A 57,671-nucleotide genomic window follows, 5' to 3' on the forward strand; every position below is an offset into this window, starting at 1 on the left:
CGTTGCCCTCGTAGTAGGCGTGACGCAGCTCGGTGACACGGGCGCGGAGCCGGTCGACCTCCCGAGCGGCCTGCGCGGCGTCGAGCCCCGCGGGGTCGATGGTCTCGAAGGTCGCGTCGGTCTCGCTCATGCAGTCAGTTCTACCGTGCTCCACCGACGCCGCGCGCAGCAGCGGTGCGCCCGTCCGGGGGCGTGGAGCGCCGGATCAGGCGGGGACGGGAGCGGCCGACACCGTGGTGTCGATCGTGCACTGCCCGAGCACCCGGGTGCCGACGTACACGACCGCGGTCTGCCCGGGTGCGACGCCGGACAGGGGCTCGTCGGGCTCGATCACGAGGGCGCCGTCCTCGACCCGCGCGGTCGCCGGCTCGGGGTCGGCGTGGGCGCGGATCTGCACGTCGCACCGGAACGGCGTCGACGGGTCGGACGGGGCCGTTCCCGCCCAGGTGTACCGGGTGCCGGAGAGCGAGGCGACGTCGAGGGCCTCCTTCGGGCCGACCACGACGGTGTTGTCCTTCGGACGGATCTCGAGCACGAAGCGGGGCTTGCCGTCGGCTGCGGGACGGCCGAGGGCCAGGCCGCGACGCTGTCCGACGGTGTACCCGGTGGCGCCCTCGTGGGAGCCGACCACCGTGCCGTCGCGCTCCACGACCTCGCCGGGCGCGGTGCCGACACGGTCCGCCAGCCAGCCGCGGGTGTCGCCGTCCGGGATGAAGCAGATGTCGTAGGAGTCGGGCTTCTGCGCGACCGTCAGCCCGCGCGCCGCCGCCTCGGCCCGGACCTCGTCCTTGGACGGGGTGGCGCCCAGCGGGAACATCGCGTGCCGGAGCTGCTCGGCGGTCAGCACGCCGAGGACGTACGACTGGTCCTTGGCCCACGCCGCTGAGCGGTGCAGCTCGCGCGAGCCGTCGGCGCCGGTGACGATCGAGGCGTAGTGCCCGGTGCAGACCGCGTCGAAGCCGAGGGCGAGGGCCTTCTCGAGCAGCGCGGCGAACTTGATGCGCTCGTTGCACCGCATGCACGGGTTCGGGGTGCGCCCCGCCTGGTACTCGGCCACGAAGTCGTCGACGACGTCCTCCTTGAAGCGCGCCGAGAAGTCCCACACGTAGTACGGGATGCCGAGTGCGGCGGCGGCCCGCTGGGCGTCCATCGAGTCCTCGATGGTGCAGCAGCCGCGACTGCCGGTCCGGAGGGTGCCCGGCATCCGGCTCAGGGCGAGGTGCACGCCGACGACGTCGTGGCCGGCGTCGACCGCCCGGGCAGCGGCCACCGCCGAGTCGACCCCACCGCTCATCGCCGCCAGAACACGCATGCGTCCAGGGTAACTCCGACACCGGCGTACCGTTGCTCGACGATGACGAGCACCCCGAACGACGGCTTCGACCTCCGTGGCGTCCTGCTGTCCGGTTTCCTGCCCGCGGCGCTCTTCGCGATCGGCGAGGGCGCGATCATCCCGATCATCCCGATCGCCGCGGATTCCCTCGGGGCGAGCCTCGCGATCGCCGGCTTCGTCGCGTCCCTCATCCTCGTCGGCGAGCTCATCGGCGACGTGCCCTCCGGGGTCGTCGTCGCGCGGATCGGCGAACGGAACGCGATGATCGGCGCCGCGGTCGTGTCGGTCGTCGGCCTGCTCGTCTGCACGGCAGCGCCGAACCCGGTCGTGCTCGCGGTCGGGGTCTTCCTGGTCGGCCTGTCGACGGCGGTGTTCGCGCTCGCCCGGCACGCCTACCTGACCACCGCGATCCCGCTCCGGATCCGGGCCCGCGCGCTGTCGAGCCTGGGCGGGGTGTTCCGCTTCGGCTACTTCGTCGGCCCGTTCCTCGCCGCGGGCGTCGTGCACCTCACGGGGACGACGCAGAGCGCGTTCTGGGTGCACGTGGTGTGCTGTCTCGGCGCGGCCGTCGTGCTCCTCGTCATCCGCGACCCGGCGACGGGCGCGCGCGGCCTGCAGTGGCCGCGCCGCGCCTCCCGGCCGGCGCCCGCGGAGCACGAGGGCGAGCAGTTCGTGCAGGCGGAGTCCGAGGGGCTGTTCGGCACCCTCCGTCAGCACCACCGGGTCCTCGTCCGGCTCGGCAGCGGTGCCGCGCTCATCGGCGCGATGCGGGCGGGCCGCCAGGTGATCCTGCCGCTCTGGGCGGTCAACGTCGGACTCGACGACTCGGCGGCCGCGCTCGTGATCGGCATCGCCGGGGCGGTCGACTTCGCGCTGTTCTACACGAGCGGCCAGATCATGGACCGGTGGGGCCGGTTGGCGAGCGCCCTGCCCTGCTTGCTCGGCCTGAGCGTCTGTTACTTCCTGCTCGCCGGGAGTGACCACCTCGACGCCCGGGTCGGTTGGTTCGTCGCGGTGGCGATGGCGATGTCGCTCGCGAACGGCGTCGGCTCCGGCATCCTCATGACGCTCGGTGCCGACCTCGCGCCCGCCGACCGTCCGGCTCCGTTCCTCGGGGCGTGGCGGTTCACCGGGGACGTCGGTTCCGCGGCAGCCCCGCTCGTCATCTCGGGTGTCACCGCGGTCGCGACGATCGCGGTCGCGAGCGGGGTGATGGGCGTGCTCGGGCTCGTCGGTGCCGGCGTCCTGCTCCGCTACGTGCCGCGCTACCTGCCCCGCACGCTGCGCTGAGCGGCGCCGCCCCGGCGGTGTCCCGCCGCGGGTGGCCGGCCGGCCGGCGGGTGGCCCACTGCGGCTCCGCCACGGGCCCTCCTGCGTACACTGGTGCGGCCAGCGGGAGTGGTGGAATCGGTAGACACGCAGGATTTAGGTTCCTGTGCTTCGGCGTGAGGGTTCGAGTCCCTCCTTCCGCACCGGGTGACGCGGGACCGACGGTCCCGGTCCGGAAGCCGGCGTTCGTCGATCGACGTCAGCCTGACGACGGATGGCCAGGACATGCCCGCACGGTACCCTCGGTCCGGCGGGTGCCATCCGCCCTCGTCCGCCGACCGGAAGAACCATGGACTCCGTCGCACTCGCCCTGATCCCCTGGCTGGATCCGCAGTACATCCTCGACCACTTCGGGGCGTTCGCCGTGCTCGTCGTCTGCGCCATCATCTTCGCCGAGACGGGCCTGCTGGTCGGGTTCATCTTCCCCGGGGACAGCCTGCTCGTCATCACGGGCCTGTTCGCCTTCGACCGCCACGGGCAGATCGGCGGCATCCCGATCTGGGTCGTCGCGCTCATGATCGGCGCCGCCGCGTTCATCGGCGGCGAGCTCGGGTACTACATCGGCAAGAAGGCCGGACCGCCCATCTTCGAGCGCAAGGACAGCGGTCTGTTCTCGAAGGCGAACGTCGACCGGACGAACGCGTTCTTCCACCGGTACGGGGCCCTCGCGGTGATCCTCGCCCGCTTCGTCCCCGTCGTCCGGACCTTCGCGCCGATCGCCGCCGGCGTCGGCCGGATGAACTACCGGAAGTACTCGCTGTACAACGCCGTCGGGGCGGTCATCTGGGGCGTCGGCGTGACGTTCCTCGGGTACTTCCTCGGGTACATCCCCGCGGTGGCGTACATCGTGCGCAACTACATCGACGTGATCCTGCTCGCCGCCGTCGTCGTCACGGTGGTCCCCGCCGTCATCACGTACGTCCGCAACTCCCGCAAGGCGAAGCAGGCCGACCCGCTGCCGTAGCCGCCGCAGTGGCCGACGGACGCCGGCCCGACGGACGGACGCCGGCCCGACCGAGGCCGGCGCGAGCTGGACCAGCACAACACGAACCGGCTCGAACCACGGAGATCCGCGGTTCGAGCCGGTTCGTGTTGTGCCCGTCCGATCGGCACCGGGCACCGGGCACCGGGCACCCCGCCAACCGCGAGCGGCTACCGCTCGGCGCCCTCGAACCACTCGCGGACGATCGGCGCGATGCCCCGGAACGCCTTCGACCGGTGGCTCAGCGCGTTCTTCTCGGCGCGGGTCAGCTCCGCTGCCGACCCCTCCGCGTCGTCCGGCCGGAACACCGGGTCGTAGCCGTGGCCGCCGTCACCGACCGGCTCGGTGCCGACCTCGCCGTTCCACACCGCCTCGAACACGTGCTCGGTGCCGGAGGGCGTCACGAACGCGGCCGCGCAGACGAAGGCCGCGGTCCGCTCGACCACACCCTCCAGGTTCTGCAGCAGCAGCGCGATGTTGTCCGCGTCCACCCGGGTGCCGGCGTACCGGGCGGAGTGGATGCCCGGCGCACCCCCGAGCGCGTCGACCGCGATGCCGGAGTCGTCCGCGAGCGCGGGCAGCCCCGTGTGGGCGACCGCAGCCCGGGCCTTGATGAGCGCGTTCGCCGCGTAGGTGTCGCCGTCCTCGACCGGCTCGGGGCCGTCGTACGCGACGAGCTCGACCCCGCCGAGTGCCTCGCCGAGGATCTCCCGCAGCTCGACGACCTTGCCCTGGTTGTGCGTCGCGAGGACGACCGTGCCGGTCACGAGGACAGCCCCAGCACCTCGCGCTGAACGGCCGCGAGCGAGGCGTTGCCCGCGAGTCCGAGGTCGAGCAGCGCGTCGAGCTCCTCGCGGTCGAACGGCGCGTGCTCCGCCGTGCCCTGCACCTCGATGAACTTCCCCGACCCGGTCGTGACGATGTTCATGTCGGTGTCGGCGCGCGAGTCCTCCTCGTACGCCAGGTCGAGCATCGGCACCCCGCCGACGATCCCGACCGAGATCGCCTGCACGCTGTCCGTCAGCGGCGTCGCCTTCTTGCCGATGAAGCCCTTCGACCGGCCCCACTCGATCGCGTCGGCCATCGCGACGTACGCGCCGGTGATCGACGCCGTGCGGGTGCCGCCGTCGGCCTGCAGCACGTCGCAGTCGAGGACGAGCGTGTTCTCGCCCAGGCCCTTCATGTCGACGACCGCGCGGAGCGACCGGCCGATCAGTCGCGAGATCTCGTGCGTGCGGCCGCCGACCTTGCCCTTGATCGACTCGCGCTGCATGCGTTCGTTCGTCGACCGCGGGAGCATCGAGTACTCGGCGGTGACCCAGCCGGTGCCCTTGCCGGCCATCCAGCGCGGGACACCGTTCGTGAACGAGGCGGTGCAGAGCACCTTCGTGTTCCCGAACGAGATGAGCGCGCTGCCCTCGGCCTGGCTGCTCCAGCCGCGTTCGATCGTCACGGGGCGGTGGTCGGTGGTCGTCCGACCGTCGATGCGGACGGGTCCGTCGGTGGCGTTCATGGTGTTCCTCTCGGTCCGGCCTGGAGGCTCGGTGCGGGTGGTCCGGTCGGTCGCGCGCCCGCCGGGTGGCGGGCCGGGCAAGGTCAGCGCAGGGCGCGTGGGAGCGTGATGGTGCCGGTCTCGAGGTGGCCGACGGCGGCGACCTCGGGTCCGAGGAAGCGACGGGCGAGCCGGACGAAGCCGTCGGGGTCGGCACCGGTGGCCTCGAACGAATGGCTCGGCGGCTCGGTGCTCGTGCGCTCGAGCCCGTGTTCGACCAGGCGGCGGTAGACGTCGCTCGCGGTCTCCTCGGCGCTGGAGACGAGCGTGACGTCCGGCCCCATCACGTACTGGATCGCGGCCGACATGAGCGGGTAGTGCGTGCAGCCGAGGACGAGGGTGTCGACCCCGGCGTCCCGGACCGGGGCGAGGTACCCGGCGGCGACCTCGCGGAGTTCGGCGGACGAGGTGTCGCCCGCCTCGACGAACTCGACGAACCGCGGGCACGCGGCCGTGGTGAGGGTGACGTCGGCGGCGACCGCGAAGGCGTCCTCGTAGGCGCGGGACGCGATGGTGCCGATCGTGCCGATGACCCCGATCCGTCCGGTGCGGGTCTGCTTGACGGCCGCGCGGGCCGCGGGCTGGATGACCTCGACGACCGGGATGCCCGTCGCCTGCTCGTACCGTTCGCGGGCGTCCCGGAGCACCGCCGAGGACGCGGTGTTGCACGCGATGACGAGTGCCTTGACGCCCTGGTCGACGAGGTCGTCCATCACCTGCAGCGCGTACCGCCGGACGTCCGCGATCGGCTTCGGGCCGTACGGCGAGTGCAGGGTGTCCCCGACGTAGCGGACGCTCTCGCGGGGCAGCTGGTCGATGATCGCCCGGGCCACCGTGAGCCCGCCGACGCCGCTGTCGAAGACTCCGATCGGTGCATCCGTCACGGTGACCAGCGTACCGACGCCACCGACGGGGCGGACGCGCACCGGACCTCCCGGCGGTCCCTGGCCGGGCGGCGGGCCCGCTGGGTAGGGTCGGACGCGTGACCACCGCGCTCCTGACCGACCAGTACGAACTCACCATGGTCGACGCCGCGTTGAAGGACGGCACCGCCGACCGCCGCTGCGTCTTCGAGGTGTTCGCCCGCCGCCTGCCGGACGGGCGCCGGTACGGCGTCGCGGCCGGACTCGGGCGCTTCCTCACCCAGCTCACCGAGTTCCGCTTCGGCGACGAGGAGATCGGCTTCCTCCGGGACCGCCGCGTCATCGACGAGGGCACGGCGCGCTGGCTCGCCGACTACCGCTTCAGGGGGGACGTCCGCGCCTACCGCGAGGGCGAGGTGTTCTTCCCGAACTCCCCCGTGCTGCAGATCGAGGGCACCTTCGCCGAGGCCGTGATGCTCGAGACGCTCGCGCTGAGCGTGTTCAACGCCGACTCGGCCATCGCCTCCGCAGCCGCCCGGATGGTGTCCGCCGCCGACCGACGCCCGCTCGCCGAGATGGGCTCCCGCCGCACCGGCGAGTGGAACGCCGTGGCCGCCGCCCGTGCCGCCTACATCGCGGGCTTCGGCGCGACGAGCAACCTGGAGGCCGGGCGGACGTGGGGCATCCCGACGATGGGCACGGCCGCGCACGCCTTCACGCTCCTGCACGACACCGAGGAGGCTGCGTTCCGCTCGCAGATCGACGCGCTCGGCACCGGCACGACGCTGCTCGTCGACACCTACGACATCGAGGCCGCCGTCGACACCGCCGTCCGGTTGACGAACGGCAAGCTCGGCGCCGTCCGCATCGACAGCGGCGACCTGCCGTCGGTCGTCGCGAGCGTCCGCGCCCAACTCGACCGGCTCGGGGCGACCAGCACGAAGATCACCGTGACGAACGACCTGGACGAGTACACGATCGCCGCGCTCCGGGCCGCCCCGGTGGACTCGTACGGCGTCGGCACGTCCGTCGTCTCCGGCTCCGGGCACCCCGCCGCGGGCATGGTGTTCAAGCTCGTCGCGCACCACTCCCCCGCCGGCGAGTGGGTCCCGGTGGCGAAGAAGTCGGCCGACAAGGCGTCCACGGGCGGCCGCAAGGAGGCCGGCCGTCGCCTGCGCAACGGGATCGCGACCGCCGAGGTCGTGCTGACCTCCGGATCCGTCGGACCGGACGAGCGGGACCTGCTCGTCCCCGTGGTGACCTCCGGTGAGGTCGACCCCGCGTTCCTCGGCGCCGCCGGGGTCGAGGCGGCCCGGGCGCACCACAAGCGCGCGAAGGCCGAGCTGCCGGCGGACGCCGAGCGCATCGGTCGCGGCGATCCGGCCATCCCGACGCTCGTCATCTGAGCGCGCGGGTGCCGGGCGGCGGGGGTCCTACTCGGACTTCATCTTCTCGTAGATGGCCTTGCAGTCCGGGCAGACCGGGAACTTCTCCGGGTCGCGGCCCGGGATCCACTTCTTGCCGCAGAGCGCCTTGACGGCCTTGCCGGTCAGGGCGGACTCGAGGATCTTGTCCTTCTTGACGTAGTGCGAGAACCGCTCGTGGTCGCCGGGCTCGATCGCCTCCTCTTCCAGGAGCTTCTCGAGTTCGCGGTCCATCACGTCGAGGCCGCCACCACCGGGTTCCGTCGTGCTCATGACACCAGCGTACGTCGCCGTCCGCGGACGCGCTGCCCTCCGGTCTCGTCGAGGGCCCTGCGGACGGTCAGTTCCGCTGCGCGGCGGCCAGGAGGTCCGGGCCGCGTCGGTCGAACACTGCGCCGCCGACGACGACCCCGAGCACGAGCACCGCCAGGCCGACGCCCGCGCCGATCCACATCGCCGGCCACGGGTCGCCGCCGTCGAGCAGGACGTGGACCGCCGACCACCCGGCCGGGACCATGCAGGCCAGCGTGCCGAGGACCATCAGCGTCTGTGCGACCGTCGCCGTGGCACCCGCCGCCTGGGGCTGGTGGAAGGGGTGGTCGCCCGGTCGGACCGTCGGGTAGGCCAGGGCCACCGACACGACGCTCGACAGGCCGAGCCCGCCGAGCAGCGCACTCGCCGAGACACCGACGAGCAGCGGGAACGCGTCCGGGTCCCCGTACAGCCGAGCCGACACCGCGGCACCGAGGACGAGCAGCGGGACACCGACGACGATGAGCGGCACGAGACGCCCGAGGCGGTCGGTCCACCCCGGGGCACCCGAGGCGACGTGCAGCCAGACGGCCGTGTTGTCGTACGAGACGTCGTTGTGCGGCAGGAACCCGGCGATGAGCGCCATGAGCGGCAGCGGCGCGAGCGCGGTCCATGCCCACGGCACACCGGCCACGCCGAGCGGCACCACCACGAGCGGCACGAACACCAGGATGAGGTACGAGCTCCGGTAGCGCGGGTCCCGTCCCCAGTACGTCAGCGCCCGGGCGGCGACCGCGCCGAACGGGGTGGCACCGAGCCGGTCGAACCAGCCGAGGGTGCGGTAGTGCCGGCTCCGGCTCCGGCCCTGTACCGTGACGAGCAGCCGCCCCACGAGGGCCCACCAGGCGAGGGCGAGCAGCCCGACGACGACGAGCGCGACCAGCAGCTTGCCGGCGGCCGACCCCACGTCCCCGTTCGCGGCGTCCGCGGGGACGGCCCACGCCGCTCCCCACGGCGTCCAGCCGGCGACGTCCGCGATGCGCTGCAGTTCCGCGCCAGCGGGCTCGACCCACGCCGGGCGGAGCAGCAGCGGGACCGTCGGGACCGACAGCACGACCACGACGAACGTCACGAACCAGGCGGCGTCCCGGGCGCGGTGCGCGGCGAAGAGCCAGGCGCCGACGGTGCTGCCGACCCGGATGAGCAGAGCGTTCGTCGCGATGACCAGGACCGCGGCGAGCACCCCGAGGAGCGCCGGCCCGGCTCCACGGCTCCACGTCACCACCTGGCCGACGGCGAGCACCGCCACCGCGAGCACCGGGACGCCGAGGAGCCCGGCCAGGCCGAGTCCGACGGCGAGGTCCCGGCGGGAGATGCCGTGCACGAGGAAGCGTCGCGGGTCGAGCGGGTCCGCGACCCCGACGGCGAGGGACACGAAGGTGCACCCGACGGCGACGGCGGCCCCGACCAGGACCACGACGGCGCGGGCGGCCGCGGGGTCCGCTCCGCGGAGGCCTCCGAAGACGGACGCGACCCAGACGGCGACGACGAGTGCGACGAGGCTGCCGACCACCACGGCCACGGACCGTCGGGCTCCCCCGCGGACCTCGCCCGCGAGCAGGTCGGCCCTCAGCCGGAGAAGCTGTGCAACCATTCCATGCTCTCCGTGACGGGGCGGCCTCCGGCGAGTTCGACGAAGGTGTCCTCGAGGCTGCGGCGCCCGCGGACCTGCGCCATGGTGCCGGCGGCCAGGACCTTCCCGCCGACGATGATCGCCACGGAGTCGCAGGTGCGCTGGACCAGTTCCATCGAGTGGCTGGAGAGCACGACGGTGCCGCCCCCCGCGGTGTAGCGGCGGAGGATGTCGGTGATGGTCGTCGCGCTGACCGGGTCGACGGACTCGAACGGTTCGTCGAGCACCAGCACGCGCGGCGAGTGGATGAGGGTGGCGGCGAGGGCGATCTTCTTCGCCATGCCGACCGAGTAGTCGGCGACCGGGCGGCCGAGCGCGTCGCCGAGACCGAACGCCGCGGCCAGGTCGGCGCTGCGGCTGCGAGCGGTCGCGCCGTCGAGCCCCCGGAGCGTCGCCGAGTAGAACAGCATCTGCGCGCCGGTCAGGCGGTCGAAGAGCCGGAGCCGGTCGGGCAGGACGCCCATCGCCCGCTTCGCCGCGGTCGGGTCGGCCCACACGTCGTGGTCGAGGACGGTGACGGTGCCGGCGTCCGGACGGAGCAGGCCCGTCAGGATCGACAGGGTCGTCGTCTTCCCCGCACCGTTCGGCCCGACCACGCCGAAGATCGAGCCCTTGCGGATCTCGAGGTCGACGTCGTCCGCCGCGAGCGTCTGTCCGTACCGCTTCACGAGGCCGTCGGCGCGGAGCACGACGGGCTGCTGCGGCACGTTCTGCCGGGGCGAGGGGCGCTTCGTCGTCCGCGCTGCCCGGTCGGGCGCACCGGAGGCGCCGGAACCCTCCCGGGCCTCCTGGTCGCCCCGCCCGTCCTCGGGCTCCGCGCGCTCGTCGGCGGTCCGGGACGCGGCCGAACCCTGTGGGCGTGTCGCCCGTCCGGACCGCTTCTTGCCCTTCTTCGTCGGTCGCGGCGCGGGCGTGCTCGTGGCGGCGGCCGCAGCAGCGACGCCGGCTTCCGCGCCGCCCCCTGCCCGCACCGCGCTGCCGGTCGTCTGGTCCGTCATGTCGTCACCCGCGGACGCGTCGTGTGCGCCCGTGTCCCCCGTGTCGTCGTGGTCGCCCGTGCCCGGCCCCGGGGCAGCGGTCGCGTCGTCGTCGTCCTGATCGGCCGTCCATGTGGCGTCCGACGTGCTGTACACGTCGTCGTCTCCCGTTGTTCCTGCCGACACGAGCCCAACCGTACCAACGGTTCCGACCGGTCGGGGAGCCGCGTCCGGCAGGGTCACGAAATGAACACGATGCCGGGCGAGCCGTACCCCGACGCGGCCTGGTTCCGTATCATTCACCGGGACACGACGCAGTGTTCACCACTCGGAAACCTGCCCGCGCCGCGCGGAGCATCCGCCGGTCGGAGCGCGTGTCGCTCCGGATCGCGCGGACTCTCTGCGAACCCGAACCGGCAGCGAGCAGACTCGAAGAGTCCACCCAGCGCCAGAGGGAGCGCGCCCAGCCAGGGCAGCTCCCGGACACCGGCACCGGTGGACACCGGAAGGGACAAGCATGACCACGCAGATCGTCATCCTCGCAGCGGGGATGGGCAGCCGCCTCGGGCGCAGCCTGCCGAAGCCGCTCACCGAGCTCAGCGACGGCCGCACCATCATGCAGCAGCAGTTCGACAACATCCGCGCCGCCTTCGGGTCGAGCGCCCGGGTGACCATCGTCGTCGGCTACAAGTCGGAGTACATCGTCGAGGCCTTCCCGGAGGCGAACTTCGTCTACAACGAGTCCTACGACTCCACGAACACCTCGAAGAGCCTGCTGCGTGCCCTCAAGGCGACCGGCAAGAGCGGCGTCCTCTGGATGAACGGCGACGTCGTCTTCGACCCGATGGCGCTCGTGCGTGCCGCCGACATGATCGACGAGGGCCGCTCGTTCGTCAGCGTCAACACCGAGAAGGTCTCCGACGAAGAGGTCAAGTACACGGTCGACGCCGAGGGCTTCATCGCGAAGCTCTCCAAGAAGGTCGTCGGTGGTCTGGGTGAGGCAGTCGGCATCAACTACGTCTCCGCGGCCGACAAGCAGGCCCTGGTGCGCCAGCTCGGCCGGGTCGACGACCAGGAGTACTTCGAGGGCGGCATCGAAGCTGCCATCGCCGAGGACGGGCTACGCTGGACGCCGATCGACATCTCGGACCTGTACGCGGTCGAGATCGACTTCGCCGAGGACCTCGAGCGCGCGAACGACCTGTTCGCCTGACCGTCGTCAGGACCCCCTGGTCGTCGCCTGCCTCCGGCGTGGTCCCGACCGGAGGGAACCCATGAGCGGAACGCGCACGCACGCCACGGCAGTCGCGGCGTCGCAGTCGCGGTCCCGGGGCACCGGCCGTCGGTACCGGCAGGCGCTCTGGCTGCTGACCGTCCGCGACCTGCGTGTGCGGTACTCGACGTCCGCACTCGGGTACTTCTGGTCGATCCTCGACCCGCTGGTGATGTCGGCGATCTACTGGTTCGTCTTCACGCAGGTCTTCCACCGCGGCTCGGTGGGCGAGGAACCGTACATCGTGTTCCTGCTCGCCGCCCTGCTGCCCTGGATGTGGTTCACCGGCGGCGTCTCGGACTCCACCCGCGCGTTCATCAAGGAGTCGAAGCTCATCCGCTCGACGACGATCCCGCGGAGCATCTGGGTCGCGCGCATCGACGCGTCGAAGGCGATCGAGTTCCTGCTGAGCATCCCGGTGCTCGCCGTGTTCGTGCTCGCGACCGGGGCGCACCTGCACTGGCAGGTCGTGCTCTGGCCGCTCGCGATCGTGCTGCAGGCCACCCTGGTCTACGGCCTCGGGCTCATCGTGGCCCCGCTCGTGGTGTTCTTCCGCGATCTCGAGCGTGCGGTGAAGCTCGTGCTCCGCTTCATGTTCTACGCGTCCCCGATCATCTACGGCACGCAGGCCCTCCCCCCGGCGTTGCACGACCTGGCCGCGATCAACCCGCTCAGCGGCATCTTCGGGATCTACCGCTCGGCGTTCTTCCCGGGTCAGCTCGACTGGGTCGAGGTGCTCGCCTCGGTCGTGGTCACGGCCGTCGTCCTGGCCGTCGGGCTCGTCGTCTTCCGCCGCAGCGAGCACCGCGTCCTCAAGGAGCTGTGATGGCCACCACCGAACCGACCGTCACCGCGAGCACGACCGCCCCGGTGATCTCCGTCACCGACGCCGGCATCCGGTTCAAGCGGAACCGGCGGGCGAGTCGGAGCTTCAAGGACCTGTTCGGACGCGGGCAGCGGCGACGCAAGGCCGACGAGTTCTGGGCGCTGCGGAACGTCTCGTTCGACGTGCGCCCGGGCGAGGCGATCGGCGTGGTGGGTCGGAACGGGCAGGGCAAGTCGACACTGCTGAAGCTCGTGGCGCAGGTCATGCTCCCGGACGAGGGCCGTGTGCACGTCGGGGCCGGCGTCGCGCCGCTCATCGAGATCACCGGTGGGTTCGTCGGGGACCTCACCGTCCGCGACAACGTCTACCTGACGGCGGGTCTGCACGGGATGTCCCGCGCCGAGATCCGGGCCGCGTTCGACGAGGTCATCGCGTTCGCCGAGATCGGCGACTTCGTCGACACCCCGTACAAGCACCTCTCCAGCGGCATGAAGGTCCGGATCGCCTTCGCGGTCATCTCGCGGCTGGACGAACCGGTGATCCTGGTCGACGAGGTCCTGGCGGTCGGCGACAAGGCCTTCCGCGAGAAGTGCTACAAGCGCATCGAGGAGCTCCTGGCGGGCGGGCGGACGCTGTTCTTCGTCTCCCACAGCGACAAGGACCTGCGCCGGTTCTGCGACCGCGGGCTGTACCTGGACAAGGGCCGCCTGCAGTTCGACGGGCCGATCGACGAGGCCCTCGACCGGTACAACGCGGACCACGGGGCCTGAGGCCACTCCTGCACAACCGGGGCCTCCCGCACCGCGCTCCACAGCCCCCGGTCGTCCGGGGGGCTGACGGGGCCCCGGCGTCGGACCCCACCCCTACTGTGCTGCCCATGCACCACCCCACCACCGCGTACCCAGTACCGTTCACCGTCGACCGATCGGCCGCCCCACGGCGGTACGAGATCATCAACACCAGTACCGAGACCCTCGACGGCATCGACCTGACGCACCTCGGGACGGGCTACTCCCCGCCGCTCGTCGTCCGTCGGCTCGAGCCCGGTCGGGGGCTGTCCCTCGCCGTCTTCGGCGCAGGACCGGAGGAGACCGGCGTCGTCATCGTGCGGTGGCGTCGCCCGGACCGGTCCGAGTACCTGTGGCGGATGTCCCTCGCCGGTCCCGGGCTCGCGCCCTGAGCCCGCCGCCGCCCGGACCGGTCAGGAACCGGACCGGGCGGCGGCGACCTCGTGCCAGTGGGCGACGAGGCGGTCGATGGCCGCGTGGAAGCGCGCGGTCGCCGTGCCCGGCGTCGTGTCGCCGAAGTACCGCTGCACCCAGTGGCGGAGTCGCGCGAGCTGCTCGGCGTCGTTCGCGGCGCGCTCCACACGGGCGATGACGTCCCCGGCGTCGTCCGCGCGCAGCCAGTCGGCGTCGGACAGGTACCCGCGCTCGTCCACCTCGGCGTCGGCGGACACCGGTCGGGTCACGAGCAACGGCTTCCCCACGGCCAGGCGGTCGTAGATCATCGCGCTGATGTCGGTGATCGCGACGTCGGCGTCCGCGAGCTGCCAGCCGAGCGTCGGCCCGTCGTCGTACACGTGGTGCGCCGACGGGTCGGCGGCGTTGGCGGCCGCGATCGCAGCGACGATCCGCTCGTGCGCGGCCTTGTACGCGGGGTCGACCACGCCGCTCCGCGGGTGCGGGCGGTACACGAGCCGGTGCTGCGGCGACGCGAGCACACGGTCGGCGATCGTCGTCCCGTGACTCGCGATGGACCCGTAGGCGGCGGCGCCGCGGTCACCCTCCCACGTCGGGGCGTACAACACCACGGTGCGGTCGTCGGACGGGTAGGGCGGCTCCCCCACGAAGTGGTCGGCCTGCGGACGTCCGATGGCGATGGTCCGGGCATCCAGGTCGTAGTCCCACAGCGCGTCGGCGAGTCGGTCCCGGGCGGCGTCACCGGCGATCAAGGCGTAGTCGTACGCCTTGAACTGGTTCGTCGTCATGTACATCTTGTCGCTCTCGCCGTGGTTCACGAAGACGTGCCACATGCGCCCGTACCGCATCATCTGGAAGTTGCGGGCGTTCTGGTTGACGTAGAGCACGGTCTTCGGGGCCTGCTCGGCGACGAACCGCTCGAGGTCCACGACCTGCCGGGCGTAGACGACCGGGACCGGCGACTCGTCGAGCAGCGTGAGCATGGCGCCGGGGCTCCGCGAGATGATCGCGACCCCGCGGTGCCGCGCCAGCTCCGCCAGGGGGCCGTACCACTGCCGGATCTGGTACATGTTCACGGGACCGTCGGCGAAGTACACGGCGATCTCGACCGACCCCGGTGCGGGCCGCGGGACCGAGGGCAGGCGACGGGCCAGCTGCGCGCGGACCTTCCGCGACCGCAGCAGGCGGGCCACGAGACGGATCGCGGTACGGGCGTCCTTGACGATGGCCATGCTCTGCTCCTGCGTGATGGTCGGTCGGTTGATGGTGGTCGTGTCGGGGTCGGGCGAGTCCGGAGCGCGCGCCGGGGCTCAGACGACGGGCGGTCGACCCGCGAGCGTCATCCGGCCGATCGTCAACCATCCCATCACCCGGACCGGCCCGCAGTCCCCGCGCCACCCCTCGGCGACGCCGGCGAACCAGGTGGTGAGGCGCCGCGGGGAGCGCCACCAGCGCAGGACCTGGATGACGGCCCAACTGCCGACGTACAGCGGCCGGAGGACGGCGGGCAGGTTCCGACGGGCGAGCCAGACCCGGTTCCGGGCGTTCAGGCGCACGTACTCACGGTGCCGAGCGGGGTCGATCGCGGGGTGGTTCGCGACGAGCTCCCCCGCGTACCAGGTGCGACGACCGGCGTCCCAGACCCGCCACGCGAGCTCGATCCCCTCGTGCGCGTAGAAGTACTCCGTGCCCCAGCCTCCGACGGCGCGCCAGACGTCCATCGGCAGGACGACGGCGCCCTCCCAGACCGAGAACACCGGAGAACTCTGCTCCGGGTCGCCCTTGCGGATGCGCGGCACCCAGCGTCGGGGGTTCGCGGCGCCGCTCGGGTCGACGACCCGCGGCTGCACGAGCCCGAGCGAAGGGTCCCGCTCGAAGAGCGCGATCGCGTCGCGCAGGAACGTCGGCGACGGCACCGAGGCGTCGTCGTCGAGGAAGAACACGTAGTCGCCGTCGACCGCCGCGGCCCCGGCGTTCCGACCGGCGGGGATCCCGAGGTTCTCCGGCAGTGCCAGCGCCCGGACCCCGTCCGGCAGGTCCACCGGTTCCCACCCGTTCCCGACGCACACGACGTCGAGGTCGACGTCCTGCTGCGCGAGCACGCTGTCCAGGCCACGGCGGAGGTCCTCCGGCCGGGTCCCCTGCGTCAGGCTGACCACGGCGACCCGTGGCCGCTCGCGGTGCGGGACCGCGCGACGCCGATCGGTCCCCGGCATCACGCGCGGACCCGCTTCGACGAGATGATGGCGAGGAAGTGCCCGGCCGTCGCGAGGACCGCGAGCGGCAGGAGCGCCCCGACCAGGACCCGGTCGGCCAGCGGGTGCCCGACGACGAGGGCGACGAGCGCGACCACGAACGTGATGATCGTCAGCTCGACCGAGTGGTACAGACGGTGGAACGGCAGGAACCGCGCCACCCGACGCAGCGTCGCGAGGCGGGCACCGGACGGCACCGTCACCCCGTCGCGGCGGTCGGCGAGCTTCTCCATGCCGCCGTGGGCACGGGCGACGTGCACCATGTCGTTGAGCGCCTTGTTGAGGACGATGACCAGGCCGAGCGCGCAGCCGATCGTCGTCCACATCCAGTCGACGCCCTCGATCGGCCACGTCGCCGCGCGGACGCCGAGCGCGATCGGGATGAGTCCCTCGGTCGTGTAGTGCCCGACCTTGTCGAGGAAGATGCCGGCCGGGGACCGTGTGCCCCGCCAGCGCGCGACCTCGCCGTCGGAGCAGTCGACGAGCATCTGCAGCTGCCCGAGCACGAGGGCGAGCAGCGCGCCCCAGATGCCCGGGATGAGGAGTGCGGCCGCGGTCGACCAGCCGACCAGGATCATCAGGCCGGTGACCTGGTTCGCGCTGACCCGGGTCCGGAGCAGCACCGAGGTCAGGTACGGCGAGATGTCCCGCAGGTACAGCGAGGCCGTCCAGTGCTCCGCGTTCGCCCGGGCGCGGACCTCGTCCGGCTGGGCGACGGCGCGGAGTTCCGCGATCGAGGTGGGGCGTGCGAACCCGCGGCTGTCGGAGGGACCCGGCAGGCCGCCGTTCCCGCGGTCGTCGTCGGCCATGTCGGTCACCGTCCCGTGTGCGTGGTCAGATCGGAGGTCCGGGTGAGGAACCCGATGATGAAGCCGACGCCCCAGCCGACGTGGATGCACGGCAGGACGACGAGCAGCCACGCCCGTGTCGCCGGGTCCGACCGTCGTGACACCGCGAGGGCGCCGACGACGACGAAGAGCAGGTAGACCGCCGGGACCACGAAGCCGACCGTCGCCCAGGCGACGGGACTGCCGAGCAACGCTCCGACCACACCGACGAGCCCGGCGACCAGGCCGAGCGCGACGGCGACGACCATCGCCGGCGGGACGAAGTAGCGCAGGCCGTTGCCGGCGGGGAAGCGTCGGGCGAGTTCACCGCGCCACAGCCCGGTCGCGACGAACTGGCGGACGAGACGGCGGAGGCTCGGCCGGGGCCGGTAGGTGACGACGAGCTCGGGGGTGAACCAGACCGTGCCGCCGGTGGTGCGCAGGCGCCGGTTGAGCTCCCAGTCCTGCCCGCGCTTGATGCCCTCGTCGAAGAGCCCGACGGCGAACAGCCGCTCCCGTCGGAACACCCCGAGGTACGCCGTCTCGGCCGGTCCGGCCTGCCCGCCGACGTGGTGCGGGGTGCCGCCGAGGCCGACGCGACTGCCGTACGCCAGGGCGACGGCCTTCTCGAAGGGGGTGCGGCCCTCGGCGCGCATGATGCCGCCGACGTTGTCCGCGCCGGACTCCTGCAGCGTCCGCACGGCGATCCGCGTGTAGTCCCGCGGCAGGACGCTGTGGGCGTCGACCCGGACGACGATCGGGTGCTCGGAGGCCCGGATCGCGACGTTCAGCCCGGCCGGCGTGGAGCCGACCGCGTTCTCGACCGCGCGGATCCGCGGGTCGGCGGCGCTCATCTCGGCGACGAGCTCGTTCGTGCCGTCGATCGAGGGGCCGAGGGCCAGGATGACCTCGAACGGCCCCTGGTAGTCCTGCTCGAGCAGACTGCCCACCGCCGCGCGGACCTCGGTCACCTCGTTGAGGACGGGCATGACGTAGGAGACACCCGGCAGGGCCTGTCCGTCGTGCTGCATGTGATCCTCGGGGTCCGGCGGGCGCGGGACGGCCCGCCGGGGCCGCTCCGCAGAGCGGACCCGAGCCTATCAAGCACCCGCGGCGGCCACCTGGCCGCGCCCCGCCGAGGCCCGGCAGACGCACGGGAGGCTCCCCACCAGCTGGTGGGGAGCCTCCCGTCCGGAGCGTCCCGGGTCAGTTCGAGCTGTCGTACGTGCCGAGCTTGACGTTCGCCGTGCGGGTCTCCCCGTTGCGGACGTAGGTGATCTCGGTCGTCGCACCACCGGCGTAGAAGCGGACCTGCGCGGTGAGGTCGGTGGCGTCCGCGATGGAGGCGTCACCGAGCTTCGTCACGACGTCGCCCTTCTGGAGCCCGGCGTCGGCCGCCGCGCCACCCGAGGTGACGTCCTTGATGAGCGCGCCCACCTGCGTGGCGCTCGCGTCCTCGGTCGCGTCGCCGACGGAGGCGCCGAGCAGACCGTGGGTGGCCTTGCCGTTCTCGACGATCTCGGTCGCGACGCGCTTGACCAGGTTCGACGGGATCGAGAAGCCGACGCCGATGCTGCCGGCCTGCGAGCTGGACGAGTCCGAACTGCCGGCGCTGGCAATCGCGACGTTGATGCCGATGAGCGCGCCCTTGTCGTCGAGCAGCGCGCCACCCGAGTTGCCGGGGTTGATCGACGCGTCGGTCTGGATCACGGGGAGGGAGACGGTCGTGCTGGCTCCGGAGCTGCTGCCGTTGTCGCCGTTGCCCCAGAAGTCGAACGGGCCGTTGCCGTTGTTGCCCTGGCCCTCGTTCGTGTCGCCGCCGGCGTTCGGGTCGCTCGAGGTGACCTGGATGCTGCGGTTCAGCGTGGAGACGATGCCGTCGGTGACGGTGTTCGACAGGCCGAGCGGCGCACCGATCGCGACCGCGGTGTCGCCGACGTTGAGCTTCGACGAGTCGGCGAAGTCGATCGGCGTGAGGTCGGGCGCGTCGATCTTGATGACCGCCAGGTCGACCGTCGGGTCGGTGCCGACGAGCGTGCCCTTGTAGACCTTGCCGTTCGAGGTCGTCACCGAGATGGTGCCGTTCGCGCTGTCGCCGTCGAGCGTCACCACGTGGGTGTTCGTGACGATGTAGCCCTCCTTGTTCAGCACGACACCCGAACCGGTGCCGGCCTCGCTGCTCGCGGAGACGTTGATCGTGACGACCGACGGGGTGGCCTTGGCGGCGACCGCGGTCACGACGGTGGCGGAGTCGTAGTCGTTCACGGTGAGGTTGCCACCGCTCTGCGAGGTGCCCGAGCCACCGACGACCGTGCCGCCGTCCGACGCTGCGCCCGCCGCCCAACCGGCGCCGCCGCCGACGAGACCGGCGATCACGGCGGCCGCGACCAGCGGCAGCACGAGACGGTTCCGACCCGAGCGGTCGCGCGGGGTCGTGCTCGTGGCGGCCGGGGCGCCGGTGAAGTAGTGGCCGTTCTCCGGCCGCTGGTCGGCTGCCGCACCGAACGCACTCGCACCGGAGGCCGTGTGGTGGTCGCTCGCGTGCTCGCCGTACCGGGGAGCGTCCTGGCCGTACTTACCCTGCTGGCCGTACTGGCCCTGGGCGTACTGCCCCTGGCCGTACTGGTCCTGCTGGCCGTACCGGGTGTCGCCGGACGTGTCGTGCTCGCCGTACTGGCCCTGCCCGTACTGGGCGGTGCCGTACTGGCCCTGCCCGTACTGGGCCGTGCCGTACTGGTCCTGCCCGTACTGCGCAGTGCCGGACTGGCCGCTCCCGTACTGACCCGAGCCGTACTGGTCCGAGCCGTACCGACCCGAGCCGTACTGCCCGCCCTGGCCGTACTGACCCTGCTGCGCGTACTGGCCGTACTGCCCGTACTCAACGGTCGGTGCCGCGTCCGCGGACCCTGCGGTCGGGTACGGGGCGGTGTACCGGTCGGTGTGGTCGGAGGCGGCAGCGAACTGCTCGGTCTCCTGCGCTGGAGTCGTCCCCACCACGTCCGTGTCGTCGGCGTCGCGGTGCCCGTGGCGGGTACCGGCTGACTCGTCCGGGCCGGTGGTCTCGTCGCGACGGTCGTCGTCGCCGTGTCCGTGGTGTGTGTCGCTCATGCGGGACGTGCTCCTTCCAAAGCTCCTGCAGTCTTCTCCACCGACCTGGGCGGTCCTGATGGCGTAGCTGCGAGCTGACCAAGCCGATCGTATGCGTCAGCTGTGTGGCCGGTCCCCCGGATGTCCACCGGAGGCGACCCCCGGTCGGACGCTAAGTTGGGGCCCGACGCGCGCCGAGCCTCCCGGCCGGTGCCCCGAGGGTGAGAGGGGTCGCGCATGCGGCAGACCGGTCCGTGGCTCCGAGCCGCCGAGGGAGCGATGCTGCTGGGCCCTGACGGGGTGCCGGCGCCGACCGTCTTCGCGGAGATGAGCGCCCTCGCCGCAGCGACCGGCGCCGTCAACCTGGGGCAGGGGTTCCCGGACGAGGACGGGCCCGCAGAGGTCCTCGACGCGGCCGTCCGTGCGATCCGGGACGGTGCCAACCAGTACCCGCCCGGCCGCGGGACCCCGGACCTGCGCGCCGCCGTCGCCGAGCACCAGGCGCGCTGGTACGGGCTCGACGTCGACCCCGACCGGGAGGTCCTCGTCACCGCCGGTGCCACCGAGGCCCTGGCCGCCACCCTCCTGGCGCTGGTCGAGCCCGGCGACGAGGTCGTCACCTTCGAGCCGTTCTACGACGCGTACGGCGCGCTCATCCGACTCGCCGGCGCGGAGCACGTCACGGTCCCGCTCCGGGCGCCGGACTTCCTGCCGGACGAGGCGGACCTCCGCGCAGCGTTCACCGACCGGACGCGCGTGGTCCTCGTGAACACCCCGCACAACCCGACGGGTCGGGTGCTGCCGGTCGAGGTGCTCCGCACCGTGGTCGAGCTCGCGGAGCGCCACGACGCCGTGATCGTCACCGACGAGGTCTACGAGCACCTGGCGTTCGCCGGCACCCACGTGCCGCCGGCGTCGTTGCCCGGAGCGCGGGACCGCACGGTGTCGATCTCCAGCGCCGGGAAGACCTTCAACACGACGGGCTGGAAGATCGGTTGGCTCACGGCCCCGGCAGCGCTGGTCGAGGCGATCACGACCGTCAAGCAGTACCTGACCTTCGTCAACGGGGCGCCCTTCCAGCCGGCGATCGCGACCGGGCTCCGCCTGCCCGACGCGGTGTTCGCCGGGATCGCCGCCGAGCTCGGGGCGAAGCAGGAGCTCCTCGCCACCGGTCTGGCCGCCGCCGGGTTCGGGGTGCTGCGCCCGGACGCCGGCTACTTCGTCATCGCGGACGCCGCTCCGCTCGGACACGACGACGCCCGCGCGCTCTGCCTCGAGCTCCCACGGCTCGTCGGCGTCGTGGGAGTGCCGGTGTCCGCCTTCGTCCGGCCCGACCACGTCGACGGGTACCGGTCGCTCATCCGGTTCGCGTTCTGCAAGCGCCGATCGGTCCTCGAGGAGGCCGCGTCACGGCTGGCCGGGCTCGCTCAGTCCCGCGGGACCACCGCGTAACGACCGAGGGACAGCGACGGGTTCACCGCGCGCACGCGGTCCGTGACCGCGGTGTCGACCGTCACCACGAGGAGCCCCGGCTCCGCGCCGAGCGCTGCGACCGCGGTGCCCGTCGGGTCGAGCGCCACCGACGCCCCGATCCCGACCGGGGGCGCCTGACCGACCCCGAGCACCCACACGGTGTTCTCGACGGCGCGCGCCGTGAGCAGGGTCCGCCAGTGGTGCTCCTTGCCCGGACCACGGACCCACTCGGCCGGCAGCACGACGACGTCCGCGGCCCCGGTGTCCGTCGCGGCGAGACGTCGCGTCACCTCGGGGAACCGCAGGTCGTAGCAGGTCTCGAGCCCGACCCGGACGCCGTCGACCTCCACGACGGGCAGCTGCGCGGGGTCGCCGGCCTCGATGCGGTCGGACTCCCGGGAACCGAACGCGTCGTACAGGTGCACCTTCCGGTAGGTCTCGAGGACCGAGCCGTCCGCACCGATCGCGACGAGCGTGTTGCGGAACCGACCCGGGGACTCCCCCGCCTCGGCGACGCCGACGACGAGTGCGATGCCGGTGCTCCGCGCGATCCGACGGAGGCCCGTGACGAACGAGCCGTCGAGCGGCTGCGCGGCCGCGACGAAGCGGTCGTCGATGTCGGCGGTGAAGTACGAGGTGTACTCGGGCGTGACCAGGAGGCGGGCGCCGCGCGCGACCGCGTCGACGGCGGCGGCGCGGACGGTCTCGAGGTTCGCGGCTGGGTCGTCTCCGGGGGCGAACTGCGCCGCGGCGATGGTCAGTGTCGTCACGGTGCCAGGCTAACCACGCCGGGCTCCGTCAGGACCGGACGTCGAGGACGTCGAACGACCGCCGCAGGATCCCCACGACGTCGTCGCCGCCCTCCGCCCACCTCGCCACCGAGACGTCGAAGCACCCGAGCGCGGCCTGCACGACCGTCCGCGCACGCAGGTCGCCGTCCGTCCCCCCGAGCCGGTCGACCACCAACGGGAGGAGCACCTCGGCCCAGGCGTGGTGCTTCTCGGTGTTCCGCGCCCGGAGCGACGGTGTGCTCAGCATCACCCGGACGGAGCGCCGTCCGGTCTCCGGATCGTCGTCGCTGCCGTGCTCGAGCATCGCCACGAAGGCCTCACGCAGGGCGCTCCAGACCGGTTCGTCCGCCGGACGTGCGCCGAACGCCGCGGCGAGGGCGGCACCGTGCCGGGCCGGGTCACCGATGACCGCGTCCTCCTTCGCCGGGAAGTACCGGTGGAAGCTCCGTGCCGAGATGCCCGCCTCGGCAGCCACCTGCTCGACCGTCACCCGGTCGAACCCCTCCGCGTCGAACCGGGCGATGGCGACCGCGGCGATGCGCGCTCGCACTGCATCGCGGGCGATGTCCCGTAGTCCGGGCCGTGCCTCCGCCGTCTCGCTCATGGTCCGATCGTACCCCTGAGTCAGCGTCTGCCGGAGTTGACAGACTCTGACATGTTCGGCGTACAGTGCCACTCGAACCACGATCCGTTCCAGGAGGACGACATGCAGCAACGACCACTCGGACGACAGGGCCTGGTCGTCAGCGCGATCGGCTACGGCGCGATGGGCACGACCTTCGCGTACGGCCCCGGCGACGACACGGAATCCGTCGCCGCGATCCGGCACGCGCACGACCTCGGCGTCACCCACTTCGACACCGCGGAGCTCTACGGCTGGGGAAGCGGTGAGCGGCTCCTCGGCGCCGCACTCGCCCCGATCCGCGACCAGGTCACGATCGCGACGAAGTTCGGCTTCACGGACACGTACGCCCCGAACTCGCAGCTCGACCACATCCGCGACGTCGTCGACGCCAGTCTGCGGAACCTCGGCACCGACTCGATCGACCTGCTCTACCAGCACGTGCACGACCCGCAGGTCCCGGTCGAGGACGTCGTCGGCGTCATGCAGGAGTTCGTGCAGGCCGGGAAGGTCCGCTACCTCGGCCTGTCGAACACCGACGCCGAGAACATCCGCCGGGCGCACGCGGTCCACCCGATCTCCGTGCTGCAGACCGAGTACTCGGTCTTCGCCCGCGAGTCGGAGGACCTGTTCCCGGTCGTCGACGAGCTCGGCATCGGTCTCGTCGCCTACTCACCCCTGGCACGCGGCTTCCTCAGCGGCGCAGTGCGACCGCGGAGCGCCTACGCGGAGGACGACATCCGCCAGTGGCTGGAGTGGTGGGCCCCGGAGAACTGGGACGCGAACACCGCGGTCGTCGCAGGGCTCACCGAGCTCGCTGCGGAGAAGGACGTCTCCCTCTCGCAGCTGGCGCTCGCGTGGATCCTGGCGCAGCGCGACGACATCGTCCCGATCCCGGGATCGCGGAACCCGGGGCGCGTCGCCGAGAACGTCACGGCCGCTGACGTCACGTTCACCTCGGACGAGCTCGCGCGCATCGACGCGCTCGGTCGCGGCGTCCGTGGCGCACGCGCCACGAGCTGAGCGAGCGACCGCGTCCTGGCAGGACCGGTGACGGACGGGAGGCCCGGTGCCAGCTGGCGCCGGGCCTCCCGTTCGTTCTCCACGCACCCCCGGCGTGTCGACCCCGACGGCGGACGCGACGATGTGCCACGACGAGCAGAGGACGTCCGGAGGCACCGGACGGCGCGAGCGCGCCGGGATCGGCTTGAACGGGCAGAGGGGCCGGGAACGCGAAGAAGCCCCGGTCCGTGAGGACCGGGGCTTCTCGTGTCGCGTTGGTTGCGGGGGCAGGATTTGAACCTACGACCTCTGGGTTATGAGCCCAGCGAGCTACCGAACTGCTCCACCCCGCGGCACATGGAAAACACTACACGGGATCGGGCGGGGTGCCAAATCGAGCACCCCGCCCGCCCGCATCAACCGTCGGAGCCGCTGCCACCCTGCGCTGCGATGGCGTCCTCGACGGCCTCCTGCAGTCGCTGGTCGGCCTCGGCGGCGGCGACCAGGTCGTTGTCGGCGTACGCCTGCTCACGAGCCCGGAGCGCCTCGTCCGCTTCGGACAGCGCCTGCTGCAGGTCCGGCGTCGCAGCGCCGGAGGACGACCCACCGGTCGCGCCGCCGGTCGCACCACCGGTGGCACCGCCCGTCGAGCTCCCACCCGTCGACGTGTCGGAGCCCTCGTCGTCGGAGTCCGAGTTCCCCGCAGCCGCACCGGAGTCACCCGCGGCCGCGCCCGAGTTGCCGCCGAACAGTTCGTCGAGCGCCTCGTCGAGCGTGTCCTCGAACGCGATCTTGTCCCCGAAGGCCACGAGCACCTTCTGCAGCAGCGGGTACGACCCACTCGACGTGGACTGCACGTACACCGGCTGCACGTAGAGGAACCCACCACCGACCGGCAGCGTCAGCAGGTTGCCCTGCTTGACGGTGCTGTTGCCCCGCTTGAGGATGTTGAGCTCCTGCGAGACGGCCGGGTCGGAGTTGAACAGGTTCTGCACCTGCGACGGGCCGGGGATGCTGTCGGTCTTCGGGATCGTCAGCAGCGTGAGCTTGCCGTAGCCCTCGCCCTTCTTGCCCTTGCCTGCCCCGCTGGCGTCGGATCCGACGGCCAGGTAGCCGGTCAGCACGTTCCGCGCGTTCGACGACGAGTTCTGCTTCGGGATGTAGGTGCTGTACAGCGAGTAGGCCGTGCCCGCGCCCGGCACCTTCATCGTCAGGTAGTACGGGTCCTGCTGGTCCGGGTTCGTCGCCGTGGTCTGCGTCCCGAGCGCGTTCGTGGTGTTCGCGTTCGTCCCGGTGGTGGTGCCCGCCGAGTCGGCGTCCCCGGCGCTCGTCGAGGTCGAGGTCGGGTCGACCGGCGTCGTCCACGCGTCGTCGCCCGAGTAGAACGAGTTCGCGTTGGTGACGTGGTACGTGCCGAGGATGCTCCGCTGGACCTTGAACAGGTCGGTCGGGTAGCGCACGTGGGCGAGCAGGTCGGCGCTCATCGCGGACACCGGCTGCAGCGACGTCGGGAAGACCTTCTGCCACGTCTTGAGCACCGGGTCCTTCGTGTCCCAGGCGTAGAGCGTGACCTTGCCCGTGTAGGCGTCGACCGTGGCCTTCACCGAGTTCCGGATGTAGTTCACCTGGTCGGTGCGGAAGCTGCCGGATTCGGTGCCGTTGATGCTGTCCGTCATGCTCTGGCTCTGCGAGTACGGGTACGCGTTGCTCGTCGTGTAGCCGTCGACGATCCACTTGATGCGGTTGTCGACGATCGCCGGGTACGCGTCCTGGTCCAGCTTCAGGTACGGCGCGACGTTCTGCACGCGCTTGACCGGGTCACGGTCGTACAGGATCTGCGAGTCGGCGTTGACGGCGTTCGACAGCAGGATCTGCTCCGACTGGAACTTCGCCGCGTAGACCAGGCGGTTGAAGAAGTTGCCGATCTTCGGTCCGCCGTCCGCCGCGTAGGTCGTGGTGGCGTTGCCGTCGTCGTCGTCCGAGCCGGACGGGTAGTCGAGCTCGACGTCCTTCGTGCCCTCCGGCGCCCCGACGATCGAGTACGCCGGCGAGTTCTCGCCGAAGTAGACGCGCGGCTGGTACTTGCCGAGGGTGTCGCCGGCCGGGATGCCCGACTCGATGAACACCGGCTTGCCGTCGGATGCCCGCTGGTTGCCGTACGCCGCGACGACGCCGTAGCCGTGCGTGTAGACGAACGTCCGGTTGTACTGGGTGGCCGAGGCACCGAGGCCGTCGAGGTCGATGTCACGCACCGCGAGCACGGTGTCCTCGGTCTTGCCGTCCACCTGGTAGCGGTCGACGTCGAGCTGGTCGGGGAACTTGTAGTACTGCCGGTACTGCTGGAGCTGGCTGTACGTGTCCGAGACGATCTTGGGGTCGATGATGCGGATGTTCGCCGTCGTCTGGGCGTCCTCGGACAGGGCACCGGTCGTCGCCGTGGTGGTGGCGTCGTAGTCCTGTTCCTGGACCCCGGCGACGTTGTAGGCGTCCCGGGTGGCGTCGATGTTCCGCTGGATGAACGCGGACTCGAACGAGCGCTCGCTCGGTGCGACCTGCAGGCGCTGGACGATCCACGGGTAGATCCCGCCGATGACGATCGCGGACACCAGGAGCAGCCCGGTCCCGATGATCGACACGCGCCAGCGGCCGATGACCGCCGTCACGATGAACAGGATCGCCACGATCGCCGCGATGCCCGCCATGATCTCGCGGCCCGGGATCGTCGCGTTCACCTCGGTGTACTGCGCGCCCGTGATGAGGGAGTTGTCCTTCGTCAGCGCCGTGTACTGGTCGAGCCAGAGGCTGGCGGCCTGCAGCGCGATGTAGAGCGCGGCCGTGATCGCGAGCTGGATGCGCGCGGCCTTCGAGATGCGGACCTCTCGACCGCCGAAGCGGATCGCGCCGTACAGGTACGTCGCGGCGAGCGCGGCGAGGCCGGCGATGAGCACGACGGCGGAGGAGTACGCCACGACGGCGCGCCAGAACGGCAGCTCGAAGACGTAGAACCCGACGTCGAGCCCGAACTGCGGGTCGGTCTTGCCGAACGGCGTCCGGTTGAGGTACTCGAGGACGGTGCTCCAGCGCGGTGCGGTCGCCAGACCGGCGAAGACGCCGAGCACCGCGGGGATGCCGAGCACCACGACGCGGCGCAGCGGCTCGATGACCTGCTGGTAGCGGTCGAGCTGCGCGTTGAGCTTCGCGTAGACCGGACGGAACCGGAAGGCGAGGACGATGCTCAGCCAGACCGGGATCGCCATGCCCAGGAAGCCGGCGACGAACATGGCCGTCCCGGCGAGCCACCGGGTGGTCAGGACGCGCTCGAACCCGAGCTGCGCGAACCACGCGTAGTCGGTGTACAGGCTGGCGAAGATGAAGAAGCCGATCACCAGTGCGGCCAGCACGATGATCGTGACCACGATCGGGACACGCGGCGAGCGCCGTCCCGCGGTGGACGAGGTGTTCGTCACTTGTTGTGCTCCAGACGTGTCGGACCGGCGGCGCCGGCAGGCCGAGCCGTCAGTGCTGCCGATCCTATTCGTCCCGGCCGACAGTGAACCTGTGCCGCATCTCAGGATCGCGCCCCGGGCCTCCCGGCCGAGCCGTCCGGGCCGTCCCTGCCGGTCGTCCGGGAGGCCGGCGGCCCGGAGACCGCGGCAGCGCGCCGGGCGCTCAGGAGGTGCAGCGCTCGAGCCCGGCCGTGCTCCGGCCCGCCGCGATCGTCTCGAGGTCGGTGACCGCCTGGTCGAGCGTCGAGACCGCGTACACGTCGAGGCCGTCCGGGACGTGTCCGACCACCTCGTCGCAGTTCGCCTCCGGGGCGAGGAACACCGTGGCGCCCGCCGACTCGGCGCCGTGGAGCTTCTGCCGGATGCCGCCGATCGGTCCGACCGCGCCACCGGCGGTGATCGTGCCGGTCCCCGCGACGTGCTCGCCGCCGTTCAACGCGCCGGGCGTGATCTCGTCGATGATCCCGAGCGCGAACATCATGCCCGCCGAGGGCCCGCCCACGTCCTGCAGCGCGATGTCGACGTCGAAGGGGAAGTCGTAGTGCTCGACCACGCCGACGCCGAGCAGCGCGGTGCCCTGCTCGGTCCGCGGGGTGACCGAGAGCTCCCGCGTCGCCCCGTCCCGCTCGACGGTGATCGTCGCCGGTGCGCTCGTGCCGTGCTCCGCGACGAGCTGCCGGAGGGTCGACGCGTCGGAGTTCGTGGTGAGGGACGTGCCGTCGAACGCCGTGATGACGTCCCCCTCACGGACCACGCCGTCGGCCGGGGAGCCCTGCTGCACGGTGCCCACCTCGAGTTCGCTCGGGACCTCGAACCCCTCCTGCACGAGGGCCGCGGCGACGGAGGACTGCTGGGAGTTCGTCATGTCCGCGGCGTCCTGCTCGTTCACCTGCTCGGTCGTCCGTCCGGGCGGGTAGATCGCGCTCGCGGGCACCACCGCCTCGGACTCCGAGAAGAGGGCGCGGATGACGCTCGTCCACGGCGGCCGTTCGGTCGCCGTGCCCTGCACACTGACCGTGAGCATGTCGAGCGCGCCCGACGTCGGGTAGGTGCGGTGCCCGTCGATCTGGATGAGTTCGACGTCCTTCGCGTCCTTGCCGGTCCCCTGCCGCTGCGTGCCGATCGTGTTGAACACCGGGCCGGGCATCTCGATGAGGTACGGGCTCGGCAGCAGGCTCGCGACGACCGCCAGGACGAGGGCGCCGACGACGAAGGCCCAGCCGACCGTCCGTGAGCGCGAGCGACGACGGGGGGCGGGGGCGAAGAGGGTCACACGGGTCCTTCCGGAGGCTGTTCGCCCACGGCGCAGCCGGACGGGCGGTTGCCCGGGCCGGTCCCAGGCACGGCCTCACGGGCAGCGGTTAGCGTAGTCGGCATGCCTGATCAACCGCAGCCGGGGCCGGACGACGACTTCCGGGAGATGCTCCGCAAGCTCCTGTCCGGCGAGGGCCAGATCGACCCGTCGCAGCTCGCCGGAGCCGCCGGCCTGCCGAACGACCCGACCTTCGTCGCGAACCTCATGAGCCAGCTCCAGCGGGCCGCGCAGGACGGCGGCGACGGCATCGACTTCACCGTGACGGCCGAACGCGCGGCCACGATCGCCCGCGAGGGCGAGCAGCCGCTCGACCCCGCCACCGCGCAGGCAGCGGCGCAGGCCTTCCAGGTCGCGGCGCTCTGGCTCGACGAGGTGACCACCGTCGCGGAGCTCACCTCGACGCCGAGCGTCTACACGCGCGAGCAGTGGGCGAAGGCGACCGCACCCGTGTGGTCGCAGATCGCCGAGCCCGTGGCGTCGAGCATCGCGACCGCCCTCACCGAGGCGATCGACCAGCGCGCACCCGAGGAGCTCAAGCTCATGCTCGGCGACGTCTCGAAGGCCATGCGCGGGGTCGGCGGTGCGCTCTTCGCGATCCAGCTCGGCCAGGTCGTCGGGCAGCTCGCCAAGGAGGTCGTCTCCGGCGGCGACGTCGGCGTCCCGCTCCTCGACGAGCAGGTGGCCGCGCTCGTGCCGCAGAACGTCGCCGAGTTCGCCGAGGGCCTGGACGTCCCGGCCGACGAGGTGCGCATCTACCTCGCCGTCCGCGAGCTCGCCCACGCCCGACTGTTCCGCTCGGCACGCTGGCTGCGGCTGCACATCATCTCGTCGATCACGGAGTACGCCAAGGGCGTGCACATCCCGTTCGACCGGGTCGAGGAGTCCCTGTCGGGCATCGACCCGACCGACCAGGAGCAGCTGCGGGACGCGCTGGCCTCCGGGGCGCTCATCCCGCCGCGGACCCCGGAGCAGGACGCCGCCCTCGCCCGACTCGAGACGATGCTCGCGCTCGTCGAGGGATGGGTCGACACCGTCACGGCCGCCGCGACCGCCCGTCTCCCCCGCTCCGGCGCGATCGCGGAGATGGTGCGACGTCGTCGCGCCGCAGGAGGCCCGGCCGAGTCCGCCTTCGCGACGCTGGTCGGTCTCGAACTCCGCCCGCGCCGACTCCGTGAAGCGGCCGCGATGTGGCAGCGGGTCACCGACGAACTCGGTGCCGGCGAGCGCGACGCGCTCTGGGCCGCGTTCGACCTGGTGCCCGGTTCGGACGACATCGACGCGCCGGAGTCCCTGGTCGCCCGGCTCCGCGACCCGTCGCAGACGCCGGAGGACGACGCGTTCGACCGAGCGCTCGAGGACCTGCTCAACGACACCACCGCCGACCGTCCGCACGAGGACGAGGACGGCGGCATCGAGGACTCCGGCGACGGCCCGACGGCCGGGCCCGCCGACGGCTACCCGCAGGGCGGACCGCGGCACTAGTCACCCCGGTCGGGACGGGAGGCACGACCCGCCTTGCGTCCCGACCGTCCGGCCCGCCTCGGCTTGTCCACAGATCGGCGTCCGGACTGCCCCGTCGGCCGTCCCTGCGCCAGCGTGGACGCATGGGCATCCGCATCGACCCGACGCTCGAGTTCATCTGGCGCGATCCGTGCACGGTCCAGCTCGGGGTCGACCCGCCGCGCGCGCTGGTCACCGTCCCGACGACGGCCGAGGAGCGCTTCCTCTGCGCGCTCCGGAGCGAGACCGGACGTGACGCGATGGCCGGGGTCGCCCGGAGCGTCGGGTGCCCGCCCGCCGTCGCGGCCCGGTTGCTCGGGGACGCCGCTCCGGCCCTGGTCGACCTGGGCGCGGAGCCGGCCGCCCGGGTCGAGGTGTCCGGTGCCGGGCCGCTCGCGCAGGAGCTCGACCGGATGCTCACCGGTGACGGCGTGACCGTCGTGCGGACGTCGGTGCCGCGCGGTGGTCCGGTCCCCGAGCCCGACCCGCCGCCGACGCTCGCCGTCCTGGTCGCCGACCACGTGACCGACCCGACGGTCCGGGCCGCCTGGTGTCGCCGGTCGGTCCCGCACCTGCCGGTGGTGGTGGGCGACGGACGCGTCCGCGTCGGGCCGTTCCTGGTCCCGGGGGCCGGGCCGTGCCTCCAGTGCGTGGAACTCGAGCGCACCGACGCGGACCCCGCCTGGCCGGCGATCGCCGCGCAGGTCTGGGGCCGTCCCGTGGCCGCGCTGTCGCCCTACCGGGCTGCGACGGTCGCCACGACGGTGACCCGGCTGGTCCTCGAGCGGCTCCCCCTGGTGACCCAGTACCCGGACGCGCAGCAGCTCCTGGTGGACCGGACGGATCTGTCGGTCACGGTGCGGCGGGTCGCTCCGCATCCGCGGTGTGCGTGCCGAGGGCTGCCAGGAACCGACTCGCCACCCGGGCCCCACCCCGTGTGGACCCCTGACCCGACCACGTCAGCGTCAGGGAACGACGAGCACGGGTGATGCCGACGTAGAAGAGCCGTCGTTCCTCGTCGACGCCGTCGTCGGTCGTCGCGTACGAGATCGGCAGCAGCCCCTCGGCGACGCCCGCGAGCACGACGTGCGGCCACTCCAGGCCCTTCGACGAGTGCAGCGTCGCGAGCGTGACGGCGTCGAGTTCCGGCTCGTGGTGGGTGGCGGCACGGTCCACCAGGTCGGCCGTGAACTGCTGCATGGTCGTCCCGGCCGGCGCGGACTCGGCGAGCTGCATGATCGCCTGCAGGGCCTCCCACTGCTCACGCACGGCACCGGTGCCCTCCGGCGGGGTGCGCGTCCACCCGCTGATCTGCAGCACGAGCTCCACCCGGCGCAGGAGCTCGTCGTCGGTCTGCCGGACCGCCTCGCCGCGCATGTGGTGCACGGCGAGCTTCACCTCCGGGCGGTCGAAGAAGCGCTTCCCGCCCTGCACCCGGTACGGGATCCCGTTGCGGGCGAGCGCCGACTCGATCGCCGCGGACTGCGCGCCGACGCGGTACAGGACGGCGCACTCGCCGTACGCCGCCCCGCCGTCCACGAGTTCGGTGATGCGGCGGGCGATCGTCGCGGCCTCGTCCCCGTCGTGCGCGCAGGCGAGCACCGTCGGCTCCGGACCGGGGGCGGTCTCCTGCGCGACGAGGTCGAGCGCCCCCGGCTGCCCGCGCATGAGTGCGTTCGCCGCGTGCACGACCTCCCGGGTGGAGCGGTAGTTCCGTTCGAGCCGGAGCACGGACGCGCGCGGGAACTCCGAGCCGAACCCGAGCAGGTAACGGCTGGACGCGCCGGTGAACGAGTAGATCGTCTGGCTGGCGTCACCGACCACGCACAGGTCGTCCCGACCGCCGAGCCACGCGCGGAGCAGGTCGTGCTGCACGGGCGAGACGTCCTGGTACTCGTCCACCACGAAGAACCGGTACTGCTGACGCACGTAGGACGCCACCCGGGGCTCGGACTCCACCATGCCGAGGGTCGCGAGCAGCACGTCCTCGAAGTCCATCTGCCGACGGTCGTCCTTGAGCCGCTCGTACGCGCGCATGAGGTCGACCACGCGGGACGGCGAGGTGTCGCGTGGCATCGTCCGCTCGGTCGCGGCGGACTCGTACTCGTCGTACGTGAGCCGCTGCACCTTGCGCCACTCGACCTCGCCGGCCAGGTCGCGGAGCGTCGGGGTGTCGACCCGCAGGCCGATGGTGTCCGCGGCGTGCGCGATCATCCGGCCCTTGGACTCGACGAGCCCGGGGGCGTGCCCGCCGACCGTGTCCGGCCAGAAGTACCCGAGCTGGGACATCGCCGCGGCGTGGAACGTCCGGGCCTGGACGGCTCCGGCGCCGAGGGCGCGCAACCGCGAGCGCAGCTCTCCCGCCGCCCGGGTGGTGAAGGTCAGCGCGAGGACGTGGTTGGGCGAGTACGTGCCGGTCGCGACCCCGTAGGCGATGCGGTGCGTGATCGCGCGGGTCTTGCCGGTCCCCGCGCCCGCCAGCACGGCCACCGGACCGAGGAGCGTCCGTGCGACCGTCCGCTGCTCGGCGTCGAGTGCGGCGAGCAGCGCGTCCGGGGTCGGGGTCGACGGGTCGCCGGCGCCGGGTGCGATCGTCACGGCAGGTCGAGCGGCCCGCCGTACCACTCCTCGATGATCACGCGGGCGATCGAGGTCCGGCCGGGCAGCAGGATCGTGTCCCCGGCCTGTTCGCGGATCTCGTCGCGGGAGAACCAGCGGACGTCGAGGATCTCGACACCGTCCGGCCGGGCGGCGGAGGGGTCGCCGTCGACGGCACGTGCGCGGAACCCGACCATGAGCGACGCCGGGAACGGCCACGGCTGCGAGCCGAGGTACTCCGGTTCCTCGATGGTGACGCCCGCTTCCTCGAAGACCTCACGCCGGACGGCGTCCTCGAGCGACTCCCCCGGCTCGACGAACCCGGCGAGCAGCGAGTACCGGTTCGCGTCCCAGGCGGCGTTCGAGCCGAGCAGGATGCGGTCCTCGCCGTCGGTGATGCCGACGATGATCGCCGCGTCGGTCCGCGGGAAGTGCTGGTGCCCCTCGGGGTCGCGGCGGACCCACCCGCCCGAGGTCGACTCGGTCGCCGAGCCGGTCCGCGGCGAGAAGCCGTGCACCGCGTGCCAGTTCGCCATCGCGACCGCCTCGACCGCGAGGCCCTGGTCGCGGGCGGACAGCTCGGTGCCGAACATGCGCAGGTTCTCCCACGCCGCGGTGTCCGGTTCGATGGCGGCGGCAGCGTCGTCGTCGACGAGCGCCGCGACGAAGCGGGTGCCGGCCGGGGCGTCGGCGGCGTCGGCGACCGCGCGTCCGAGGTAGAGCAGCGTCGCGTCCTCGGGTACCTGTCCGGCGTCGACGAAGCGGAGCGCGCCGTCGCCGCCCCGGAGCATCGCGCCGGCGTGGACGGGCAGGAACCGCGTCGCCGGGTCGTCCCGCAGCACGCGGTCGAGGTCGGGGGTGGCGCGGTACTCGGCATCGCGGTCGAGCTCGTTGCGGGCGAGCGGCAGCCGGGCGGCGAACTCCACGGTCACGCGGATCTCCTCGTGGTCGACACGTCCCGGGTCAGCGTGGCGCGCACCGATCAGGTGTGCCGCGGACCTACCCTGATGGGCATGGCGGGATCGCAGTTCACTCTAGCCGCGTTGGCGACGACGGCCGTGCCCGGGCTCGTCCTGACCGGGACGCGCACGCTCGGCTCGGTGGCCGCCGGTGACTACGAGTCGGCGGTCGTCCGTGACGCGGAGGGCCACAGCTCGGCGATCCGCCGGCCCCGGAACCAGCGCGCCGAGGCCCGCCAGTCCGCCGACCTGGTGGCCATCCGCGCGCTCAGCGCCGGGATCCGCACGCGCCTCCCGTTCGCCGTCCCGGAGTACCGCGGGCAGGCGCCGATCGGGTCGACCCGCGCCATCCTCACCACGTTCGTCGAGGGCGAGCACCCCGCGCTCCGTGACCTGACGGAACGTCCGGAGCTGGCGACCAGCGTCGGCCGCGCGGTCGCCGCGCTCCACGTCCTGCCCACGAGCTTCGTGACGGACGCCGGCCTGCCGTCCCTGACGCCCTTCGAGGTGCTCCGCTCCGCGGTCTCCGTGATGGACCGGGCCGTCGCGACGAAGCTCGTGCCGGCCGCGCTCCAGGAGCGCTGGGAGGGTGCCGCGCGCGACCAGCAGCTCTGGCAGTTCACGCCGACCGTCGTCCACGGCTCGCTCGGCGTCGACTCGCTGCTCGTGCAGGGCGACGAGGTCACGGGCGTGCTCGGCTGGGGCGAACTCCGCCTCGGCGACCCGGCGAAGGACCTGGCCTGGGTGCTCGCCGGCCGCCGCGAGGCGTTCGACACCGTCCTCAGCGCCTACACCGCCGGCGGTGGCGGTCGGGACCGGCAGCTCGGGCAACGCGCCCGCGTGCACCACGAGCTCGAGACCGCCCAGTGGCTGCTGCACGGGGTGCAGGTGAAGAGCACCGAGGTCGTCGACGACGCGGTCGCGATGATGCACCGCCTGGCCGAGGCCGTCCACGCACCGTCGGCCGCACCGCTGCAGGCGGTGTCGCCGGAGACGATGGAGATCGGCGAGGTCGAGCAGCTGCTCTCCTCGACCGAGCGCCGGCACGGCTGATCCGGCCTGGAGGCGCGGCTCGCCTCAGCCGATCGCGTCCCGCCAGGCGCGTTCCAGCCCGGCACGGTCGAGCAGCGACGTCGGTCGGACCTCGAGGTCGTCCGCCACGAAGTAGAACACCGCGTCGACGTCCTCGATCGGTCGGCCGGTGAACTCGGCGTACGCGACCCGGTACAGCGCGAGCTGCACCTGCCGGCGTTCCAGGTCCTCGGCGCCGGTCGGGGCCTTGCCGGTCTTCCAGTCGACCACCTCGATCCGCCCGTCGATCTCGTAGACGGCGTCGAGCTTGCACACGACGCTGTGCCCGAGGAACGGGATGTGGATCTCGCGTTCGACCTCGAGGGGCGTCAGACCCGCCCAGCGTGACCGGGCGAAGGTCTCCTGGAAGTCGGCCAGCCGTCGGGCGTCGTCGTCCGTGACGGCGAGGTCACCGTCGGTGGCGGGAGCGGTCTCCCCGACGTCGAGGTCGAGTTCGCCGTCCCAGGCGTCGAGCCCGCCGTCCCACCCGCCGAGCGGCGCGGCGGCGCCACCGCCACGGGCACGCTGTTCGACCCACTGGTGGAACAGCGTGCCGAGGCGGGTGGCCCGGTACGGCCGCTCTGGCATCGGACGGCGCAGCCGTTCGGCGACGCGGTCCGGCTCGCCGAGGTAGTCCTTGAAACCGGACGCCGGGACGCGGTGCGGGACGACCACCGCGTGCGCGGCCGACCGGGCCGCCCGGCGTTCCGCGAGCAGCAGGTCGATGTCGGCGGCGTGGCGACCGGCGGCGCCGGGGTTCGCGTTGCGCACGCGCTCCGCGGCGGCGAGCACCCGCGGACCGCGGGAGCCGAACGGCACGTGCGGCCAGGTCTGCGTCGCGCCCTGGTCGCCGAGCGGGTTCGACTCGTGCGCGGTGCCCTCCGGGATCCGGTCGGCGGGGAGCACCCCGGCGTCGACGAGGTCGTGCAGGTACCGGCTCGGGGCCGTCGGCTTCACCCCGGTCGACCACGAGGACCCGGTGACGAGCAGCTCGTGCTTCGCGCGGGTCAGCGCCACGTAGGTCAGGCGGCGTTCCTCGTCCTCGTTCCGCGCCCGGACCTCGTCCTTGAAGGCGTCGATCGCCGTGACGACGTCCTTCTGGGTCTCCTGCCCGCGCCAGGCCAGACGGGGCAGTTCCTCGGCGTCGCCGCGGAACTCGTACGGCAACCGGCCGAACCCGAGCCACCCCGTCGACCCCTCCTGGGGCCGGGCGGGCAGGGCGCCCTCGACCATCCGCGGCACGGCGACCGCGTCCCACTCCAGGCCCTTCGAGCCGTGGATCGTCAGGATCTGGACGGTCCCGCCCTCGGGTTCCTCCGACCGCGGCCCCATGTCGTCGCGGCGGGCTGCGGCGTCGATCCAGCCGAGGAAGGCGCCGAGGTCGGCACGGTCGTCGGTCTGCACGAAGCCGCTCAGTTCGTCGACGAAGGCGTCGAGGTACGCCGACCCGCCCTGCTCGTGCGCGGCGACCTCGATGTCGAGCCGCATCTCCTGCACCACGAGCGTGACGAAGTCGACCAGGTCCCCGCCGGCACGGGAGCGCAGCGTGGCGAGCTGGGCGCCGAGCGCGCGCATCCGCTCGCGGCCGGCCGGGCTGATGCCGGCGAGGGCGGAGTGGTCGTCGGGCGCGGTCGTGACGAAGTCGAGCGCGTCGACCACGGAGCCCTGCTCCCCCGCGGCGACGGACGCCCGGAAGGCCGCGGTGACGTCGTCGTCGAGGCGCTTGTGCGTGTGGTCGCGGCCGAACAACCAGCGCGCGAGACCGTGCAGCGCGACGATGTCCGCCGCGCCGACCCGCCACCGGGCACCGGCGAGCAGGCGGATGAGGTCGTTGCCCGCCGCCGGGTCGTGCAGCACGCGGAGGCAGGCCACCAGGTCGACGATCTCCGGCCGCTGCAGCAGCCCACCCGTCCCGAGCACGTGGTACGGCACCCCGCGGGCGGCCAGCGCTGCGGTGAACGCCGCCAGGTCCTTCCGGGCGCGCAGCAGGAGCGCCATCGAGCCGTCCGGGTTCCGCCCGCGGTGGTCCGCGAACCATGCGGCGACGGCGTCCGCCTCGTCGGGCAGGGTCTCCGGGAAGGCGACCGCCACCGTGCCGCGGTCCGCTCCCGGTCGCGGTGCGAGCTGCTCCACCCGGACGTCGGACGCGGCGGAGAGCGGGGAGACGACCGCGTTCGCCGCGGCGAGCACGTCGACGGGGTTCCGCCAACTCGTCGACAGGGCGTAGGTGACGACGGGGTCGGCGGCGGGCGCGCCGAAGTCCGCCGGGAACCGGGCGAGGTTCGCGGCACTCGCTCCGCGGAAGCCGTAGATGGACTGGTGCGGGTCCCCGACCGCCATCACCGGGTGGTCCCGGAACAGCCGCGCGAGGAAGCGCGTCTGCACGACCGAGGTGTCCTGGTACTCGTCGAGCAGCACCACCGCGAAGCGGGCTCGGAGGTCGGCGGCCACCCGCGGGGCGGCGTCGGCCGCGGCGAGCGCCAGGGCGATCTGGTCGGAGAACTCGACGAAGCCGCGGTCGACCTTCTGCCGACGGAACTCCTCCACCAGGTCGGCCAGGGGTTCGAGCGACCCGATCGCGGCGACGGCGTCGGTGACGGCCTTGTAGGGCGTGCCCCTGGTCGAGCCGGGCAGTTCCAGGAGCTCCCCGAAGTCGATCGCGAACCGACGGAGGTCCGCCGGGTCCACGAGGTGCTCGGACGCGGCCCCGGCGAGCGCCACCACGGCCGCGGTGACGGTGTCGACGTTGCGGTCGAGTCCGGCCAGGCGGTCGTCCCGTGCGGCGACGACGACCCGACGGGCGAGCTGCCAGGCGGACGGCTCGGTGAGCACCTGTGACTCGCCGTCCCGGCCGACGAGCAGGGCGTTCTCGCGGAAGACGGCGTTCGCGAAGGCGTTGTAGGTCGACACCGTGGGCGCGAGGAAGGCGTCGCCGGCAGCGATGAGCCCGGCGTCCTCGAGCGCGGCGATCCGGTCGTTGATGCGCACGCCGAGCTCGCCCGCGGCCTTGCGGGTGAAGGTCAGGCCGAGCACCTGGTCCGGCTGCACGAACCCGTTCGCGAGCAGCCAGACGACACGGGAGGCCATCGTCTCGGTCTTCCCGCTGCCGGCACCGGCGACGACGAGGGCCGGCGCGAGCGGTGACTCGATCACGGCCCGCTGCTGCTCGGTGGGTCGGGGCTTCCCGAGGGCGTCCGCGATCGCGTCGGCACCGACCCGCGGTGTCAGCGGGACGCCGCCGTCGGGCACGCGGTGCTCGGGTCCGGGCGCAGGGACGGCGGGGTCCGACCCGGTCCGACCGGTCCCGGCGCCGTCCACCGCTGTCGGCGCCTCGTCCGCGCTCACCAGGTCACCTCGCCGACGACGTGGATCCGGCACTCGGTGCCCGTGCGGGCGCGGTCGCAGTGCTCGTCGACCGCCGCCAGGAACGTCCGTCCCGCCATGCCGCGCGCGACGTCGTGCAACCGCTCGCGGTACGCCTCGCGCGCTTCCGGGTCGAGCGCGCGCTGGGTCCGTTCCGAGTACGCGTGCGCGCCCTTCGGGTTCTGCACGAAGACGAGCCGGGCGTCGGTGGTCTCCGCTCCGACCGGGACGCCCTCGACCGCGCCGTCGGCGACCGCGAGCTGGTAGGCGGCGAGCTGTGGATGGGCCGGCATGTCGTTCTTCTCGCTCGGCATCGACCGCCCGGTCTTCAGGTCGACGATGCTGATCCGGCCGTCGGGGTCGACCTCGATCCGGTCGATGCTCCCCCGCACCCGGGCCGGGCCGGTCACCAGGGCGAAGGAGGACTCGGCCCCGAGCAGTCGACGCCCGGCGCTGGCGGTGGTCCGGAGGTAGTCGCTGAGCCCCTCGATCATCCGTCGGGTCCTCGCGCGCTCACGGTCCGCGATCCACGGCGACTCGAACGTCAGCTCGTCCCACCGGCCCTCGACCCGCTGCCACAGTGACTCGACGTCGATCTCGGTCGCGTGCTCCATCGCCTCGTGCACGATCGTCCCGATGCCCATCGCGGGGCTCGGGGCGCCGCCGCCGAACGTCTGCGCGAACCAGTGCACGGGGCACTCCTCGAACGTGCCGATGCGGGAGGGCGACACCGACACCGTCGGCGGGACGGGCTCGTCGCCGTCCTCGGGCACGACCGGTGTGGCGTCGAGGTCGACGAGCGGCGCGTCGGTCGTCGGCTCGGCCAGGCCGTACCAGTCGTCCGGCGACGCCCCCGGCACGTCCTCGGCGGCGAGGCGCGCGAGTGCGGACGCCGCCTCGGAGTCGCCGGTCGCGACCACGCGCCGACGCAGCGAGCCGGCGAGGCCGCGCAGGGACAGCGGGTGCGCCGACGGCTGTCGGTCCGGCGGGACCGGCACGAGCCGGACGAACGGCGACGGGGACTCGTCGTCGTTCGCGACGGTCGCGATGACGACCTGCGTCGTCGCCCGGGACACGGCCCGGGCGAACAGGCGCAGCTCGTCGCCGATCACCGCCGCCCGGTCGTCCGTCGGCGAGTGCGGGACGCCGGCGGCGGCGCGGACGAGCCCGTCCGGGTCGAGCAGGCTGCCCCGCACGCGGGTGTTCGGCCAGACGCCGTCCTGGAGGCCCGTCACCACCACGACGTCGCACTCCAGTCCGACGGTGGCCGAGGGGGTCAGCACCCGGACCCGCCCGGCGGTCCGGTCCGGTCCGATGGAGTCCTCGGGCAGGTCGGCGCCGAGGAGGTCGTCGACGAAGACGCGTGCCGGGGCGTCCGGCGTCCGCTCGACAAACCGCTTGGCGGCCGTGAAGAGCCCGACCACGGCGTCGAGGTGCCGGTCGGCCTCGGCCGCTCCGACACCTCCGGCGACCGACTGGGCACGCCAGGTGCCCGCGAGACCGCTGCGCTCCCACAGCCCCCAGAGGACCTCCTCGATGCTCGCCCCGGTCTCGGCGTCGTGCCGCGCGGCCGCGAAGCTCCTCGCCAGCCGTGCGGCACGGCGGGCGAAGGGCGCGTCGATCGTCGCGAGTCGCTCCGGGGCCCCGAGTGCGTCGACCAGGAGCTCGTCGGACGTGCGGGTCCCGCCGCCCGCCAGCTCCTCGCGCCGGAGCGCCAGTCGCAACCGTCGCATCGCCAGGGTGTCGAGTCCGCCGAGCGGTCCGGTCGCGAACGCGGTCGCGAGCTCGGCGTCGAGCGGCACCACACCGAGGGCGACGGCGGCCGCGTCGACGAGCGCCCGGGACGCGGTCTCGTCCCGGGGCCGGGTGGGCGCGGCGCCCGCGGTCGCCGGCACCTCGGCCACCGAGAGCGCCCGGACGAGTTCCGGGATCGCCGCCCCGCTGCGGGTGACGACGACCATCCGGTGCCACGGCACACCGTCGAGCAGCCGGTGTTCGCGGAGGCGCCTCGCCACCGCGGCGACCATCGCGGACCGGCTCGGGGCCTCCAGGTGCAGGACGGCGTCGGAGCGGCCACGGGCCTCCCGGGCGACGGCGGAGCGCTGTCGGCCCGCGGCGGCGGTGCCGATGCGGCCGGTGACGCCGGTCACCAGCGCCCGGACCGGTCCGGCGTGCCGGTGCACCGTGCCGAGCACGATCTCCCGGACGCCGGTGACGCCGAGGCGCGGACCGAGGCGGCCGAGCACGTCCGGCTCCGCGCCGCGGAAGGCCGAGGCGGCGATGTCCGGGTCGCCGAACGCGACGACCTGCACGCCGGAACGGGCGAGGGCACCGAGCAGGGCGATCTCGCCCTCGACGAGTTCCTGCACGTCGTCGACGACGACGAGACGCAGCGCGGCCACCGCGGGCGGGAGGTCCCCCCGCAGCACGGCCGCGGTCGCGAACGCCACGAGCTCTGCCGCGTCCAGCGCGGTCGTCCGGAACGCGGTCACGGTGGCGCGGTACTCGTCGACGAGGTCCCCGACGGCACGCCACTCGGGGTGCCCGGTCTCGTCCCCGAGCTCCCGCATGTCGTCGGGTTCGATGCCGGCCGCGACCGCACGCATCATGAGGTCACGCAGCGCCGTGCGGAAGCCCGCCCGCTCGCGGACCACCGCGGTGATCGGCGCCGGCCAGTCCGGTCCGCCGCCGTCGAGCTCGTGACCGGCGAGCAGGTCGGCGAGGATGCGGTCCTGCTCGCCGCCGGTCAGCAGGGTGGGGGCGTCCTGGCCCTGCACGGTCGCCGCGTGCGCCACGACCTGGAAGGCCAGGGAGTTGACGGTCCGGGCGAGCGCGCCCGGCGTGACCCGGTCGACCGCGGCGGCGAGCCGGTCCCGGAGCGCCGTGGCCGCCATGCGGGCCGAGGTGAGCGCGAGCACGGTGGCGTGCCCAGCGGCGTCGACGGCACCGGGTCGGGCGATCCGGTCGGCCACGAGCCGCGTCAGTGTGCTCGTCTTGCCCGTTCCCGGCGCGCCGAACACCGCGGCGTGCTCGCCGTCCGGCAGGGCCAGGACCGCCTGCTGCGCAGGGTCCTCGACGAGCGCACGCGACACCGAGCCGAGGTCCGGCGCGGGCGTCAGGGTGGTCGGTGGCACGCACGTACGGTACCCAGCGCTGCCGACATCGCGCGCCACCCGCGCCGGATGCGGGGACCGGGTGCGGGACCGGGTGTGCGCCCGCGGCGAACGCTCCGGGCAGCCCGCGGGCGCTCGACTACGCTGACCTCGTGGACATCAAGATCGGCATCATCAACAGCCCGCGTGAGATCGGTTTCGAGACGGCCCAGACCGCCGACGAGATCGAGACCGCCGTGTCCGAGGCCCTCGCGGCCAAGGCCACGCACCTGTCCCTCAAGGACGACAAGGGCCGCCGGTTCATCGTGCCGGTCGCGTCGCTCGCGTACGTCGAGGTGGGCTCCGAGGAGTCCCGCCGCATCGGCTTCGTCGCCTGACCCTCCCGGGCGTGGAGCTCCTCTTCGCCGTCCTCGGCGGGATCCTGCTCGGGGCCGTCGCCCACGTGGTCGTGCCGCTGCGCACGACCCGTGGCGTGCTGGTCGGCCCGGCTGTCGGCGGCATCGCCGCGGCGGTCCTCTGGGAGGTCCTGACCTGGGCCGGGTGGCCGTACGACGGCACCTGGATCTGGGTCGTCGCGCTGCTCGGGGCCGCCGCGGTCGCCCTCGTGGTCCAGGTGGTGCTCGGCCGCCGTCGGACCGCTGCCGACGAAGCGCACTACGAGCGTCTGGTCAAGCAGGGCGCCTGAGCCCGTCCAGCTGCCCGCCGTGGCGCTGCTCACCGTGATCGGCGGACCGCTGCTCGCCCTCGTCGACACGCGCGCGGATCCAGCCGATCAGGCCGTCAGTCCGATCAGGCCGTGAGGCCGAGCGCGTCCATCCGCCGGGTGTGCGCCGCGATCAGTTCGGTCCAGACCGGCTCGAGCCGCTCCTGGTCCTCGCGGGCGTGCGAGGCGAGCGCCGACCGCGCCACGAGGAGCGTGTCCCCGACCAGGCGGCGCCCCCACATCGCGAGACGGGACGCCACGACCGGGTCCTCGTCGATGCGTGCCGTGAGCTCCTCGACCACGGCCGGTTCCTCCCGGGCGTCGAACACGGTGCGCAGGCGCTGCCGGACGTCGATCGGGAGCGACCGGAGCAGGTTCGCGAACAGGTCGTTGAGGATGCCGGCGGTCACGTACCCGGTGAGCATCGACTCGTACCAGTCGGCACCGTTCGTCCGCTCGAGGAACCGGTCGATCGCCTCGCGGTGCGGCGCCATCAGGTCGGCCGGCTCCTGCCCGCCCCGCTCGATCTCCGCGACGATGGCACGGTGCCGCTCGAGTGCGGTGGTCGCGAGCACGCCCGTGACCAGCCGGCCGGAGAGCGTCGGGGCACCGGCTCCGGCGCGGCCCATCGTCTCGTACAGCGACAGCTGGAGGTAGGCGGCCTGGCCGAGGTACACGTCGAGCTCGGGGCTGACGTCGTCGAGCCGGAGACGCTCGACGGCACCGCCGCGCGGGTTCCGCGACGCGAGCCAGGCCGCGGCGAGCTGCGCAGCGCGCTTCCGGTTCCACCACGACACCACACGACCAGCATACGGGTCGGCTCGTCCTCGTCCGGCACGTCGGTAGACTGGCCGGGACTCCTCCCCACGAACAGGGTGAACTTCTTGACTTTCTCAGAACTCCAGATCGAGCAGGACATCGTCGATGCGCTCGCGAGCAAGGGCATCATCGAGCCCTTCCCGATCCAGCAGCAGACGATCCCGCTCGCCCTGACCGGCCAGGACATCATCGGTCAGGCCAAGACCGGCACCGGCAAGACCTTCGGGTTCGGCCTGCCACTGATCCAGCGCATCGGCGCCGACCCCGGGCCGGGGGTGAAGGCGCTCGTCGTCGTCCCCACCCGCGAACTCGCCGTGCAGGTGAGCGAGGACCTCGAGTCCGCGATGGTCAACCGCCCCACGAAGCTCGTGTCGATCTACGGCGGCAAGGCGTACGAGGGCCAGGTCGAGCAGCTCAAGGCCGGCGCCCAGATCGTCGTCGGCACGCCCGGTCGACTCATCGACCTGCACCGGCAGCGTCTCCTCGACCTGTCGCACGTGCAGGAGATCGTCCTCGACGAGGCCGACCGCATGCTCGACCTCGGCTTCCTGTCCGACATCGAGCGGATCTTCCAGGCGGTCCCGGCCGTCCGGCACACGATGCTCTTCTCGGCCACGATGCCCGCCCCGATCGTCGCCCTCGCACGCCGCTTCATGTCGCGTCCGGTGCACATCCGCGCGACGGACCCCGACGAGGGTCTGATGCAGGCGAACATCAAGCACGTCATCTACCGCGCGCACTCCCTGGACAAGGACGAGGTCATCGCCCGCATCCTCCAGGCCGAGGGCCGCGGCAAGACCGTCATCTTCACGCGGACCAAGCGCGCCGCCGCCCGCATCGTCGAGGAGCTGAAGGACCGCGGGTTCAACGCCGCCGCCGTCCACGGTGACCTCAACCAGGAGCAGCGCGAGCGCGCGATGGCCGCCTTCAAGGCCGGCAAGCGCGACGTCCTCATCGCCACCGACGTCGCCGCCCGTGGCATCGACGTCGACGACGTCACGCACGTGATCAACCACACGATCCCGGACGACCCGGACACGTACCTGCACCGCGCCGGTCGCACCGGCCGTGCCGGCAAGACGGGCATCGCGGTCACGTTCGTCGACTGGGACGACCTGCACAAGTGGACGCTCATCGACAAGGCGCTCGAGTTCGGCATCCCCGAGCCCGTCGAGACGTACTCGTCGTCGCCGCACCTCTTCACCGACCTCGACATCCCGGCCGGCACGAAGGGTCGCCTGCCCGGCACCTCGCCGCGCGCAGCGACCGCCGGAAGCGAGAAGCCGGCGTCCGGAGGTCGCTCCGGTTCCGCCTCCGGCAGCGCCGGCGGTTCGCGGTCACGCAGCCGCACCCGGTCGTCGGGCTCCGAAGAGTCCGGCTCGCGCCGCGCCTCGGCAGACCGACCGGAGCGCTCCGCTCCAGTAGCGGAAGCCACTGCCCCGACCGGTGCGTCCGCCCCCGCCTCCCCCGCGGGTGACGAGACCGCCGACGGCGCCCAGAAGCGCCGTCGCCGCCGCCGACGTCGTGGCGGCACCGGCTCGTCCGAGGCGACCGCCTCGGCACCGCAGGGTTCCTCGGACGGCGAGTAGCGCCTCCAGGCCGAAGGCCTCGTCACGAGCGTGACGGGGCCTTCGTCGCGTTGCCGCTCGACCGACCAGCGATACTTCACATTCTTGGTATCGTACCCAGGTGCCTGCTCGTCGCCCTCCCCTCGCCGTCATCGCCGTCGCCATCGGTGCGATCGCGCTCGCCCTCAACGCCGCCGCGATCGGCCGACCCAGCCTCTGGTACGACGAGTCCGCGACCCGGATCGCCGTACTGTCGACGGCGACCGACTTCTCCCGCATGCTCCGCGAAGTCGATCTCGTGCACGCCGCCTACTACGGGCTCCTGCGCGGATGGTCTGATCTCGCCGGCACCTCGCTGGTCGCGCTCCGGCTCCCGTCGGCCCTCGCCGTCGGGCTGAGCGCCGGCCTCCTCGTGGTGCTCGGCGCCCGCCTGCAGTCCCGCAGCGCGGGCGTCGTCGCGGGAGCCGTCTTCGCCGTACTGCCGGTGACCGTGGAGATGGGCGGTGATGCTCGGTCCCGCGCGGTCGCGTGTGCCGTCGTCGTCGCCACGGTGCTGTCCTTCGTCCTCGCCCTCTCCACCGCGGGGAGGCGACGCGTCCTCGCATGGTCCGCGTTCACCGCGCTCGGTGCCCTGGCGGTCGTCGTCAACGTCCACGACGCCCTCGTCCTGGCCGCCCTCGCGATCACGCTCGTCGCGCGGCTCCGGCGCGGCACGTCGGACGCCGCCGATCTCCGGATGTGGGCTTGCGCGTCCATCGCGACCGGCGTCGTGGCGCTTCCGTTCGCCTGGGTCACGTCAGGGCAGGTCGGACAGGTCGCCTGGATCGAGCCGGTGAGCCTGCCGCAGGCCGCGCAACTCATCGCGATCGCTCAGTGGTTCCCCGATGCACCCGTTGCAGCACTGGTCGGGTGGTCCTGCGTGGTGTTCGCGCTCATCCCACGCGGGAACGACGACCGGGCGTACACGGCCATCGCGCTGCTGGTCCCGTGGCTGGTCGTGCCGACGGCTGTCCTGCTGCTCACGGACGTCGCCGGTCTGCCGATGTACTCGCCGCGGTACCCGTCGATGTCCGCTCCGGCGCTCGCGATGCTGATCGCACACGGCGTCGTCCGCGCCACCCCGCCCTGGCGGGCCGTCACGGCCGTGCTGCTCACCGTGAGCTGCGCCCTGTCGTGGTGTCAGCAGCGCTTCGATCCCGCGCGACCGGACTGGCGGTCGGCGGCGCGCACCATCGAACACGCGCGGGACGAGTGGCCTGGACCGGCCGGTGTCGTCTACAGCGAGACGCTGCGGCGCCCGGAACACATCGCCGACGACAGTCCAGGGGCGGTGTCGGGCGTCCGTGACCTCACGATCGGCCCTCGCGAGTCCGATGGAACCGGTTGGTTCCTGCACGAACGTCGACCCGTCACCTCGGTCGGCGACTCGACCGCCGGTCTGCGGACGGTCTTCTACGTGGGGACGCCCGGCGACGAGCTCGACGAACTGGCCCGGACGCTGTCCGAGCAGGGGTTCGCCGAGGTCGACGAGCACCGGTTCCGCGCGGAGCGGCACGACCACGACCACGACCACGGGACGGTCGTGACGTTCGCCCGGTGAGGCGTCGTCAGGACAGGCGGGAACCGGGCCCGACGACGGGCGCACTGCCGGTCGCCTGGTCGACGATCGCGTCGAAGGAGCGTCGGGCCGTGCGGTGCTCGCCGAGGCGGTTCGGCTTGCCCTCGCCGTGGTAGTCGCTCGAACCCGTGACGAACAGGCCGTACCGACCGGTCCAGTCCAGGAGCGTCCGCTTGCCGTCCGCGCTGTTCTCGCGGTGGTCGACCTCGAGTCCGCCGAGGCCCGCGTCGACGAGCTCGCGGAGCATCGGCTCGTCGATCACGATCCCCCGCGATGACGCAGCCGGGTGCGCGATGACGGGCACACCGCCGGCGGCACGGATGAGCTCGACGCCACGGAGCGGGGTCGGGGCGTCGTGCGGCTGGTAGTAGCCGGAGGAGGGGTGCAGGATGCCGCGGAACGCTGCGCTGCGATCGGGCTCCAGGCCGAGTCGGACCAGGGCGTCGGCGATGTGCGGACGTCCGATCGTCGCCCCCTCGCTCGACTCCGCCAGGACGTCGTCCCAGGTGACCGGGTGGTCACGGCCGATGGCGTCGACCATGCTGCGGGCACGGGTGAGGCGGCCGTCACGGATCGCGGTGGTCTCGGCCGCGAGTCCGGGATCCGCCGGGTCCACCAGGTAGCCGAGCACGTGCACGCTCCGCCATCCGATGCGCGTACTGAGCTCGAGCCCGGGCACCAGGGTCATCGGCAGCTGCCGGACCGCCTCGGCGGCCTCGTGCCACCCGGCCGTGGTGTCGTGGTCGGTCAGGGCGACACCGTCGAGTCCGCTCGCCGCCGCCGCGCGGACGAGGTCGGCCGGGCGCTCGGTGCCGTCGGAGACGCTCGAGTGAGCGTGCAGGTCGATGAACGGATCAGGCACGCGGCAATGCTACCGACACGTCGACGGCCGGTCGGACGCCGTTCACAGCCCCTCCCCGCGCGACGTTCCTCGCGCTGCGCTCGCGTCACCGCACGGCTGCGACCCCGTACCGGTCCCTGCGGTTCCGGACTGCGGTGCCGGACCCCGCTCCGTGCAGCGGTGCGATGATGGGGACATGGCCGACACCACTCCCCGCGCGACGAGCAACCGCTCCACCACCCCCGGCTCGTCCGTCTTCAAGGACCACATCGCTGCGAACTGGGCCGAGCGTGAGCGTCCGCTGCCGGCCCCGCGCGAGCAGTCCGCCTTCGCCGCCGCGCGTCGCGCCCGGCTCTCCGGACTGCACCCCGGTCGGACGATCGTGGTGCCCGCCGGCCAGGCGAAGGTCCGCTCGAACGACTGCGACTACCCGTTCCGCCCACACTCGACGTTCGCCCACCTGACCGGCTGGGGCACCGACACCGTCGTCGGCTCCGTGCTCGTCCTGACGCCGAACGGCGACGGCCACGACGCCACCCTGTACTTCCGCGCCACGGCCGGCCGTGACTCCGAGGAGTTCTACGCGAACCCGGAGATCGGCGAGTTCTGGGTCGGACCGCGCCCCTCCCTGGCCGAGGTCGCCGCAGACCTCGGTGTCGCCACGGCGGACCTCGGTGCGCTGGACGCCGCACTCGCCGGGCTCGACGCCTCCGTGCTCGTGGTCCGCGACGCCGACCCCGGGTTCACCCGCGCACTCGACGAGCGCCTCGGCACCACGGTCGGAGGCGCGCCGGAGCAGGACGGTGCGGCCGCGACGGACGACGTCCTGTCCCGCGACCTGTCCGAACTCCGCCTCGTGAAGGACGCCTACGAGGTACACGAGCTGCGCAAGGCCGTCGACGCGACCCGCCACGGCTTCGACGACGTCATCGCGGACTTCGACGCCGTGCTCGCACACCCCCGCGGCGAGCGCATCGTCGAGGGCACGTTCAACCGTCGCGCCCGTGCCGACGGCAACACGGTCGGCTACGACACCATCGCCGCCGCGGGCCACCACGCCTGCATCCTGCACTGGACCCGGAACGACGGTGCCGTGCAGCCCGGCGACCTGATCCTCATCGACGCCGGGGTCGAGGTCGACTCGTTCTACACGGCGGACATCACCCGTACCCTGCCGGTCAGCGGCACGTTCTCACCCGTGCAGCGCATGGTGTACGAGGCCGTGCTCGAGGCCGCCGACGCCGCGTTCGCGATCGTGGAGCCGGGCATCACGTTCCGGCAGGTGCACGCGACCGCGATGGAGGTCATCGCGCGCAAGACCGCCGAGTGGGGCTTCCTGCCGGTCTCCGCCGAGGAGTCCCTGCAGCCGGACAACCAGTTCCACCGCCGCTACATGGTGCACGGCACGAGCCACCACCTCGGCCTCGACGTGCACGACTGCGCGAAGGCCCGCCGGGAGATGTACCTGGATGGCATCGTCCAGCCCGGCATGGTGTTCACGATCGAGCCCGGCCTGTACTTCCAGCAGGACGACCTGACCGTCCCGGAGGAGTTCCGTGGGATCGGTGTCCGGATCGAGGACGACATCCTGGTGACCGAGGACGGCGCCGAGAACCTGTCGGTGCACATCCCCCGGACCCCCTCGGAAGTGGAGGGGTGGATCGCGAGGTCCGCGCGCTAGCCTGGCCTCGTGAGCGCTGAAGCCCCCTCGGGCACCTTCCTGATCGACGTCGAGCACTTCGACTCGCCCGACGCCCAGCGGCTGCGAGCGGCCCAGCGCATCGAGATCGACAGCACGTACGGGGCGGACACCGAGCCGGGCCCCAAGCCGACGGCCGACTCGATCGCGGTGTTCTTCGTGGCGCGCGACGAGGCGGGCACCCCGGTCGGGTGCGGCGGGCTGCGACTGGTCGACGACGGCATCGCGGAGGTCAAGCGCATGTACGTCCGGACCGAGTCCCGCGGCTCCGGCGTCGCCGCGTTGATCCTGCGTCGGCTGGAGGAAGCGGCGCTCGACCTCGGGTCACCGGCGCTCGTCCTCGAGACCGGTACGGAGCAGAAGGGCGCCATCCGGTTCTACGAGCGCGAGGGCTTCCGACGGATCGCGAACTTCGGGCCGTACGTCGGCGCAGCCCGGTCGGTCTGCTTCTCGAAGATCCTCTGAGCCCACACGCTCCGCCGACACGGCGAGCGAGGCCGCACCAGTCCGCCGAGCCCGACCCGCCAGCCGGGTCGGACCAGCCCGCCAGGCCACACCAGTCCGCCAGGTCGAACCAGCCCGCGAGCCACGCCGAGCGGGCGCGATCGCTCATGCGCGACACCGGACACGACGACGGGCTCCCGGTCGGTGCAGCACCGGCCAGGAGCCCGTCGTCGTCCGCTCACTCCCGACGGTGGCACCGTCCGGAGCGGGACCGCTCACGCGCGGCTGTCGTCGTCCTCGCGCCGGTTCGTGTCGTCCGCGGCGCCGTCCGTGTCCGACGGCGCCGGGGCCTGCTCGCCGTACCGCGGGCCGTCGTTCGTGCCGTAGCTGCGGGTCGCCGCTGACGGACGCTGCGTCTGGTCAGCGGTCGCGTCGGCGTCCGGCGTGCGGGCAGCGCCCTCGTTCGTGCCGTACCGCGGTGCGGTGGAGCGCTGGCCGGCCCCGGGGGCAGGGTCACCGGTCGGTGCCGTCCGGGCACCGCCGTCGTTCGTGCCGTACCGCGGCCCGTCGTTCGTGCCGTACCGCGGCCCGGCCTGCGCCTGTCCGCGGGTGTCGTCCGGCCGCGATGACCCGTCCCCGCCCTGCTGCTGAGCCGAGTCGCCGGGCCGAGCCGGGCCGCCCGACTGCGCCGGTTCGCCGGACTGCGCCGGTCCGCCGGACTGCGCCGGGCCTCCCGGCTGGTGCGGGGTGGCGTGCCCACCGTAGGGCGAGCCCTGCGGCACACCGCCCGGGCGCCACTGCTGCTGGCTCGGCTGGCCGTACTGGCCCGGCTGGCCGGCGCCCGGCTGACCGTACTGCGGCGGCTGGCCCGCGCCCGCGCCCGCGCCCGGCTGACCGTACGGTCCCGGCTGACCGTACTGTCCCGGCTGACCTGCGCCCGGCTGACCTGCGCCCGGCTGGCCCGCGCCGTACTGCCCCGGCTGACCGTACTGCCCCTGCTGCGGCGGCACCCCACCGGGCTCCGGACGCCACTGCTGCTGTCCCGGGCGCTGCCCGAGCTGGTCCTGCCCCTTCTGCCCGGGTCCCGGCTGTCCGCCGTACCCGCCGGCGTTCGGCTGGTCCCACGACGTGTGCTGGATCGCACCGCCCTGGCCGAGGATCCGCTGCGCCTGACCGGACAGCTGCGGGTCGACGACGATCTGGTACGTGGTGGCGAGCACCTGGTGGATGCTCGTGAAGTCCCGCTGTCGCTTGGTGATCGCGAACGAGACGATGCCGTAGAGCATGCCGAACCCGGCACCGATGACGGCGGCGGGGAGGAAGAGCCCGCCGGCCTGCGGCGAGAAGAGCGTCAGCACGATGCCGAAGAAGAACCCGAGCCAGAGCCCGGACAGGGCGCCCGCGAGTGCTGCTCGTCCGTAGGTCATCTTGCCGGTCACGCGCTCGACGGTCTTGAGGTCGTTGCCGACGATGGACAGCTTCGCGACCGGGAAGTCCGACTCCGCGAGCTTCGCGACCACGCGCTGTGCTTCGGGGTAGCTGTCGTAGGTGCCGAGGACGTCACCGCGCGGCAGGGTGGGGAACGCCTGTGCCGTGCGGCCGCCGAAGGGGCTCTGAGTACTCACCCAGTCATCATCCACCGGAGTCCTTGCGATCACACGAGAACCACCAGGGAAGGGGCGGCGAGCACGCCCGGGCGAGCGACTACGCTGGACTGGTGAGCGCCTCGAAGGTCTTCGTCGCCCGCCTCGCCGGGTGCTCCGTCTTCGACCCCGCGGGCGACCGTGTCGGCAGGGTGCGTGACGTCCTCGTCGTGTACCGCCGCGTCGACGCCCCACAGGTCGTCGGGTTGATCGTCGAGGTCCCCGGCAAGCGCCGCATCTTCGTCAGCATCGGCCGGATCACCTCGATCGGCGCCGGGCAGGTCATCACGACCGGGCTCGTCAACATGCGCCGCTTCGAGCAGCGCGGTGGTGAGGTCCGGGTGATCGCGGAGATCCTCGGCCGCAAGGTCCTCATCAAGAAGGAGCAGATCCGGGCGACGATCGAGGACGTGGCGATCGAGGACCACGGGCAGGGCGACTGGTCGATCGCGCAGCTCTTCCTCCGCAAGCCGAAGACCACGCCGTCCCCGTTCGGCAAGGGCCCGACGACGTTCGCGACCTGGAACGAGGTCACCGAGGACGAGCTCCCCGGTGAGTCCCAGTCCGCCGAGCACGTCATCGCCGCCTACTCCGACCTGGTGCCCGCCGACCTGGCGTCGACCCTGCTCGACCTGCCGTCCGAGCGCCGCTTCGAGGTGGCCGAGGAACTGCCGGACAACCGCCTCGCGGACGTGCTCGAGGAGATGCCGGACCAGGAGCGGATCGAGATCCTGTCCGCGCTCCGGGACGCCCGTGCCGCCGACGTCCTCGACCAGATGCAGCCGGACGACGCGGCGGACCTCCTCGCCCAGCTGCCCGACGAGCGCAGCGAAGCCCTCCTCGAGCTCATGGAGCCGGAGGAGGCGCAGGACGTCCGCATGCTGCTCGAGTACGAGCCGGACACCGCCGGTGGTCTCATGACGACCGAGCCGGTGATCCTGTCCGCGGACTCGACCGTGGCCGAGGGCCTGGCCCTGGTCCGTCGGCACGAGCTCGCCCCGGTGCTCGGCGCCGCGGTGTGCGTCACGCTCCCGCCGTACGAGCCGCCGACCGGACGGTTCCTCGGGCTCGTGCACTTCCAGCGCATGCTCCGGTACCCGCCGAACGAACGCCTCGGCACCCTCATCGACCAGCAGACCGAGCCGGTGAAGGTCGACGCGAGCGCGGCCGAGGTCACCCGGGTGATGGCGACCTACAACCTCCTGTCCGTCCCCGTGGTCGACGACGCCCACCGACTCGTCGGGGTGGTGACCATCGACGACGTCCTCGACCACGTCCTCCCGGACGACTGGCGGAGTCAGGACGCGGCCGACGCCAACCCCGGCGCCGCGTCGCGACCACGGACCCGCACCCGCCGCACGGCGATCCCCTCGGGAAGGAGGACGAATCGTGGCACGCCCAGATGAGAACCGCCGGGAGCGGCCCGAGGAACGCCTCGACTCCCCGAAGGGCATGCGCACGCGCGTCCTGCCCACCCGCCGACGCGGACGCGGCGACGCGTTCGGTCGCGCCACGGAGGGCATCGCCCGTGCGATGGGCACGCCCTGGTTCCTGATCGGGCTGACCCTGTTCTGCGTGCTCTGGATGGGGTGGAACACGTTGTCGCCGAAGTCGTGGCAGTTCGACTCGGCGGCGATCGGCTTCACCGCGCTGACCCTGGTGCTGTCGTTGCAGGCCTCGTACGCGGCGCCGCTCATCCTGCTCGCGCAGAACCGGCAGGACGACCGGGACCGCGTGCAGTTCGAGCAGGACCGGCAGCGGGCGGAGCGCAACCTCGCGGACACCGAGTACCTCGCCCGCGAGGTCGTCGCCCTCCGCCTGGCGATGCGGGACATGGCGTCGAAGGACTTCATCCGTGCCGAGCTCCGCTCCCTGCTCGAGGAACTGGACCGCCGCGACGGCGACCCCGAGGACCTCGACGACCTGGACGACCGCGGCCACGAGCGTTCGGTGACGCGTGGCTGACGGCGCCACCGCGCAGGACCAGCTCGGCGCCGCGGTCCTCGCTGCGCTCGGCCGTGTCCTCGACCCCGAGATCCGCCGGCCCGTCACCGAGCTCGACATGATCCGGGGCGTCGACGTCCAGCCGGGAGGCTCGGTGCGCGTCGACCTGCAACTCACGATCGTCGGGTGCCCGGCCGCCGACACCATCGAGCGGGACGTCCGCGCCGCCGCCGGTTCCGTGGCGGGGGTCGCGGTGGTCGACGTCGACGTGTCCGTGATGGACCCCGCCGTGCGTCGCGCCCTCACGGAGCGGCTACGCGAGGGTCGTCCCCAGGGCGTCCAGTTCACCCCGGACTCGTTGACCCGCGTCATCGCGGTGACGAGCGGCAAGGGCGGCGTCGGCAAGTCCACCGTGACGGCGAACCTGGCGGCGGCGCTCGCGCGTCGGGGGCAGCGGGTCGGCATCGTCGACGTCGACGTGCACGGGTTCAGCATCCCGGGGCTCATGGGGCTCACTGACGAGCACGGCGTCGCCCCGCGGCCGACCCGCGTCGACAGCATGATCCTGCCGCCGGTCGCCCACGAGGTGAAGGTCGTCTCGATCGGGATGTTCGTCGACGACGTCTCCACCGCGGTCTCCTGGCGCGGCCCGATGCTGCACCGGACGGTGAACCAGTTCCTGTCCGACGTGTGGTTCGGCGACCTCGACGTGCTCCTGCTCGACATGCCGCCCGGCACCGGCGACGTGGCGATCTCCGTCGGCCAGCTGCTCCCCCACGCCGAGGTGCTCGTCGTGACCACCCCGCAGGCGGCCGCGGCGGACGTCGCCGAGCGGAGCGGGATCGTCGCGCGGCAGACCGGGCAGAAGGTCATCGGCGTCGTCGAGAACATGGCGGGGCTCGTGCAGCCCGACGGCAGCGTGCTGCACCTGTTCGGCGAGGGCGGCGGCGACGAGACCGCCCGACGACTCTCCCGCGGTCAGGACGCCCCCGTGCCGGTGCTCGGCCGGGTCCCGCTCTCGGTGCCGCTGCGCGCCGGCGGCGATGCGGGCCTCCCGGTCGTCCTCGGTGACCCGTCGGACCCCGCGGCGGTCGCGCTCGACGCGGTGGCCGACCGGCTCACCGCGATGGGTCGGGGACTCGCCGGCCGGAAGCTCGGCCTGTCGCTGTCCTGAGCGACGACGGACGAGGTCCGGGTCAGGTCGCTTCGACGTCGAACGGCGCGGGCTCGCCCGCAGCCAGTGGCACGACCGGCGCCGGTGCCCGCACCTTCGCGGCGGTGACGGTCGCCGCCGTCGCTGTCTCGGCACCGGACGAGGGCGAGTCGAGCAGGGCGTCCCGGATGATCCGGCGCGGGTCGTACTGACGCGGGTCGAGCTTCTGCCAGTCCACGTCGTCGAAGTCGGGGCCCATCTCCTCGCGCATCCGCTCCTTGGCGCTGTCCGCGAACCGGCGGACGGCCTTCACGAACTCGGCGAGCTTCTGGGCGTACACGGGCAGCCGCTGCGGCCCGAGCAACAGCACGGCGATGATCCCGATGATCAGGATCTTGTCGAGCTGGATGTTCACGGGAGCGAGCCTAACGCGTGGACCCGGCGAGTCACCCGTAGAGTTGACCGACGAGGAGTGTGCGTGTCAGAGAAAGACTCGAACTGGAAGTTCGCGGAGGACATCGTCTCCGAACCCGATGGTGTCGCCCGTGCGCGTGAGCACTCCCTCGAGCTCGGGGTCGAACCGGTCTCCCCGGCGATCGGTGCGCAGATGAGCGTCATCGCCGCGGCGTCCCGGGCGACGAGCATCATCGAGATCGGGACGGGTCTCGGCGTGTCCGGGCTGTACCTGCTCGCGGGCGCGCCCGATGCCACGCTGACGACGATCGACGTCGAGATCGACCACCAGCAGTACGCCCGGGACGCGTTCATCGCCGCCGGCACCGCGCCGGGTCGGGTCCGCCTCATCCCGGGTCGTGCCGCTCAGGTGCTGCCGCGCATGAACGACGCCAGCTACGACGTCGTGCTCATCGACGCGGACCCGGAGCACGTCATCGAGTACGTCGAGCACGGCCTGCGCCTGGCGAAGACCGGCGGTACCGTGCTCGTCCCGCACGCACTGTGGCGCGGCAAGGTCGCCGACCCGGTCAAGCGCGACCGGGCGACGACGGACTTCCGCCTGCTGCTCACCGAGGTCTCCACCTCCGGCGCCGTCCGCAGCGCCCTCTCCCCCGCGGGCGACGGGCTGCTGCAGATGACGAAGCTCACGGCCTGACGCGGTCGGCACCGCTCGGTCTGATCCGGTCCGTCGGGTCGGTCCGTCGGCCGGGAGGCCAGCTCACTCCAGGTGCCGCAGGGACCGTCCCGGGTCCTGCAGGGTCGCGGTAGCGCGTCTCGGGCCGGGCACCGGGGCGGTGCCGGAGGCCGGACAGCCGGCGGGCCTGGACGCACGGAAGGCCCGGGACGTACGCGTCCCGGGCCTTCCGTGGTGGTGCGTCGACGTACTAGGCCGAGACGACCTCTGCCAGTGCGTCGTGGAGTTCCTTGGCCTCGGCGTCGTTGACCGAGACCACCAGGCGGCCTCCACCCTCGAGCGGAACCCGCACGATGATGAGTCGACCCTCCTTGACAGCCTCCATCGGCCCGTCGCCGGTCCTCGGCTTCATCGCTGCCATCAGATGTCCCCTTTCGTGCAGTACGAACAGGGGCCATTATCCCGTAGACAGGCGCGACTGCGAAACCGCCCCGGTCGGGGGTGCTCCGAGCGGACGGGTCAGGGCATCACGGTGGGGTCCAGTCGTACCCGTCGACCCACCAGCAGAAGTACAGCCAGGTCCACTGCAGCACGACCGCGAGGACCACGAGCGCGACCCGGTAGACCCGCGACCGTGGCAGTGCGACGACGCCGAGCAGGGGTGCGATCGGGAGCAGGATCCGCCACGTGCTCGACTGTGGGAAGAACACCGCGAGCAGGTACACGAGGTACGCGACGCCCCAGAGCCGCAGCTCGAGGCCGATGCGCCGGGCGGCGGGCTGGAAGACGACGGCGGCGAACCCGAGGAGCACCGCGACCAACAGGATCGCCCCCGCCGGCTGGTGGAACCACCACCCGAAGCCCTGCACCCACGGGGTGAACGGGACGAGCTCGCCCCAACCGATGTACGACGACCGCCAGGCGAGCTCGGTGTCGGTGTAGGCCCTCGGGACACCGGTGACCGCCCAGGCGACCGCGGGCCAGGCGAGCCCGACGAGTCCGGAGACCACCGCGACCGTGGCCGGTGCGACCGCGGTGCGGAGGGTCAGTCGCTCCGGCATCCGCAGCCACGCCGGCCGGAGGACCCCGACGAGCACGAACAGGACCATGAGGAGCGCGAAGGCGAGCCCGGTCGGCCGGGTCATCCCGAGCAGCAGGACGACGGGCAGCATCGCCCAGAACCGCCGTTGCACCAGGAGCAGCAGGGCGACGAGCAGCAGCAGGACCCCCATCGCCTCGGCGTAGGCGACCTGGAACACGACGGAGACCGGCGCGACGCAGAACAGCACGGTGGCGAAGGTCGCGCGGGTCGGGTCGAGGAACCGGCCCATCAGCCGGCGGAACACCAGCGCGGCGCCCCAGCCGGAGAGCAGGGAGACCCACACGGCGACGAACTCGAAGGACGCTCCGGTCAGGGCCATCAGCGCCCGGACCGTGAACGGGTACGCGGGCATGAACGCCCACGCGTTCTCTGTCACGTGTCCCGCGGCGTCGACGGGCAGGGTCGACGGGTACCCGCTCGCGGCGATCACCCGGTACCAGGCGCCGTCCCAGATCGAGGCGAACGACAGGTACGTCGGGTTCTGCACGGTGAACGAGTTCGCCGCCTGGATCCGGGCGAAGCCGGACATCATCACCGTCGTCAGGACCCGCGAGAGGGTGTAGACGACCGTGATGCGCAGCCACCACGGGACGAGCCGCCACCGGACGACGACCCACGTCAGTGCCGCCCTCGACGCCCGCGGACGGGGCACGGCCGTGGAGGCGGTGGTCACGCCGTCAGCCACCGCCGCAGTCCGTCCTCGACGGCCGTGATCTGGGCGACGGGGACCTGCTCGTCGTCGTGGTGTGCGAAGACGGGCTCACCGGGGCCGTAGTTGACCGCGGGGACGCCGAGCGCGGAGAAGCGGGCGACGTCCGTCCAGCCGTACTTGGGGCGCGGGGCCGGTCCGCCGACGGCCGCGACGAACTGCTGGGCGAGCGGCGCGTCGAGACCCGGGCGGGCTCCAGCGGCGAGGTCGACGATCGTCACGTCGTACCCGTCGAAGAGCTCGCGGATGTGCGCGACGGCCTCGTCTGCGGAGCGGGACGGCGCGAAGCGGTAGTTGACGTGGACCATCGCCTCGTCCGGGATGACGTTGCCGGCGATCCCGCCCGAGATGCCCACGGCGTTGAGGCCCTCGCGGTACTCGAGCCCGTCGACCGTCACGGTCCGGGGCTCGTACGCCGCGAGGGTCGCGAGGATCGGGGCGGTCTTGTGGATGGCGTTGTCGCCGATCCAGCTCCGGGCGCTGTGCGAGCGCTTCCCGGCGGTGCGGATCTCGGCCCGGAGGTTGCCGTTGCAGCCGCCCTCGATCTGCGCTCCCGAGGGTTCGCCCAGGATCGCGAAGTCGCCGGCCAGGAGCTCGGGTCGGGTACGGGCCAGACGACCGAGGCCGTTCAGCGCGTCGCTGACCTCCTCGTGGTCGTAGAAGACCCAGGTGACGTCGACGTTCGGCGCGACGAGGTCCACCGCGAGCTTGAGCTGCACCGCGCAACCGGCCTTCATGTCGACCGTCCCGCGACCCCAGAGGATCTCGGTGCCGTCCTCGGTGGTGCGGAACTCGGTCGGCAGGTTGTCGTTGAGCGGCACGGTGTCGATGTGCCCCGCGATGACGACCCGGCGCTCCCGACCGAGGTCCGTCCGCGCCACGATCGCGTCCCCGTCGCGCACCACGTCGAGGTGCGCGAGCGGGGCGAGGGCGGCCTCGATCGCGTCGGCGAGCGCACCCTCGTTCCCGGACACCGATTCGATGTCGCAGATGGCGCGGGTGATGTCGATGGACGAGGCACTGAGGTCGAGCGGCTGCGGCATGCGGTCACCTTATCCGCCGGCCCTGTCGTCCCGCTGCCGCGGTCGCAGCCCGGCCGGGAGGCCCGTCCCGACCCCGCAACGTCCGTCCGGCCGGTCCGGGAGTCGGG

The 57,671-nt window shown here is 72.6% G+C and carries 49 protein-coding genes, 2 tRNA genes and 1 pseudogene (1 of these 52 cut by a window edge); 23 read left to right on the plus strand and 29 right to left on the minus strand.

The genetic code is table 11. From position 1 onward, the window contains the following. On the minus strand, positions 1-130 hold the 5' end (the start) of the coding sequence (ligA, locus tag DEI84_RS07490) for an NAD-dependent DNA ligase LigA (RefSeq protein ID WP_110890281.1). The gene continues 2,240 nt to the left of window position 1, outside the view; 130 of the gene's 2,370 nt are visible here — the first part of the coding sequence; the start codon lies at positions 128-130; the stop codon falls past the left edge of the window. Between the two features lie 75 nt (positions 131-205). Further along, positions 206-1,312 (minus strand): tRNA 2-thiouridine(34) synthase MnmA, encoded by a 1,107-nt coding sequence (gene mnmA / locus DEI84_RS07495; RefSeq protein ID WP_110890282.1) that lies wholly within the window; start codon positions 1,310-1,312, stop codon positions 206-208. A 42-nt stretch (positions 1,313-1,354) separates the two neighbouring features. Here mnmA and DEI84_RS07500 point away from each other — a divergent pair, with 42 nt between their 5' ends. The 3 genes from DEI84_RS07500 (at position 1,355) to DEI84_RS07510 (ending at position 3,626) form a co-directional block, all read left to right on the plus strand. Beyond that, complete coding sequence (locus DEI84_RS07500; protein ID WP_110890283.1) at positions 1,355-2,623, plus strand: MFS transporter; 1,269 nt, start codon at positions 1,355-1,357, stop codon at positions 2,621-2,623. Between the two features lie 102 nt (positions 2,624-2,725). Continuing rightward, a tRNA-Leu gene (locus DEI84_RS07505) sits at positions 2,726-2,805 on the plus strand. A gap of 146 nt (positions 2,806-2,951) precedes the next feature. Continuing rightward, positions 2,952-3,626 (plus strand): DedA family protein, encoded by a 675-nt coding sequence (locus DEI84_RS07510; RefSeq protein WP_110823718.1) that lies wholly within the window; start codon positions 2,952-2,954, stop codon positions 3,624-3,626. A 188-nt stretch (positions 3,627-3,814) separates the two neighbouring features. Here the strand turns inward: DEI84_RS07510 and rdgB are convergent, their stop codons facing one another. The 3 genes from rdgB to murI form a co-directional block, all read right to left on the minus strand. After that, complete coding sequence (rdgB, locus tag DEI84_RS07515; RefSeq protein ID WP_110890284.1) at positions 3,815-4,411, minus strand: RdgB/HAM1 family non-canonical purine NTP pyrophosphatase; 597 nt, start codon at positions 4,409-4,411, stop codon at positions 3,815-3,817. Beyond that, the gene (rph, locus tag DEI84_RS07520) at positions 4,408-5,157 is read right to left on the minus strand and encodes a ribonuclease PH (RefSeq protein ID WP_110823716.1); all 750 of its coding nucleotides are present in this window, start codon (positions 5,155-5,157) and stop codon (positions 4,408-4,410) included. The genes rdgB and rph overlap by 4 nt, the downstream gene beginning before the upstream one ends. A gap of 83 nt (positions 5,158-5,240) precedes the next feature. Next, positions 5,241-6,080, minus strand: coding sequence for a glutamate racemase (gene murI, locus DEI84_RS07525; RefSeq protein WP_110890467.1), 840 nt, complete (start codon positions 6,078-6,080; stop codon positions 5,241-5,243). A gap of 137 nt (positions 6,081-6,217) precedes the next feature. Between murI and DEI84_RS07530 the strand changes: the two genes are divergently transcribed. Then, positions 6,218-7,465 carry a nicotinate phosphoribosyltransferase gene (locus DEI84_RS07530; RefSeq protein ID WP_375537648.1) on the plus strand — a complete coding sequence of 416 codons (1,248 nt, stop codon included), beginning with the start codon at positions 6,218-6,220 and terminating at the stop codon, positions 7,463-7,465. Between the two features lie 27 nt (positions 7,466-7,492). Here the strand turns inward: DEI84_RS07530 and DEI84_RS07535 are convergent, their stop codons facing one another. The 3 genes from DEI84_RS07535 to DEI84_RS07545 all read right to left on the minus strand — a co-directional run bounded on the left by DEI84_RS07535 (position 7,493) and on the right by DEI84_RS07545 (position 10,591). After that, a complete protein-coding gene (locus DEI84_RS07535; RefSeq protein WP_110823714.1) occupies positions 7,493-7,756 on the minus strand; it encodes a DUF3039 domain-containing protein in 264 nt (87 codons plus the stop codon). A 67-nt stretch (positions 7,757-7,823) separates the two neighbouring features. After that, a complete protein-coding gene (locus DEI84_RS07540; protein ID WP_146236327.1) occupies positions 7,824-9,389 on the minus strand; it encodes an ABC transporter permease in 1,566 nt (521 codons plus the stop codon). Next, the gene (locus DEI84_RS07545) at positions 9,365-10,591 is read right to left on the minus strand and encodes an ABC transporter ATP-binding protein (protein ID WP_258367429.1); all 1,227 of its coding nucleotides are present in this window, start codon (positions 10,589-10,591) and stop codon (positions 9,365-9,367) included. Before DEI84_RS07545 ends, DEI84_RS07540 begins: the two co-directional genes overlap by 25 nt. Before the next feature lie 331 nt (positions 10,592-10,922). Between DEI84_RS07545 and DEI84_RS07550 the strand changes: the two genes are divergently transcribed. From DEI84_RS07550 to DEI84_RS07565, 4 genes are all read left to right on the plus strand, one after another. Next, entirely contained in the window at positions 10,923-11,618 is a 696-nt protein-coding gene (locus tag DEI84_RS07550) for an NTP transferase domain-containing protein (RefSeq protein ID WP_110823712.1), read from the plus strand. 61 nt (positions 11,619-11,679) lie between these two features. Next, positions 11,680-12,504 carry an ABC transporter permease gene (locus tag DEI84_RS07555; protein WP_110890287.1) on the plus strand — a complete coding sequence of 275 codons (825 nt, stop codon included), beginning with the start codon at positions 11,680-11,682 and terminating at the stop codon, positions 12,502-12,504. Further along, entirely contained in the window at positions 12,504-13,274 is a 771-nt protein-coding gene (locus tag DEI84_RS07560) for an ABC transporter ATP-binding protein (RefSeq protein ID WP_110890288.1), read from the plus strand. Before DEI84_RS07555 ends, DEI84_RS07560 begins: the two co-directional genes overlap by 1 nt. Positions 13,275-13,381: 107 nt before the next feature. Next, the gene (locus DEI84_RS07565; RefSeq protein ID WP_110823709.1) at positions 13,382-13,684 is read left to right on the plus strand and encodes a hypothetical protein; all 303 of its coding nucleotides are present in this window, start codon (positions 13,382-13,384) and stop codon (positions 13,682-13,684) included. Positions 13,685-13,705: 21 nt separating this feature from the next. Here DEI84_RS07565 and DEI84_RS07570 read toward each other — a convergent pair whose 3' ends face one another. The 5 genes from DEI84_RS07570 to DEI84_RS15940 form a co-directional block, all read right to left on the minus strand. Next, positions 13,706-14,938, minus strand: a complete 1,233-nt coding sequence (locus tag DEI84_RS07570; RefSeq protein WP_110890289.1) for a CDP-glycerol glycerophosphotransferase family protein — start codon at positions 14,936-14,938, stop codon at positions 13,706-13,708. Positions 14,939-15,016: 78 nt separating this feature from the next. Beyond that, positions 15,017-15,922 (minus strand): glycosyltransferase family 2 protein, encoded by a 906-nt coding sequence (locus DEI84_RS07575; RefSeq protein WP_110890290.1) that lies wholly within the window; start codon positions 15,920-15,922, stop codon positions 15,017-15,019. Beyond that, on the minus strand, positions 15,922-16,770 hold the full coding sequence (locus DEI84_RS07580; RefSeq protein ID WP_110823999.1) for a CDP-alcohol phosphatidyltransferase family protein: 849 nt from the start codon (positions 16,768-16,770) through the stop codon (positions 15,922-15,924). The genes DEI84_RS07575 and DEI84_RS07580 overlap by 1 nt, the downstream gene beginning before the upstream one ends. 5 nt (positions 16,771-16,775) lie before the next feature. Further along, a complete protein-coding gene (locus DEI84_RS07585; protein WP_110823706.1) occupies positions 16,776-17,819 on the minus strand; it encodes a glycosyltransferase family 2 protein in 1,044 nt (347 codons plus the stop codon). A gap of 175 nt (positions 17,820-17,994) precedes the next feature. Next, positions 17,995-19,896, minus strand: coding sequence for a S1C family serine protease (locus tag DEI84_RS15940; RefSeq protein WP_110890291.1), 1,902 nt, complete (start codon positions 19,894-19,896; stop codon positions 17,995-17,997). Positions 19,897-20,112: 216 nt separating this feature from the next. Between DEI84_RS15940 and DEI84_RS07595 the strand changes: the two genes are divergently transcribed. Next, on the plus strand, positions 20,113-21,327 hold the full coding sequence (locus DEI84_RS07595) for an aminotransferase class I/II-fold pyridoxal phosphate-dependent enzyme (protein WP_110890292.1): 1,215 nt from the start codon (positions 20,113-20,115) through the stop codon (positions 21,325-21,327). On the opposite strand, the gene DEI84_RS07600 is transcribed toward DEI84_RS07595, so the two are convergent. Beyond that, on the minus strand, positions 21,303-22,118 hold the full coding sequence (locus DEI84_RS07600) for a carbon-nitrogen hydrolase family protein (RefSeq protein ID WP_110890293.1): 816 nt from the start codon (positions 22,116-22,118) through the stop codon (positions 21,303-21,305). The genes DEI84_RS07595 and DEI84_RS07600 overlap by 25 nt on opposite strands. Positions 22,119-22,146: 28 nt before the next feature. Beyond that, positions 22,147-22,743, minus strand: coding sequence for a TetR family transcriptional regulator (locus DEI84_RS07605; RefSeq protein ID WP_110823703.1), 597 nt, complete (start codon positions 22,741-22,743; stop codon positions 22,147-22,149). A gap of 102 nt (positions 22,744-22,845) precedes the next feature. On the opposite strand from DEI84_RS07605, the gene DEI84_RS07610 reads away from it, so the two are divergent. Next, positions 22,846-23,784 (plus strand): aldo/keto reductase, encoded by a 939-nt coding sequence (locus tag DEI84_RS07610; RefSeq protein WP_110890471.1) that lies wholly within the window; start codon positions 22,846-22,848, stop codon positions 23,782-23,784. A 255-nt stretch (positions 23,785-24,039) separates the two neighbouring features. On the opposite strand, the gene DEI84_RS07615 is transcribed toward DEI84_RS07610, so the two are convergent. The 3 genes from DEI84_RS07615 to DEI84_RS07625 all read right to left on the minus strand — a co-directional run bounded on the left by DEI84_RS07615 (position 24,040) and on the right by DEI84_RS07625 (position 28,542). Next, positions 24,040-24,116: transfer RNA gene (locus DEI84_RS07615), tRNA-Met, on the minus strand. Positions 24,117-24,179: 63 nt separating this feature from the next. Further along, positions 24,180-27,230: a UPF0182 family protein gene (locus tag DEI84_RS07620; RefSeq protein ID WP_181420380.1), complete on the minus strand. Its 3,051-nt coding sequence runs from the start codon at positions 27,228-27,230 to the stop codon at positions 24,180-24,182. A gap of 202 nt (positions 27,231-27,432) precedes the next feature. Further along, positions 27,433-28,542: a PDZ domain-containing protein gene (locus DEI84_RS07625; protein ID WP_110890294.1), complete on the minus strand. Its 1,110-nt coding sequence runs from the start codon at positions 28,540-28,542 to the stop codon at positions 27,433-27,435. 102 nt (positions 28,543-28,644) lie between these two features. On the opposite strand from DEI84_RS07625, the gene DEI84_RS07630 reads away from it, so the two are divergent. Together DEI84_RS07630 and DEI84_RS15945 are read left to right on the plus strand one after the other, a co-directional pair. Further along, positions 28,645-30,066, plus strand: a complete 1,422-nt coding sequence (locus tag DEI84_RS07630) for a zinc-dependent metalloprotease (protein WP_110890295.1) — start codon at positions 28,645-28,647, stop codon at positions 30,064-30,066. A gap of 431 nt (positions 30,067-30,497) precedes the next feature. Further along, a pseudogene (locus DEI84_RS15945) lies at positions 30,498-30,986 on the plus strand (TOMM precursor leader peptide-binding protein); the annotation flags it as partial. On the opposite strand, the gene DEI84_RS07640 reads toward DEI84_RS15945, so the two are convergent. Both DEI84_RS07640 and nudC read right to left on the minus strand, forming a co-directional pair. After that, positions 30,937-32,682 (minus strand): ATP-dependent helicase, encoded by a 1,746-nt coding sequence (locus tag DEI84_RS07640; RefSeq protein ID WP_181420381.1) that lies wholly within the window; start codon positions 32,680-32,682, stop codon positions 30,937-30,939. The pseudogene DEI84_RS15945 and the gene DEI84_RS07640 overlap by 50 nt on opposite strands. Beyond that, positions 32,679-33,614, minus strand: a complete 936-nt coding sequence (nudC, locus tag DEI84_RS07645) for an NAD(+) diphosphatase (RefSeq protein WP_110823697.1) — start codon at positions 33,612-33,614, stop codon at positions 32,679-32,681. The genes DEI84_RS07640 and nudC overlap by 4 nt, the downstream gene beginning before the upstream one ends. Positions 33,615-33,695: 81 nt before the next feature. On the opposite strand from nudC, the gene DEI84_RS07650 reads away from it, so the two are divergent. Further along, positions 33,696-34,694 (plus strand): phosphotransferase, encoded by a 999-nt coding sequence (locus tag DEI84_RS07650; protein WP_110890474.1) that lies wholly within the window; start codon positions 33,696-33,698, stop codon positions 34,692-34,694. 24 nt (positions 34,695-34,718) lie between these two features. On the opposite strand, the gene DEI84_RS07655 is transcribed toward DEI84_RS07650, so the two are convergent. Both DEI84_RS07655 and DEI84_RS07660 read right to left on the minus strand, forming a co-directional pair. Continuing rightward, positions 34,719-38,057 carry an ATP-dependent DNA helicase gene (locus tag DEI84_RS07655; protein ID WP_258371732.1) on the minus strand — a complete coding sequence of 1,113 codons (3,339 nt, stop codon included), beginning with the start codon at positions 38,055-38,057 and terminating at the stop codon, positions 34,719-34,721. Beyond that, positions 38,054-41,209: a UrvD/REP family ATP-dependent DNA helicase gene (locus tag DEI84_RS07660; RefSeq protein ID WP_181420382.1), complete on the minus strand. Its 3,156-nt coding sequence runs from the start codon at positions 41,207-41,209 to the stop codon at positions 38,054-38,056. The genes DEI84_RS07655 and DEI84_RS07660 overlap by 4 nt, the downstream gene beginning before the upstream one ends. Before the next feature lie 131 nt (positions 41,210-41,340). Here DEI84_RS07660 and DEI84_RS07665 point away from each other — a divergent pair, with 131 nt between their 5' ends. After that, positions 41,341-41,565 (plus strand): DUF3107 domain-containing protein, encoded by a 225-nt coding sequence (locus DEI84_RS07665; RefSeq protein WP_110823695.1) that lies wholly within the window; start codon positions 41,341-41,343, stop codon positions 41,563-41,565. Between the two features lie 11 nt (positions 41,566-41,576). Continuing rightward, the gene (locus tag DEI84_RS07670; protein ID WP_110823694.1) at positions 41,577-41,873 is read left to right on the plus strand and encodes a hypothetical protein; all 297 of its coding nucleotides are present in this window, start codon (positions 41,577-41,579) and stop codon (positions 41,871-41,873) included. Between the two features lie 104 nt (positions 41,874-41,977). Here DEI84_RS07670 and DEI84_RS07675 read toward each other — a convergent pair whose 3' ends face one another. Beyond that, positions 41,978-42,691, minus strand: coding sequence for a ferritin-like domain-containing protein (locus DEI84_RS07675; RefSeq protein WP_258367425.1), 714 nt, complete (start codon positions 42,689-42,691; stop codon positions 41,978-41,980). An 84-nt stretch (positions 42,692-42,775) separates the two neighbouring features. Between DEI84_RS07675 and DEI84_RS07680 the strand changes: the two genes are divergently transcribed. Both DEI84_RS07680 and DEI84_RS07685 read left to right on the plus strand, forming a co-directional pair. Next, complete coding sequence (locus DEI84_RS07680; RefSeq protein WP_110890478.1) at positions 42,776-44,299, plus strand: DEAD/DEAH box helicase; 1,524 nt, start codon at positions 42,776-42,778, stop codon at positions 44,297-44,299. Between the two features lie 100 nt (positions 44,300-44,399). Continuing rightward, positions 44,400-45,878 carry a glycosyltransferase family 39 protein gene (locus tag DEI84_RS07685; protein WP_110890299.1) on the plus strand — a complete coding sequence of 493 codons (1,479 nt, stop codon included), beginning with the start codon at positions 44,400-44,402 and terminating at the stop codon, positions 45,876-45,878. Positions 45,879-45,885: 7 nt separating this feature from the next. Here the strand turns inward: DEI84_RS07685 and DEI84_RS07690 are convergent, their stop codons facing one another. Further along, complete coding sequence (locus DEI84_RS07690; RefSeq protein ID WP_110823693.1) at positions 45,886-46,758, minus strand: PHP domain-containing protein; 873 nt, start codon at positions 46,756-46,758, stop codon at positions 45,886-45,888. 175 nt (positions 46,759-46,933) lie between these two features. On the opposite strand from DEI84_RS07690, the gene DEI84_RS07695 reads away from it, so the two are divergent. Together DEI84_RS07695 and DEI84_RS07700 are read left to right on the plus strand one after the other, a co-directional pair. Continuing rightward, positions 46,934-48,418, plus strand: coding sequence for an aminopeptidase P family protein (locus DEI84_RS07695; RefSeq protein WP_110823692.1), 1,485 nt, complete (start codon positions 46,934-46,936; stop codon positions 48,416-48,418). Between the two features lie 9 nt (positions 48,419-48,427). Then, positions 48,428-48,901, plus strand: a complete 474-nt coding sequence (locus DEI84_RS07700) for a GNAT family N-acetyltransferase (protein ID WP_220032820.1) — start codon at positions 48,428-48,430, stop codon at positions 48,899-48,901. Between the two features lie 254 nt (positions 48,902-49,155). Here the strand turns inward: DEI84_RS07700 and DEI84_RS07705 are convergent, their stop codons facing one another. After that, on the minus strand, positions 49,156-50,505 hold the full coding sequence (locus DEI84_RS07705) for a general stress protein (RefSeq protein WP_110890300.1): 1,350 nt from the start codon (positions 50,503-50,505) through the stop codon (positions 49,156-49,158). 92 nt (positions 50,506-50,597) lie between these two features. Between DEI84_RS07705 and DEI84_RS07710 the strand changes: the two genes are divergently transcribed. Genes DEI84_RS07710 through DEI84_RS07720 form a run of 3 tightly spaced genes read left to right on the plus strand, consistent with a single transcriptional unit; the run spans position 50,598 to position 53,641 of the window. After that, a complete protein-coding gene (locus DEI84_RS07710) occupies positions 50,598-51,929 on the plus strand; it encodes a magnesium transporter MgtE N-terminal domain-containing protein (RefSeq protein ID WP_110890301.1) in 1,332 nt (443 codons plus the stop codon). A gap of 46 nt (positions 51,930-51,975) precedes the next feature. Further along, the gene (locus DEI84_RS07715; RefSeq protein WP_110823991.1) at positions 51,976-52,488 is read left to right on the plus strand and encodes a DUF1003 domain-containing protein; all 513 of its coding nucleotides are present in this window, start codon (positions 51,976-51,978) and stop codon (positions 52,486-52,488) included. Next, positions 52,481-53,641: an Mrp/NBP35 family ATP-binding protein gene (locus tag DEI84_RS07720; protein WP_110890302.1), complete on the plus strand. Its 1,161-nt coding sequence runs from the start codon at positions 52,481-52,483 to the stop codon at positions 53,639-53,641. Before DEI84_RS07715 ends, DEI84_RS07720 begins: the two co-directional genes overlap by 8 nt. Before the next feature lie 22 nt (positions 53,642-53,663). On the opposite strand, the gene DEI84_RS07725 is transcribed toward DEI84_RS07720, so the two are convergent. After that, positions 53,664-54,035 carry a twin-arginine translocase TatA/TatE family subunit gene (locus DEI84_RS07725; RefSeq protein ID WP_110890303.1) on the minus strand — a complete coding sequence of 124 codons (372 nt, stop codon included), beginning with the start codon at positions 54,033-54,035 and terminating at the stop codon, positions 53,664-53,666. 63 nt (positions 54,036-54,098) lie between these two features. Here DEI84_RS07725 and DEI84_RS07730 point away from each other — a divergent pair, with 63 nt between their 5' ends. Then, entirely contained in the window at positions 54,099-54,731 is a 633-nt protein-coding gene (locus DEI84_RS07730; RefSeq protein WP_110823687.1) for an O-methyltransferase, read from the plus strand. 229 nt (positions 54,732-54,960) lie between these two features. On the opposite strand, the gene DEI84_RS07735 is transcribed toward DEI84_RS07730, so the two are convergent. From DEI84_RS07735 to dapE, 3 genes are all read right to left on the minus strand, one after another. Then, positions 54,961-55,131: a DUF3117 domain-containing protein gene (locus DEI84_RS07735; RefSeq protein ID WP_017887054.1), complete on the minus strand. Its 171-nt coding sequence runs from the start codon at positions 55,129-55,131 to the stop codon at positions 54,961-54,963. Between the two features lie 106 nt (positions 55,132-55,237). Next, entirely contained in the window at positions 55,238-56,485 is a 1,248-nt protein-coding gene (locus DEI84_RS07740; protein WP_258369013.1) for a hypothetical protein, read from the minus strand. Then, positions 56,482-57,564, minus strand: coding sequence for a succinyl-diaminopimelate desuccinylase (gene dapE, locus DEI84_RS07745; RefSeq protein ID WP_110890304.1), 1,083 nt, complete (start codon positions 57,562-57,564; stop codon positions 56,482-56,484). Before dapE ends, DEI84_RS07740 begins: the two co-directional genes overlap by 4 nt. Between the last annotated feature and the right edge of the window lie 107 nt (positions 57,565-57,671).

The sequence above is a fragment of the Curtobacterium sp. MCBD17_023 genome, from assembly GCF_003224415.1.
GTDB lineage: Bacteria > Actinomycetota > Actinomycetes > Actinomycetales > Microbacteriaceae > Curtobacterium.

Bases quoted from the DNA above. Each gene is read 5' to 3' on its own strand.
- DEI84_RS07565 (WP_110823709.1), top strand. From the start codon at position 13,382: ATGCACCACCCCACCACCGCGTACCCAGTACCGTTCACCGTCGACCGA.
- mnmA (WP_110890282.1), bottom strand. From the start codon at position 1,312: ATGCGTGTTCTGGCGGCGATGAGCGGTGGGGTCGACTCGGCGGTGGCC.
- DEI84_RS07580 (WP_110823999.1), bottom strand. From the start codon at position 16,770: ATGGCCGACGACGACCGCGGGAACGGCGGCCTGCCGGGTCCCTCCGAC.
- DEI84_RS07555 (WP_110890287.1), top strand. From the start codon at position 11,680: ATGAGCGGAACGCGCACGCACGCCACGGCAGTCGCGGCGTCGCAGTCG.
- DEI84_RS07715 (WP_110823991.1), top strand. From the start codon at position 51,976: ATGCGCACGCGCGTCCTGCCCACCCGCCGACGCGGACGCGGCGACGCG.
- DEI84_RS07575 (WP_110890290.1), bottom strand. From the start codon at position 15,922: ATGCCGGGGACCGATCGGCGTCGCGCGGTCCCGCACCGCGAGCGGCCA.
- DEI84_RS07630 (WP_110890295.1), top strand. From the start codon at position 28,645: ATGCCTGATCAACCGCAGCCGGGGCCGGACGACGACTTCCGGGAGATG.
- DEI84_RS07560 (WP_110890288.1), top strand. From the start codon at position 12,504: ATGGCCACCACCGAACCGACCGTCACCGCGAGCACGACCGCCCCGGTG.
- DEI84_RS07570 (WP_110890289.1), bottom strand. From the start codon at position 14,938: ATGGCCATCGTCAAGGACGCCCGTACCGCGATCCGTCTCGTGGCCCGC.
- DEI84_RS07510 (WP_110823718.1), top strand. From the start codon at position 2,952: ATGGACTCCGTCGCACTCGCCCTGATCCCCTGGCTGGATCCGCAGTAC.
- DEI84_RS07550 (WP_110823712.1), top strand. From the start codon at position 10,923: ATGACCACGCAGATCGTCATCCTCGCAGCGGGGATGGGCAGCCGCCTC.
- DEI84_RS07530 (WP_375537648.1), top strand. From the start codon at position 6,218: ATGGTCGACGCCGCGTTGAAGGACGGCACCGCCGACCGCCGCTGCGTC.
- DEI84_RS07595 (WP_110890292.1), top strand. From the start codon at position 20,113: ATGCGGCAGACCGGTCCGTGGCTCCGAGCCGCCGAGGGAGCGATGCTG.
- dapE (WP_110890304.1), bottom strand. From the start codon at position 57,564: ATGCCGCAGCCGCTCGACCTCAGTGCCTCGTCCATCGACATCACCCGC.
- DEI84_RS07535 (WP_110823714.1), bottom strand. From the start codon at position 7,756: ATGAGCACGACGGAACCCGGTGGTGGCGGCCTCGACGTGATGGACCGC.
- DEI84_RS07605 (WP_110823703.1), bottom strand. From the start codon at position 22,743: ATGAGCGAGACGGCGGAGGCACGGCCCGGACTACGGGACATCGCCCGC.
- DEI84_RS07610 (WP_110890471.1), top strand. From the start codon at position 22,846: ATGCAGCAACGACCACTCGGACGACAGGGCCTGGTCGTCAGCGCGATC.
- rph (WP_110823716.1), bottom strand. From the start codon at position 5,157: ATGAACGCCACCGACGGACCCGTCCGCATCGACGGTCGGACGACCACC.
- DEI84_RS07650 (WP_110890474.1), top strand. From the start codon at position 33,696: ATGGCGGGATCGCAGTTCACTCTAGCCGCGTTGGCGACGACGGCCGTG.
- DEI84_RS07695 (WP_110823692.1), top strand. From the start codon at position 46,934: ATGGCCGACACCACTCCCCGCGCGACGAGCAACCGCTCCACCACCCCC.
- DEI84_RS15940 (WP_110890291.1), bottom strand. From the start codon at position 19,896: ATGAGCGACACACACCACGGACACGGCGACGACGACCGTCGCGACGAG.
- DEI84_RS07540 (WP_146236327.1), bottom strand. From the start codon at position 9,389: ATGGTTGCACAGCTTCTCCGGCTGAGGGCCGACCTGCTCGCGGGCGAG.
- DEI84_RS07500 (WP_110890283.1), top strand. From the start codon at position 1,355: ATGACGAGCACCCCGAACGACGGCTTCGACCTCCGTGGCGTCCTGCTG.
- DEI84_RS07735 (WP_017887054.1), bottom strand. From the start codon at position 55,131: ATGGCAGCGATGAAGCCGAGGACCGGCGACGGGCCGATGGAGGCTGTC.
- DEI84_RS07585 (WP_110823706.1), bottom strand. From the start codon at position 17,819: ATGCAGCACGACGGACAGGCCCTGCCGGGTGTCTCCTACGTCATGCCC.